Genomic DNA, 56,105 nt, shown 5'->3' on the forward strand with positions numbered 1-56,105 from the left:
CCGCGGCGAAGGCCCCCACCCGCCGCGCCCGGCCCCGCCGCCGCTGACCGGCCCGTGGCCGGCCCGTCTCACGCCTGCCGGGTCGGCAGGACGACCACCTGCCGCAGGTTGACGTGCGCGGGGCGGCTGGCGACGAAGCCGACGACGTCCGCGATCTCCTCGGCGGACAGCCCGCCGATCGCCTCGAACATGCCCCGGAGCTGCTCCGACAGGGCGGCGTTGTCCACGTGGTGTCCCAGCTCGGTGTCGGTCAGGCCGGGTTCGACGTTGGTGACGCGGACGTCACGGGGGCCGAGCTCGGTGCGCAGCAGGGTCGACAGGTGGGTGAGCGCGGCCTTGGTGGCGCCGTAGACCGCGTAGTTGGGGAAGGTGGCGTGCGCGGCGATGGAGGAGATGTTGACCAGGTCGGCGGGGCCGCCGGCGGCCGCCGCGGCGGTGAGGTCGGCGGTGAACGCGCGGATGATCCGCAGGGCGCCGGTGACGTTCGTGTCGATCATCCGGCTCCACTCGTCGATGCGCCCGTCGTCCAGGGGGTTCGGCAGCATCACCCCGGCGTTGTTCACCACCAGGTCGGCGGGTCCGTGGGCCGCGTGGACGGCTGCGGCCGCGGCGTCCACGGACGCCTGGTCGGTGACGTCCACGGGGACGGCGATCGCCCGGCCGCCCTCGGCGGCGATCTCGGCGGCGAGGGCGTCGAGCCGGTCGGCGCGGCGGGACAGCAGCGCCACGCGGGCCCCGTTGGCGGCCAGCAGACGGGCGGTGGCCGCGCCCATGCCGCTGGCGGCTCCGGTGACGACGGCGGCGCGGTCGGCGAGGGTGGCGTAGCTCATGAAAGGTGCTCCCGGTCGTGTGACGGACTGCCAGCCGCGGTGTGTCCCGGCTGGTGTGTCCCACTGTGCGAGCTTCCGGGACGGCTACCCAGGGCTGCGGTTTTCCTGGGTCTGCCAGTACCAGGCTCGGGGGTGCCCGGCCCCTGCGGTGTCGCTCTAGGCTCGAGGACATGGACAACGACCTCGGGGGTTTCCTCCAGTTGCGACGCGCCCGTATCCGGCCCGAGGACGTCGGGCTGCCCTCCCACGGGCGGCGCCGGGTGCCGGGGCTGCGCCGTGAGGAGGTCGCGCAGCTCGCCGGGGTCAGCGTGGACTACTACATCCGCCTGGAGCAGGGCCGCGGGCAGAACGTGTCGGACGCGGTCCTGGAGGCGATCGGCCGGGTGCTGCGGCTCGACGACACCGAGCAGGCCCATCTGCGGCACCTGATCCGCCCGGCGCGCACCGCCCGCCGCAGCGCGTCCCACGGCCGGCAGGCCGTACGCCCGGGGCTGCAGCTGCTGCTGGACTCCATGACCGGCACCCCGGCGTTCGTACTGGGCCGGCGGATGGACGTCCTGGCGTGGAACGCGCTCGCCGACGCCCTCGCCGACTTCTCCGCCAAGACCCCCGACGGGCGCAACCAGGCCCGGCAGGTGTTCCTCGACCCGACCGCGCGCGCCTGCTACCCGGACTGGGCCGCCGTCGCCGCCGAGACGGTGGCCTACCTGCGCCTGGACGCCGGCCGGCACCCGGACGACCCGGCGCTGTCCGCCCTGGTCGGCGAACTCTCCGTGAAGAGCGAGGACTTCCGCCGCCTGTGGGCCGACCACCAGGTCAGGGAGAAGACGTACGGTGTGAAGCGCATGATCCACGCCGTCGCCGGAGAGCTGGAGTTCGGCTACGAGACGCTGGCCCTGCCCGCCGACCCGGACCAACTGCTCGTCGCGTACACGTTCGCCCCGGACACGCCGACCGCCGAACGGCTGGCCCTGCTGGCCAGCTGGACCGCGGACACGGCGGCCCGATAGGGGCTCCGGCTCTCCGGAGCCGCCGCGCTCCGCCGAATTCCTGCTGTCGGTCAAGGAGTTGGCGGTGGGGCGGGAGGCGTTGCGGGCGTACTTCGGTGCGCGGCCGGTGGATCGGCTGTCGCGGCGGCTGATGACCAACCTGCTGGTGACGGTGGAGTCCCCGGTGGCGGCGCGGGCGGTGTCGTACCTGTCGACGTACCGGGTGGACGGCTGCACCGGCGGGATGGTCGAGCCGCGACCGCCGACGCAGGTGGGGCACTACGAGGACGTGTTCGAGGTCGTGGACGGCACCTGGCTGCTGGCCTCCCGGACCGTGCACCTGCCCTTCGGGGCGGAGACGGTGCGGTTGGCCGACTGAGTCGGGGTGCACAGGAAGTCGGCGGGGCCGACTTCCTGTGCGTGGGTCTCAAGGGGCGGTGAGCAGGTTGGCGCGCAGGGTGTCGGCCTGGGAGCGGTCGATGCCGAGGGCGCCGGTGAGGTATGCCTCGACGGAGCCGTGGCGGGTGGCGAGGTCGGCGAGGGTGAGGCGGATGACGGTCTCCGGGGCGCGGCCGTAGGCGGGCCAGCGCAGGGTGCGGCCGGGGTGGGCGGTGTGCCAGTCGGCGACCAGTCGTGCGGTGGCGCGTTCGGTGAGGGCGAAGTCGGCGGCGATGTGGTCCTCGCCGACGCCGAGGAGGGTGAGCAGCAGGGCGGCGATCAGGCCGGTGCGGTCCTTGCCGGAGGCGCAGTGGAAGGCGACGGGGCCCTCGGCGGCGGCGATCACGTCCAGGGCCTGGCGGATCTCCTTCGCGCCGTCCTCGGCGACCTCGGCGAAGCGGTCCGCGAGGTAGCGCCACGGGTCGAGGGCGGGGTCGATCTCGGCCTGGTCGTAGGGGCGGTGCTCGATGGAGAGGTTGTGGTACGCCAGCCCGTCGAAGTCCGGCACCCGGCCCTTGGCGGAGATCTCCCAGGGGTAGCGCAGGTCGATGACCGTTCCGACGCCGAGGGCGCGCAGCCGCGCGAGGTCGGCGGGGGAGTCGGCGAGCTTGCCGAGGGAGTCGGAGCGGTAGAGCCGGCCCCAGCGGACCGTCCGGCCGTCGGCGGCCGGATAGCCGCCCAGGTCGCGGAAGTTGTGCAACGTCTCGAAGCGGTGGTGACGCGTCGTCATGCGCAGAAAGGGTAGCGGTTCGGGCGGATCGGATGACCGGGGCAGATTTCTTACCGAGGAAAACTCTTGATCTGGTCCGGTACGGGCTCCGCGCCCGCGCGCTGCCTTGGGCCCGGGCCCTGGCCCCGGAGGCCGTCGGCGCGAACGGTTAGAGTCCGAGATATGCACGTAGACGCAGACGCCGCCGAGACCGCCCGCTGGAACCGGATCGGCGACCTCCTCCCGGACCCGGCCGCCGCGCAGGAGTTCAAGGACTCCCGGCTGATCGGCGAGCAGGAGGCCGGGCTCGTCGTGCTGGTCGAGCGTCTGCTCGCCGGGCAGGTGCCGCTCAGCGGGGAGGACCGCGCGCGGATCTCCGTCCTGGCCGAGACCTGGGGCCTGCGGCAGGCGGTCGCGCCGGGCCTGGTGCGCTGCCTGGGCGACGGCGGGCCGACCCCCGTGCAGCTGCTCGACGGGGACGCCGAGGAGGCCGAGGTGCTGACCGGCCGGTCGGAGCCGGAGCTCGCCGCCCTGGTCCTGGCGCCGTGGATCGGCTGCACCCGCTGCGGCCGGGTCCTGCTGCGGGCCCACGACTGGGAGGACTGGGACGACCTCTCCCACCTCGTCCAGCGCTACGTGATCATCGGGCCCGAGCACGCGTCGGCCCTGCGGATCTTCCCGGGCGACGCCGCCGAGGAGGCGTTCGCCGCGCTCCTGGAGGACTGCCCCGCCGCGTAGGCGTTCGGGCTCTCCAGGCCATCGGACGGCCCAGATGATCCACAGGGAACGTTCTCACTCGCCGCAGCCATAGCCGCTGCACGAGTTGAAGTACTCCTGTCTCCTGGCCTCCCGGCTCCGTTTGTCGGAGGCGGCGGCGCAGGTCCGCAGGTCGTGGTCGGCGGGCAGGGCGGTCAGTCCCCGCAGGGCCACGGCCGCTGTCCCCCTCCTGCGGGGTTCGGCGGCCAGGGCGGCCTTCAGTACCCGTTCCCCCGGCCCGGTGGTCGTGCGTAGCGGCGGAGTCGACACACAGGTGATCCAGAAGGCGGCCGCGAGGGACGGCAGGAGGACCGCCAGCGGGATGGGCCAGAGCCCGGGGAACGCGCGCGGCCACTCCAGGGCGGCCACGAGCATGGCGGCCAGGGCGCCGGCCAGTCTCGCCTTTCGCTGGTCCACCCATCTCACGCGTTCGACGAGTTCCTCGTCGTAGGCCAGGCCCTGCACCGCGAGCCGTGCGCGCAGGGCCTTCGCCTCCGGGGACGTGTCCACCACCCTGAGCAGCAACCTGAGATCGTTGGGGTGCGCGGACCTGAGCCAGCCGACGGCCACCTCCTCGAAATCGTTTCCGGCACGGTCCCCGGCTCCGGTGCCCGCCCAGGTACCGGCTGCGGCGGGTGTGGTGAGCGTGACGTCACCGGAGCGGGTGGCGACCAGCCGGCCGCCCTCGTGCATCGTCGTCACGGTCATCGCCCCCAGGTTTCCGGCCAGGTAGGCGAGTTCGGTCCGTGTCAGGTCGAACTCCCGCCCGGCCGCGAGCCTTTCGGCCCGGTACAACCCGCGCACCGCGCGGCGGCAGCGCACGGTGGACACGGCTGTCACCGTCCCCGCCCCCAGCAGAAGCACCAGGACCAGGAGCATCCGCATGACGTCCCCCCTCGCTGTCGGCCCCGCCCAAGTCTGTCGTCCGCGAGGGGTGCCGGGCAAGCGGCAACTAGCCGATACCGAAAGGTAGTTGACTCGTTCGGATGCCTCCGTATCGCGGGCATCCTCATCCGGGCCGCCCGCTGAGCCGGCGTGATCCGCAAGACACGGCTCAGCCCTGGCCCGCGTACCCCTGGGCCAGCAGGTCGAAGGCGTGGGTCGCATGGGAGACCGCCTCGAAGTGGAGCTCGTCGGCGCTCTGCCCGTCGTCGCGGATGCGGTGCCAGTTGTGCTCGGCCAGGACTCGCAGGGTGGCGGTGACCTGGGCGGCGAGCAGCGGCGCGGTCAGGGCGCGCGGCCCGGGGACGTCGACGGCCTCGAGCAGGGCCCCGGCGAGGGAGCGCTCGGCGCGGGCCAGGTACTCGGCGGCCCGCGCGGTCAGGGCCGGGGTGCTGCGGGCCAGCTCGCCGAAGGCGAGGACGGCGGGGTGGTCGTTGAGCCCGGTGATCGGGTCGCGCCGGGCGAGACCGTCCACGAAGTCCCGGTACAGCGCGTCGAGCACCGGCTCGCCCGCCGGGCGGTTCCGGACGACGTCGGCCGTCTGCTCCTGGTGGTCGGCGTAGCGGTGGACGACCAGATCCTCCTTGGTGGGGAAGTAGCTGAACAGCGTCGGCTTCGACACCTCGGCGGCCGCCGCCACGTCCGCCACCGACACCTGGTCGAACCCGCGCTCCAGGAACAGCGTGATCGCGGCCTCGGAGATCGCCCGCCGCGTCCGTTCCTTCTTGAGTTCCCGCAGTCCGCTCATGGCCCCAGGCTAGCAGCCGGACTTGACTCGGGCAGGTTTCTGACCTGGTCATTCGGACCGGTCGTGCGAGGTCCGCTCACGCGCTGCGGTCGGCGAGCACCTCGCGCAGGACGTGACGGGCGTTGGCGGTGCGGACCGGGTCGGTGTGCCGGTAGTACGGGACGGTGACCGCCGCGATGGAGAAGGCCCAGGCCCGGCCCCGCGCCCAGGTGGCGTCGTCCACGGCCAGCGCGGACCGGAAGGCCGGACGGGCGGAAGCGGGCAGCAGGTTCCACGCCACGATCAGGTCCGAGGTCGGGTCCCCGACGCCCATCAGGGCGAAGTCGACGACCGCGGCCAGCCGCCCGGCCCGGTTGACCAGCAGGTTGCCCGGGGTGAGGTCCCCGTGCATCCACACCGGCGGACCGGAGTGCTCCGGCAGCCGAAGCGCCTTGTCCCACAGGGCCGTTGCCGCCGCCCCGTCGATCGCCCCGCCCAACTGCGCGATGGCCGCCCGGGTCGCCCCGTCGCGGGAGGCGAGCGGCACACTGCGGTGCCCGGCCGGGCCGCCGGACGGATTGGCCGAGCGCAGCGCGATGATGAACGCCGCCAGGTCGCGGGCGAGCCCGGCGGGCGCGGCCACCGCGCCGGCCGTCGGATTGGCCCCGCTCAGCCAGCGCAGCACCGACCACTCCCACCGGTACCCGGCGGCGGGCTTGCCGACCGCCAGCGGCACGGGTATCGGCACCGGCAGCCGCGGCGCCAGCCGGTGCAGCCACTGCTGCTCCCGGCGCACGTCCCCCGCCGCCCACTCCACCCGGGGCAGCCGGACGGCGAGTTCGGGCCCGAGCCGGAACATCGCGTTGTCCCCGCTCACCGGGCCCGGGACAGCCGGGCCGGTCGAGATGCCCGGGATGTCGGAGGTGCGGGAGGCACCCGAACCGCCCGACCGGGGCGCCGGTGGCGCCGGTGTCACGGGCGTCACCGGCAGCCCCGACCACTGGGGGAACTGGGCGGAGAGCAACCGCCGCACCAGTGCCGCGTCGAGGGCCGGTTCGGCGGAGTGCATCCGGGCGGCAGCGCACATGCCCGGCAGTGTACGGCGGCACCCGCGGCCGCTCCGCCGGATTCCCGAACTGTGCACACTCGTGCGCAGCTCGCGCACAACGGCCGCCAAAGCGGCCCTCCCGCACGCGGCTTGAGTCTGCGAGAAGCCCGCGAGAAGCTCACGAGGAGCCCATGGAAGGCCCGCGCCACGCCCGGTCGCCCCGGGCGCGGCCGGGAGCCGTCACCGGCACCTGCCAGAATGCAGGACGTACGGCGAAAGCACTGAAGGAGAAGGTGACCGGCTTCGTGAGCACGCCAGTCGAACAGGGGGCCCCGCGGGCCCAGCAGGCGATCGAGCGGAAGATCGCCGATGAACTGGGCGTCCGCGAGGGGCAGGTGAAGGCGGCCGTCGACCTGCTCGACGGCGGCGCCACCGTCCCCTTCGTGGCCCGCTACCGCAAGGAGGTCACCGGCTCGCTGGACGACGCCCAGCTGCGCTCCCTCGAGGAGCGGCTGCGCTACCTGCGCGAGCTCGAGGAGCGCCGGGCGGCCGTCCTGGAGTCCATCGAGTCCCAGGGCAAGCTGGACGACGCGCTGCGCGCCCAGGTGCTCGCCGCCGACTCCAAGGCCCGGCTGGAGGACATCTACCTCCCGTACAAGCCCAAGCGCCGCACCAAGGCGCAGATCGCCCGCGAGGCCGGCCTCGAGCCGCTGGCGGACACCCTGCTCGCAGACCCGACCCAGGACCCGGCCGCGCTCGCCGCCGCCCTCGTCGCGAGCGGCAGCCTCAACGAGTCGGTGGCCGACGGCCCCGCCGCCCTCGAGGGCGCCCGCGCCATCTTGGTCGAGCGCTTCGGCGAGGACGCCGACCTCGTCGGCTCCCTGCGCGAGCGGATGTGGACGCGCGGACGCATCGTCGCCACCGTCCGCGACGGCAAGGAAGGGGACGGCGCCAAGTTCGCCGACTACTTCGACTTCGCCGAGCCCTACACCAAGCTCCCCTCGCACCGCATCCTGGCGATGCTGCGCGGCGAGAAGGAGGAGGTGCTCGACCTCGAACTCTCCCCGTACGACGGCGATTCGGCGGGCGACCTGCCCGGCGAGAACGACTACGAGCAGCGCATCGCCGCCCGCTTCGGCATCGCCGACCACGGCCGCCCGGCCGACAAGTGGCTCGGCGAAACCGTCCGTTGGGCCTGGCGCACCCGCATCCTCGTGCGCCTGGGCATCGACCTGCGCTCCCGGCTGCGCGCCGAGGCCGAGGAGGAGGCGGTGCGCGTCTTCGCCGCCAACCTGCGCGACCTGCTGCTCGCCGCCCCCGCCGGAACCCGCGCCACCATGGGCCTGGACCCGGGCTTCCGCACCGGCGTCAAGGTCGCCGTGGTCGACGCCACCGGCAAGGTCCTCGCGTACGAGACGATCTACCCGCACCAGCCCGCCAACAAGTGGGACGCCTCGATCGCCACCCTCGCCGCGCTGGCGAAGAAGCACGACGTCGACCTGGTCGCGATCGGCAACGGCACCGCCTCCCGGGAGACCGACAAGCTCGCCGAGGACCTGATCAAGCGCCACCCCGAGCTCAAGCTCACCAAGGCGATGGTCAGCGAGGCCGGCGCCTCCGTCTACTCGGCCTCCGCGTTCGCCTCCCAGGAACTGCCCGAGCTGGACGTGTCCATCCGCGGCGCGGTCTCCATCGCCCGCCGCCTCCAGGACCCGCTGGCCGAACTCGTCAAGATCGACCCCAAGTCGATCGGCGTCGGCCAGTACCAGCACGACCTCAGCGAGGTGAAGCTCTCCCGCTCCCTGGACGCCGTGGTCGAGGACTGCGTCAACGCCGTCGGCGTGGACGTCAACACCGCCTCCGCGCCGCTGCTCACCCGGGTCTCCGGCATCACCGGCACGCTCGCCGACAACATCGTGGCCCACCGCGACGCCAACGGCCCGTTCCGCACCCGCAAGCAGCTCAAGGACGTCGCCCGGCTCGGCCCCAAGGCGTTCGAGCAGTGCGCCGGCTTCCTGCGCATCCCCGGCGGCGAGGACCCGCTGGACGCCTCCAGCGTCCACCCCGAGGCGTACCCGGTGGTGCGCCGCATCCTCGCCTCCACCGGCGGGGAGCTGCGCGATCTGATCGGCAACGGCGAGCGGCTGCGCGCCCTGCGCCCGGCCGACTTCGCCGACGACACCTTCGGCGTGCCGACCGTCACCGACATCCTCGGCGAGCTGGACAAGCCCGGCCGCGACCCGCGCCCGGCCTTCCGCACCGCGACCTTCAAGGAGGGCGTCGACAAGATCGGCGACCTGGAGGTCGGCATGGTGCTGGAGGGTGTGGTCACCAACGTCGCCGCCTTCGGGGCCTTCGTGGACGTGGGCGTCCACCAGGACGGGCTGGTGCACGTCTCGGCGTTGTCGAGGAACTTCGTCAAGGACCCGCGCGAGGTGGTCAAGCCCGGCGACATCGTCAAGGTCCGGGTGCTGACGGTGGACGTGCCGCGCAAGCGGATCGGGCTCACCCTGCGGCTGGACGACGAGGTCGGCCGCGAGCGGGGCGGCGACCGGGGCGACCGGGGCGACCGGAGCGAGCGGGGCGAGCGGGGCGAGCGGGGCGAGCGCCAGGCCCGCCCGCCGCGTCAGGAGCGCCGCGGCGGCCAGGGCGGCGGCGGCCGCAGTGGCCAGGGTGGCGGGCAGGGCGGGCAGGGCGGTGCTCAGGGCGGCGGCGCCCCCGCGAACAGCGCCATGGCGGACGCCCTGCGCCGCGCCGGCCTGACCGGCGGCGGCAACGGGGGCAGCGGTGGCAACGACCGCCGCTCCGGGCGGCGCTGAGCGAGGACCGACGACATCCGTAGTGTCACTACATCCGTAGTGTCACTACATCGGTAGTGGCACTACGGATGTAGTGGCGCCGCGCGCCGGATGACGCGACTACGCCGGTAGTGGCACTACGCACGTAGTGCCACTACCGGCGTAGTTCCGTGGCCCCGGTGCTCAGACCAGCAGCTTGTCCTTGGCCCGCTGGTACTCCTCGTCCGAGATGAGGCCCTTGCTCCTGAGGTCCGCCAGCGCCGCCAGATCGTCCACGTGACTCCGCGCGCCCCCGCCACCACCGCTGCCGCCCCCGCCCTCCGGCCCGCCCTGTCCGCCGTCCGAGGTCGCCGCGTCCCTGATGTACGCCCGTACGGCGGCCTCGGTCTGCTGGGCCTGCGTGAGGTCCCGCTTGTGCATCGAGTCACCGCGGGCGATCAGGTACGCGAGTACGCCGATCAGTGGCAGGAGGATCACCAGGATGAGCCAGCCGGCCTTGCCCCAGCCGCTCAGGTCGTGGCTGCGGAAGACATCCGTGATGATCTTGAACAGCAGGAAGATCCAGAGAATCCAGAGGAACAGCTCCAGCATCGTCCAGAAGATGTTCAGCAGCGGGTAGTCCGCGGCGAGGTGATAGGTGCCCATGGCCGAGAGATATCACCCCAAAACGGGCACCGCCCCGCGCTGATCGGCTGTCCGGGTGATTCCGGGCCCTGGCCGGAACGGCCGGTCAGTCCCGCCCGGCGCGCCGGCGCAGTTCCACCGCGAGGCCGATCAGGTCGGCCCACCACTCCTCGTGGCTGGTCAGCAGGAGCCGCTGCGCCTCGTCCGCCGACACCGTCCGGACCTCGACGACCTGCTCGCCGTCCGCCGGGTTGGTCGGCGTGGAGTCCACGGTGACGTCCGCCCAGCCCCACAGCCACGCCTTCTCGGGGTGCGGCTGCCACGGCCGGTAGGGGACGAGGTCCTCGGTGCGGCAGCGGTGCGCGCCCAGCCACGCGGGCTCGCCGATCAGCCGGGCGCCCGCCTCCTCGCGCAGCTCGCGCGTCAGGCAGGAGAGCACGTTCTCGTCCTTCTCCCGGGTGCCGCCGGGCAGGAACCAGTGGTCGCGGTCGTCCCGGCACAGCACCACGCCGCCGTCCTGGAAGCCGACCACGTGGATGTTGGTGACCAGCTCGTCCGGCGGCAGCACCGTGGAGAAGAGCGCGTCGTAGCGCCCCCAGGCCCAGTACTGGCGTGCGTGCAACGCCGGGAAGAGCGCGGCGAGTTCGGCCGCTCTGTCGGAGGTCCCGGGGTCGGCCCGGTGCGTGGTGTCGGTCATTCGGTGATCGTAGTGCCGGCCGGGAAACGGAGGGGGGCGCTGGGATGGACGATGGTCACCTCGGAGGCGGAGACGATGCGGGGGCGGCGGTGCAGCGGCTCGGCGGGGGCGGCCGTCCAACTGCCCAGCGCGATCTCGGCGGTGATGCCCGGTCCGAAGCCGGCGATGAGCCCGGGGGTGCCGTCCGCGACGCCGCCCTCCGCGAAGAGCCGGGCGAGGGCGTCGAAGACGACGGCGCTGGCGATGTTGCCCCGCTCGGTGAGGGTGGCCCGGCTGTGGCGGAAGGCGGCGGGCTCGAGGCCGAGGAAGCGGCACAGGTCGTCGAGGATGCGGGGGCCGCCCGCGTGGACGATGTAGAAGCCCAGTCCGGAGACGTCCCAGCCGTGTTGGTCGGCGAGGCCGCGCAGCGCGGGCGCGAGCATCTCCATGGTGCCGGGCACCCGTTTGTCCAGCTGGAAGTGGAAGCCGGTCTCCTTGACCCCGTACGAGATCCAGTTCTCGGTGTCGGGGACGAGGTGCGAGCCGTTGCGTTCGATCCGGACGCCGTGGCCGCCCTGTCCGCGTACGACGACGGCCGCGACGGCGTCCCCGAAGAGGCCGTTGGAGAGCAGCGAGCCGACGCCGAGGTCGGTGGGCTGGTAGCAGAGGGAGCAGAACTCGCAGGCCACGATGAGGACGTTGGCGCCCGGGTAGGCGCGGCAGAAGTCGTGGGCCCGGCCGACGGCGGCGCCGCCGGCCGCGCAGCCGAGCTGGGCGATCGGCACCTGGCGGGTGTCGGGGCGGAAGCCCATGGTGTTGATCAGCCAGGCCGTCATGGAGGGCATCATGAAGCCGGTGCAGGAGACGTAGACGATCAGGTCGATGTCCCCGGCGGTCAACTCGGCGTGCCCGAGCGCGCGTTCGACGACCTCGGGGACGCGGCGCTTGGCCTCCCGCTCGTACACCTCGTTGCGGGCCTGGAGGCCCGGGTGGGTGAGGGTCGTGCCGATCGGCTGGACGAGGTGGCGGGTTTGCACCCCGGTGTTCTCGATCAGCCGTAGAGCGAGGCCGAGTTGGGGGTGTCCGGCGTGCAGGGTGCGGGCCAGGTCGAGGGTCTCGTCCAGGGTGATGACGTGCTCGGGTACGGCGATGGCCGGGCGGCACAGTGTGGCCATGGTGTGGGTCTCCCCAGGGTCGGGCGGCGTGGCGGGGGAGGGGTTACCAGGCGAGGGGCAGGGTCTGCGGGAAGCGCCAGATCGAGCCGGACTCCCAGTCGAGCTCGGACGGCGGGACGGCCAGGCGCAGCCGGGGGAAGCGCCGCAGCAGGGTGCCGATGGCGACCTGGAGCTCCATCAGGGCCAGGTGCGAGCCGAGGCAGCGGTGCTGGCCGTGGCCGAAGGTCATGTTGACGGGCCCCTCGGTGCGGTCGAGGTCCAGTTCGTCGGGGTTCCGGTAGACGGCCGGGTCCCGGTTGGCGGTGAGGTAGGAGACGTGGACGGCCTCGCCGGCGCTGATCAGCACCCCGCCGAGCTCCACGTCCTCGAGGGCGACCCGGGCGATGCCGACGCCTTGCCGGAACGGGATGAAGCGCAGCAGCTCTTCGAGGGCCTGCGGCAGCGTCTCGGGCCGGGTGCGCAGCTTGGCGAGCTGCTCGGGATGGGTGAGCAGGGTGTAGGTGATGTTGCTGAGCTGGTAGGTGCTGGTGTCGTGGCCGGTGACCAGCAGGACCATGGCCATGACGGCCAGCTCGTCGTCGTCCAGCAGTTCCTCGCCGTCGCGGGCGCCGGCCAGGGCGCTGATCAGGTCCTCGCCGGGGTCGGCGCGGCGGGCGGCGGTGAGGGTCGTGAAGTAGGCGCGCAGGCCCGCCTTGGCCTGTTCCTGGCCCTCGCGGCTGCCCGGGCCCATCCGCATCATGGCGACGGCCCAGGCGCGCAGCCGGTCGCGGTCCTCCTCGGGGATCTCCAGCAGCTCGCAGATGGTGTGCAGGGGCAGGCGGCCGGAGAGGAAGCGGGTGAGGTCGGCGGGGGCGCCGTGCTCCTCCATCTCGTCGAGGTAGCCGTCGACGACGGCCTGGGTGCGGGGGCGCATCCGTTCGACCTGGCGGTTGGTGAAGCCCTGGGCGACGAGGCGGCGCAGCCGGTTGTGGGCGGGCGGGTCCATCAGGTTGATGGACTCGGCCTGGGCGATGGCGGCGGGCGTCATGCGCGGCAGGTCGCGCCCGATGCCGGCGGCGCGGCTGAACCGGCGGTCGGTGGTGACGAGTTTGACGTCCTCGTAGCGGGTGGCGAGCCAGGCTTCGCCCTCGCCGTGCGGCAGGCGGATCCTGGCGATCGGGGCCTCGGTGAGCAGGCGCTTGAGGAGGGGGTCGAACTCCAGGCCGTCGGTGTGGTGGAAGGGGCAGTCCCACACGGGGGCGGTGGTGGTCACGGGCCGGTCCAATGGTTTTCGTCGTGAGGGACGTGAGGAACGTGTAAATGCTCCCCCCAGAAACCGGCCGAAAGGTGGATCCGTAGAACTTTTCCCCCTATCGAGCCTTGCCGCGTACGGTAGTTGACGGCCGCCCTCAGTCGTTCGCGCCGGGCGACACCAGCCCCGTCTCGTACGCCAGGACCACCGCCTGCGCCCGGTCGCGCAGGTTCAACTTGGCGAAGATCCGGGCGACATGGGTCTTCACCGTCGACTCGCTGAGGGTCAGCTCGGCCGCCAGTTCGGTGTTGGACAGGCCCCGCCCGAGCAGGGCGAGCACCTCCGCCTCGCGCGGGGTGAGCGGTGCGAGGTCGCGGTGCAGGCGGGGGGCCGCGCCCTCGGCCGCCGGGTCGGGGGCGCCCGTCGCGAAGCGCTCGACCAGGCGCCGGGTGATCGAGGGGGCGAGCAGCGCGTCGCCCGTGTCGACCAGGCGGACGGCGGCGGCCAGGTGCGCCGAGGTGACGTCCTTGAGCAGGAAGGCGCTCGCCCCGGCGGACAGCGCCGCGTAGACGTACTGGTCGAGGTCGAAGGTGGTCAGCATGATCACCCGGCAGCCGGGCACCCGGGCCAGGATGCGGCGGGCCGCCTCCAGCCCGTCCATGACGGGCATCCGGATGTCCAGCAGGGCGACGTCCGGCCGGTGGGTGACGGCCGCGGCCACCGCCTCGGCGCCGTCGCCCGCCTCGGCGACCACGTCGATGCCGCGCGCCGTGAGGATCATCCGGAAACCGGTGCGGACCAGCTCCTGGTCGTCGGCGATCACCACCCGGGGGCGGCGCGGCTGCTCCGGCTTCTCCGGCTGCTCCGGCTTCTCCATGTCGTTCATCGCACCCTCTCCTGTCCCGTCACGGCCCCTCCAGGGGGATGCGCGCCCTCACCCGGTAGCCGCCGCCGAGCCGGCGCCGGGCGTCCAGGTCCCCTCCGTACACGGCGACGCGCTCGCGCAGGCCGATCAGCCCGCGCCCGGCGCCGTCCGCCCGGGGCTTGGGCGCCCTGGCGGGGTCGCCGGCCAGGACGCTCGGTCCGCTGTTCAGCACCTCCACCCGCAGGTAGTGCTCCGCGTACCGCACCGTCACCTGGGCCGTCACCCCGTCCCCGTGCTTGAGCGCGTTGGTCAGCGCCTCCTGGACGATCCGGTACGCCGTCACGTCCACCCCGCCCGGCAGCGGCCGCGGCTCGCCCGAGATCCGCACCTCCACCGGCAGCCCGGCGAAGGCGAAGCGGTCGATCAGCGGGCTCAGCCGGCTCAGGCTCGGCTGCGGGGCGAAGTCGTCCGACTCCGCCTCCTCCGTGCCGTCCGCCGCCGGGGCGAGCAGGCCGAGCAGGTGGCGCAGCTCCGTCATGGTGGTGCGGCCCGCCTCCTCGACGGCGGTCATCGCCGCCGCCGCCTCCTCGGGCATGGTGGTCAGCACCTCGCGCGCCGCGCCGGCCTGGACCACCATCAGGCTCACGTTGTGGCTGACGATGTCGTGCAACTCGGCGGCGATCCGCGCCCGTTCGGCGTCCACGGCGGTACGGGCGGCGCTCTCCCGCTCCCGTTCCAGCAGCCAGCCGCGCTCGCCCGCCGCCGCCCGGTGGCGCCGCCGCACGCGGACCAGCGCCACCGCCAGCCAGAGCGCCACCGCGCCCGCCACCCCGGCGGCCGCGAAGGCCGCCCAGTTCATCCCCGTCCCTGACACGTGGGACAGCTTCGCAGGTCACGTCATGATCCACATCATCCGGGGGGTGCCGCCCGGATACATCCCCGGTACTACGGCCCGCCGGGGTTACATCCAGGGTGGGACGCCCGGCCGCACCCGCCCCGCCTACCGTCCTCACCATGAGCAACAACCACGACGGGACCATTCGGGCCGACGACGCGCAGGTCGTCGTCGAGCTGTCCGGCGTCCACAAGGAGTTCGGTGACGCCAAGGCACTCGCCGGCGTCGATCTGCGGATCCGCGCCGGAGAGGCGGTCGCCGTGATGGGCCCCTCCGGCTGTGGCAAGTCCACCCTGCTGAACATGGTGGCGGGCCTCGACCGGCCCACCGCCGGCACCGTCCGGGTGCAGGGCCAGGACCTCGGAAGCCTCAACGAAACGGGCCTGGCGCTGTTCCGCCGCCGCAACATCGGGATGATCTTCCAGTTCTTCAACCTGATCGACGACCTGCCGGCCCTCGACAACGTCGCCCTGGCCGCCCAGCTCACCGGCACCAGCGCCCGCCAGGCCCGCCGCCGCGCCCTCGAACTCCTCGACGAACTCGGCGTCGCCCACCGCAAGGACGTCTACCCCGCCACCCTCAGCGGCGGCGAACGCCAACGCGTCGCCGTCGCCCGGGCCCTGATGAACCGCCCGGCCCTGCTGCTCGCGGACGAGCCCACCGGCGCGCTCGACAGCCGCTCCGGCGAGCAGGTGATGGACCTGCTCATCGACCTCAACCAGATCGGGCAGACCCTGCTGATCGTCACCCACGACCCCAACCTGGCCACCCGCTGCGCCAGCCGCCTGATCGAGGTCGAGGACGGCAAGGTCGCCCGCGAGCGCGCCCTGGAGGCGCAGTCATGACCGGTGCTGTGTGGCGGGCCTCCCGGGCCGCAGTGAAGCGGCGCAGGCTCCAGACCTTCGTCATCGGGCTGGTGGTGCTCTGCTCCACCACCACCGTCGTCCTCGCCCTCGCGGTGATCAGCGCCGCCCGGGCACCCTTCGACGCGGCCTTCGACGACCAGCGGGGCGCGCACGTGGTCGCCGCCTTCGACCCGGCCAAGGCCCCGGCGGACAAGCTCGCCGCGACCGCGCACCGGCCCGGCGTCGCGGCGGCGGAGGGCCCGTTCGAGCAGGTCGTCGTCCGCATGCCCGTGGACTGGTTCGGCCGCCCGCCCGGCCCGCTCACCCTGGTCGGCCGCAACGCCCCGGCCTCCGGCGCCGTGGACCGGCCCGAACTGCTCACCGGCCGCTGGGCCACCGCCCCCGGCGAGGTGGTCATCCAGCAGCCGTTCAGCGGCTATCCGGACGACAAACTCGGCAAACCGCTCCCCGGCATGCCCGGACTGACCGTCGTCGGCTTCGCCAGCAGCATGAGCGCCTCCGCCGGCGGCTGGGTCACCCCCGAACAGGCCGAGGCCCTGCACCCCACGGGCCTGCAGATGCTCTACCGCTTCACGGACGCCGACGGCGAGCGGCAGCTCACCGCCGCCCTCGCCACCGCCACCGAGGGCCTGCCCGAGGGCGCGCTCGTCAGCGGGCAGTCCTACCTCACGCTCAAGCAGGCGTTCTCCGCCGGCGCCGACGCCTACCTGCCGGTGATGACCGTCTTCGGCGTGCTCGGCCTGGTTGTCGCCGTGCTGATCGTCGGCAACGTGGTCAGCGGCGCCGTCGTCTCCGGCTACCGGCACATCGGGGTCCTCAAGTCCATCGGCTTCACCCCGCGCCAGGTCGTCACCGTCTACCTGACCATGGTCTCCGTACCCGCCGTCGCCGGCACGATCCTCGGCACGCTGGCGGGCTGGGCGCTCGCCGGGCCGATCGTCAAGATGGCCTTCACCGGCATCATGACCGGCACCGCCGTCGTCGAGCCCGCCGGCTGGCTGCCCGTCGCCACCCTGCTCGGCGTACCGCTGCTCGTCGCCCTCGCCGCGTTCGTCCCCGCCTCCCGCGCCCACCGGCTCTCCGCCACCGAGGCGATCTCGGCCGGCAGCGCGCCCCGGGCCGGGCGCGGGCTCAAGGTGCAGCGCTGGCTCAGCGGCACCCGGCTGCCGCGCGCCGTCAGCCTCGGCCTGGGCCAGCCCTTCGCCCGCCCGGCCCGCAGCGCGCTCACCATGTCGGCGATCGTCCTCGGCGTCGTCACCGTCACCGTGACCACCGGGCTCAGCAGCACCCTGATCCGGGCCGTCGGCCCGGTCGACGACGGCGGCACCCACACCTACGTCCACGTCCAGACCGGCCACTTCGCGCACGGGCAGGGCGTGTCGAAACTGACCCCCGAGCAGACCGAGACCGCGCTGCGCACCACCCCCGGCGCGGAGAAGCTCACCACTCGGGGGCTCACCGAGGCGAGCGTCGTCGGCTTCAACCAGCCCGTCTTCCTGGACTTCTACGGAGGCGACGAGGCGGGCGCGAAGCTCCACGTCGTCGAGGGCCGCGACGCCACCGGGCCCGGCGAGTTCCAGGCGGGGCCCGCCTTCCTCGACCAGCACGGGCTCAAGCTCGGCGACCGGATCACCGTCGACCTGGAGGGGCGGCAGCAGAGCCTCACCCTCGTCGGCGAGGAACTCCAGGGCAACGCCCGGGCGATCGCCACCAACGACGCCACCAGGGCCCTGTTCACCGAGGACCGGCACGTCGTCGAGTACTGGGTCAGGCTCGCGGAGGGCACCGACCCGGCGGCCTACACCAAGGCCGTCACCGAGGCCGACCCGACCCTCGTCGCCGAGGTGTCCACCGTGACCATGGCCGCGCCGATCACCGCGATCCTCACCTTCAGCACCGTCTTCACGATCCTGCTGTCGGTGGTCGCCTCGCTCGGCGTCTTCAACACCGTGCTGCTCAACATCCGGGAACGCCGCCGCGACCTCGGCATGCTGAAGTCGATCGGGATGACGCCCCGCCAGGTCGTCGCGATGACCGTCACCTCCGTCGCCTGGCTGGGCGTCCTCAGCGGGGTCGTCGGCATCCCGCTCGGCATCCTGGCCCACCGGCTCGTCGCCGAGAACGTCCGGATCATGAACTTCCCCGAGTCGATGATCGACGTCTGGGGCGCCCCCCAGCTGGCGGGCCTCGCCTGCGCGGGCGTGGTGATCGCCGTCCTCGGCGCCCTCGTCCCGGCCCGCTCGGCGGCGCGGCTGCCCATCGCGGAGGTGCTGCACAACGAGTGAGCCTCCGGGACCGGGACCGGGGCAGGGGCGGCGGAGGCCGGGCGGGGAACCGTCCGGCTTTCGCCCTGCTTCCGTACGGCTGACGCTCGATCAGCGCTTGATGTAGGGACGCCTATCATCACCCCATGGCCACCGCTGAGCTGATCCGGATCGTCTCCCGCTCCTCGCCCATGGCGCTCGCCCAGGTCGAGCGGGTCCGCGCCGAACTCGCCGACCTGCACCCGGGACTGCGCACCCAGGTGGTGCCCGTCACCACCTCGGGCGACCGCTGGATGGGTGATCTCGCCCGGCTCGGCGGCAAGGGCGCGTTCACCAAGGAGGTGGACGCCGCGCTGCTCGCCGGGGAGGCCGACGTCGCCGTGCACTGCCTCAAGGACGTGCCCGCCGACCGCCCCCTGCCCGCCGGCACCGTCTTCTCCGCCTACCTGCGCCGCGACGACATCCGCGACGCCCTGATCCACCCCGAGGGGCTCACCCTCGACCAGCTCCCCGCCGGCACCCGGATCGGCACCTCCTCCGTCCGCCGCATCGCCCAACTCGCGGCCTCCCACCCGCACCTGACCTGCGTGCCGATGCGCGGCAACGCCAACAGCCGCCTCGCCAAGCTCGCCGCGGGCGAGGCGGACGCCCTGCTGCTCGCCGTCTCCGGCCTGGAACGGATCGGCGAGGAGGCCAGGATCACGGACGTCCTCGGCGTGGACACGATGTGCCCGCCGATCGGCGCCGGCATCCTCGTCCTCCAGTGCCGCGAGGGCGACACCGCCACCATCGACGCCGTCACGGGCCTCGGCCACCACGACACCTGGCGCGAGGCGGCGGCCGAGCGGATGTTCCTCCACGTCCTCCAGGGCCACTGCAACAGCCCCATCGCCGGCTACGCGAAGGCGGAGGCGGACGGCCGCCTCTCCCTGCGCGGCCGGGTCTTCTCCCCGGACGGCAAGCGCGTCCTCGACGCCCACGAGTGGGCCGGAGCCCTCGACCCGGAGGACCTGGGCACCTCGGTGGCCCTCGCCCTCAAGCGGCAGGGCGCCCAGGAGCTGATCGCGAACATCCCGCACTGAGCCCCGTTCCCCGAAATCCGCTGGTCGCAGAACCGCACGGGCGTTCGGGGCGTCCGTTGAAGCGTGATTTCTGGCGTGCTCGGCGGGATGCCGATGTTCTGGCCCGGGCTGCTGCTCTCCCTGGTCCCGGCGGCCCTGCTGAACCGGCCCGTCGGGCGGGCACTGCGCGCGCACTGGGCGGTCGGCTTCGTCCTGCTGCTCGGCCTCGGCGGCGTCCTCACCGCGACGCTGCTGCCCGAGGCGTTCCAGCTGTCCGGGGGCGGCGTACGCCACTGCGCGGTGGAGGGCGGCCGCCACCGGGGCCTGCACGAGGTGCTGGCGGCGCCCCATCTCGGGATCAAACTCGCGGCCTTCGCCGCCGTCGGCCTGGCCGCCACCCTCGCCGGCACCCGCCGCCGGGCCGCGACCGTCCTGGCGGGAGCGGCTGCACTGCCCTTCGCCATGGCTGCCGTACGGTACGCCGTCCCCGTCATCGGACGGCCCTGCGACGTGCAGGACGTCTGGGACGGCCTCCAAGGCGTGGCCCTGGGCGCCCTCCTCGGCCTGGCAACCCGCCCGCTGGTGCGGGTGCGGGTGCGCTCGGCGTAGTTTCCTACCGGCCGTCGGGGAGCAGCGGGAAGAGCCGGGTGACGGCGGCGACCGGGCGGGCGTCGGCGGGGCGGGCCGCCGGGTCGGTGTCGCGGGTGCGGTAGGGGGCGAGGAGGCGGCGGACGGCTTCGGCGACGGCGGTGAGTTCGGCGGGGGTGAGGTGGAGGACGGCGCTGAACGCCTCGTCCTGCTGCCACTCGGCGGGGGCCTCGGCGCGGTGGGCGAGCCAGCGCTGGTAGCTCTCGTCCTCCAGACCTCGGGCGAGTGCGTCGAAGTCGTCGCTCCCGGCCGGTTCGGCCGGTTCGGCGGGTTGCGGCAGGCGCCAGGGGCGGGCGCGGCCGTCCACGGGTGGGGCCTCCTCGATGAGTCCGTGCCGGGCGAGTTGGCGCAGGTGGAAGGAGCAGAGGCCGGAGCTGTGGCCGAGGGCTGCGGCGGCTTCGGTGGAGGTGAGGGTGCCGCGTTCGGCGAGGAGTTCCAGCAGCGCGGTGCGCACGGCGTGCTCGCGAAGAGCGGCGGCGGCGGAGGTCAGGTCTTCGGTCACTTTGCAAAGTCTGCTACTTTGCAAAGTCGATGACAAGTTGTCACACGCCAAGGAGGCCGCCGATGACCGACCGCCCGCCCGTGCTCCGAGTGACCGAGCACGGTGAGCCGATCCTGCACGGCCCCTGCCGCCCGGCCGGTGAACAGGACTTCGGCAGCCCCGAGTTGGCCCGCCTGATCGACTCGATGTTCGCCACCATGTACGTCGCCGACGGCGCCGGGCTCGCCGCCAACCAGGTGGACGTCGACCTGCGCCTGTTCGTCTACGACTGCCCCGACGACGACGGCGTCCGCCACACCGGCCACCTCCTCAACCCGGTGGTCGAACCGCAGAGGCCCGGCCGCCCCCTGATCGAGGAACCCGAGGGCTGCCTCTCCGTCCCCGGCGGCAGCGCCGTGCTCGCCCGCCCGGCCCGGGTGGTGGTGCGCGGGCAGGACCAGCACGGCAACCCCGTCACCGTCGAGGGCACCGGCTACTTCGCCCGCTGCCTCCAGCACGAGGCCGACCACCTCGACGGGGGCCTCTACGTCGACCGCCTCGCCCGGCGCGACCGCAAGGAGGTGCTGCGGCAGGTGGAGGACCGCCGCGAGAAGGTCTTCGCCCAGCGCGCCGACGCCGCCGAGAAGCTGAACTGGCGCGGCCCGGTGGAGAGTTGCACCCCCGACTGCCCCTGCCGCCGCCTCGATGCGTCGTGACCACCCCACACCTGGCCGCCGTCCGCACCTCCTACGACACCGTGGTGGCCGACTACCTGCGCCTCGTCCCCGCCCCCGAGGACATGGACCCCTGGTCGCGGGCGATGCTCGCCGCCTTCGCCGAGCTGGTCGGGGAACAGCCGCGCCCGGTGGCCGACCTCGGCTGCGGCCCCGGCAGGGTGACGGCGTACCTGGCCCGCCTCGGCGTCCGGGGCGCGTACGGCGTGGACGTCTCCGGCGGGATGGTCGCGACCGCGCGCCGCCTTCACCCCGAACTCCGGTTCGTCCAGGGCGACATGGCCGCCCTGGACGAACCCGACGGCGCCCTCGGCGGCATCCTCGCCTGGTACTCCGTCCACCACACCCCGGCGGACGAACTGCCCGCCCTCCTCGCCGAGTTCCGCCGCGTCCTCGCCCCCGGCGGCCACCTGCTGCTCGGCGGACACGTCGGCGAGGGGGTGCGCCGGCCCACCGAGGCGTACGGCGGAAACCCGGTCTCGTACGCCTCCCACCTGGTGCCGGCGGACCACCTGGCGGAGCTGCTCGCCGGGGCGGGGTTCACCGTCGCCGGCAGGATGGAGCAGCCCCGGCCGGGTCATCCCACGGGGGGATACGTCGCCTTCCTGGCGGAGGGCTGAGGTAGCACCGCCGGGGGAGGGGGTCCGGCCGTACGGGCGAGGCGGGGCCGTACGGTCGCGCGGGAGGCTGGGGGCATGTTGAGGATCCCGGTGGGGGGCACCGAAAACCCCGTTCCCGGCTGGGCGTTGCGCCTGGCGAAGGCTCTGCCGTTCGTGGTGCTGCCGCACTGCCTGTGGCGGCTGCCGTTCGCATTCGGGTTCGAGATGGGCTTGGTCGACCAAGGGCATCCGCCGATGCAGTGGTGGGCCACGCCGTACGTGTTCGGGCTGAGTGCGGTCACCGAGGCGGTGGCGCTGCTCACGCTGGGGCTGGTCAGCGGGTGGGGCGAGGTGTTCCCGCGGTGGGTGCCGGTGCTGCGGGGCCGCCGGGTGCCACCGCTGGCAGCGGTGGTCCCGGCAGTGCTGGGCGGGCTGGTGCTGGTGGGCCTGTTCGGCGCGATCCCGCTGGCCTGGTTCGGCGTGGTCGGCGACCTCGCCTTCAGCAACGGCTGGTGGAGCGCCCTGTGCCGGATCTGCACCGGTCCGGCGACGCTCTGGGGCCCGATCACCCTCGCCCTCGCCGTCGCCTACTACCGCCGCCGCAACGGCGGTTACCAGGCCGCCACCTGGTAGTCCTTGAGGAACACTCCGGACTGCGGCTCGCCCGCCTCGCCGCGCACGATCGGGTCGTACACCCGGGCGGCCCCGTCGACGATGTCCAGCGGGGTGCGGAACCCCCGGTCGGCGATCCGGGCCTTGACGGGCGCCGGGTTCTCGTCGGTGATCCAGCCGGTGTCGACGGCGCAGAGGTGGACGCCCCGGGTGGCGAGGTCGGCGGCGGAGGTGCGGGTGAGCATGTTGAGCGCGGCCTTGGCCATGTTGGTGTGCGGGTGCCGGGGCGTCTTGTTGCGGACGGCGAAGCGGCCCTCCACCGCCGTCACGTTGACGATGTACCGGGAGGGGTGCGGGGAGGCGAGCAGTAGCGGTAGCAGGCGGTCGCAGAGCAGCACCGGGGCCAGGGCGTTGACGAGCTGGACCTCGAGGACCTCGGCCGGGTCGAGCGAACCGAGCGTGGCAGACCAGGAGTTGGAGGCCGACAGGTCGGGCAGCAGCCCGGCCTCGTCGACCAGGGAGAGCAGGTCGCCGGTTCCCGAGGGCAGCGGGGCTGCCCCGGTGAGGGGCCGGAACCCGGGGGCGTGGCCGATCGCCCGGCGCTCGGCGGCGGGCAGGGCGTCCCGCTCCCCGGCGGCGAGCAGGGCGTAGGACTCCGGCGGGCGCCGCAGCGTCTGGGCGGCGTTGTTGACCAGGATGTCCAACGGGCGGCCCTCGGCGCGCAGTTGCTTGGTCAGCCCGAGGACCTGGCGCGGGTCGCGCAGGTCGATGCCGACGACGGTGAGGCGGTCGAACCACTGCGCGCTGCCCTCGGCGGCGCGGAAGCGGCGGACGGTGTCCTGCGGGAAGCGGCTGGTCACGATCAGCTCGGCGCCGTCGCGCAGCATCATCAGGGCGAGCTGGAAGCCGATCTTCACCCGGCCGCCGGTGAGCAGGGCGCGCCGCCCGCGCAGGTCGGTGCTCAGGTCGCGGCGGGTGGTGTTGTCGGCGGCGCAGGCCGGGCAGAGCCGGTGGTAGAAGGCGTCGACCTGCTGGTAGCCCCGTTTGCAGACATAGCAGCGCTGGGGTTTGAGCAGCACACCCGTCGAGCCCACGGCGGATGGCAGCGGGGCGTCCTCCCGGCGGCCGGGGTCGCCGGTGGCGGTGGTGGCGAGGAGGGCGGCGTCGGCCTCGCGGACGGCCTGCTTGGCCTCCTGGCGGCGGCGCTTGCGGCTCTCCATCACGAACGAGCTGAGCTGCCGCTCGGCGTGGAGGCGGGTGCGGTCCTGGGAGGGGAGGGCGCGCAGCCGGCCGAGGGTGCGGCCGAAGGCGGTGAGTTCCTCGGGGGTGAGGCCGCTCGCGTCGGCCGCGCCGTCGGCCGGCGCGATGGTGGTCAGCTGCTGGTGATGGTCGTCCCGGACCGTCATGTCCGCCCCCTCGTGTGGTTCAGGTGAGGGGGACTGTAACCAACGGTCCGGGACGATGAGATGTCAATTTCCGCCCGAAGGGGAGGGGTCAGCCGGTGTACCGGGAGAAGATCCTGGCGAACTCGTAGGGCTGCTGCGGGATGTTGGTGCACTTGGCGAGCGAGCCGCCGGTGCAGGCGTTGGCGTCGCGGGTGGCGTCCCAGAAGGCCAGCAGGCCGAGGTGGTTCTGCTGGGCGAAGGTCACCAGCTGCTGGGCGGCGGCCTGGTTGTAGATCTGGTGGTCGTCGTTCTCGCCGAGCATCGGGGTGACGCCGACCATGGGCCACAGCTGGGCGTCGGTCCTGGCCGGGTACAGCGCCTTGAGCTGGCCGAAGGTGGACTGTGCGGCCTGGACGGCGGCGTTGCCGTAGTCGGTGCCGCTGCGGTAGTAGTCCATGGCCATGAGGTTCACCAGGTCGAGGTTCACACCGGCGTCGCGGGCGGACTTGACGATCGCCACGCCCTCCGAGGTGAGCCCCTCGGGCAGGACGGGCAGGGTGAGCGAGACCTTGAGGCCGGGGTGGGCCTTCTGGAGCTTGGCGAGGGCGGCCGAGCGGCGGTCGTTGGAGACGGTGTCGGCGATGGCCGCGCCCTCGATGTCGTAGTCGACGTAGCGCAGGTTGTAGGCGCTGACGACGGCGTCGTACTCGGCGTACAGCGAGTCCACCGAGCCGCAGGCGGCGGCGAGTTCGGTGCCGGCGGCGCCGCCGAAGGAGAGCTTGACGTCTCCGCCGGAGGCGCGCAGCGCGTCGATCTGGTCCTTGGCCCAGCCGCTGCGCGGGTCGTAGGCGTTGAACCAGCTGGCCTTGCAGCCGACGCCGGTGACGAAGCCCATGCTGTAGCTCTTGGCGCCGCCGGCCTTGGCCATGTCGGGCATGGACGGGGTGGGCCAGGCGCCCATGTCGATGTACGGCGCGACGGGCAGCGCGATGTTGGGCGGCGGGGTGCTCGGGCCGCCGGTGGGCGTGCCGGTGGGCGTGCCGGTCGGGGTGGAGGTGGGGGTGGCCGTGGGGGTGCCGGTCGGGGTGCCGCCGCCGGGGCCGGTGAGGGCGATGTCGTCGGCGAGGTAGGCGCCCTGCCCGTACCAGCCGTGCAGGTAGACGGTGACGCTGGTGGTGGACGGGCCGGTGGTGAAGCTGGTGGACAACTGCTGCCAGGAGGCGCCGCCGGGCGTCCAGACGGCCGGGTCGGTGATTCCGCTGCCGGTGGCGCCGAGGTAGACGTACTGGCCCTGGACCCAGGCACTGAGGCCGTACGTGGTGTTGGGCTGGACGCTGACGGTCTGCCCGCACTGCGCGGTGTCGCTGACGCTCGCGGCGCCCTTGAGGGCGTACGTTCCGCCGTGGGCACCGGAGTTGACGACGCCGCCGGTGCCGCCGGAACAGCTCCAGGGGCTGAGTGCGCCGCTCTCCAGGCCGCCGTTGACGAGCAGGTTGGCGTCCGCGGCGCCGGCGTTCCCGGCGACGGTGGCCAGGCCGCCCGCGGCGAGCACGGTGGCGGCGGCGAGGCCGAGGAGCTTGGTGCGGGCGGCGGGGCGCCGGTGGGTGGGGGCGTGCTGGGGCGCGCTGGGCATGGGGGTGCCTCTCGGAAACGGTGGTGGCCGCCCGCGCCGCGAGGGGGGAGACGCGGGGCGGGCGGCAGCTCTCGGGCTGAACCGGTGGGGGAGCGCGGTGCTGTGCTGTGCATCAAACTGGACTAGACCAGCTGTGCACGTCAAGCGTCTCCCAGCGGCCGGACCTTCACCGGAGGCAGGTTTTAGGCGACGTTAAGGCACGGGTGCCGACGGCCGGTCAGCTGCCGCAACAGGGCTTGCACTCCTTGACCTGCACGTCGTCGATCACCGGCCCGTACGCTCCGCGCACGGTGCTGGCGAAGGCCAGGGTGGTGGTGGCGTTGCGGGCGACGAAGCTGAACTGGCGGCCCACGTAGCCCATGGCGGCGAAGGTCTTGCCGGTGACGTCGAAGGAGAAGTCCTGGAAGTTCTGGCCGTCGATCTCGGCCTTCCCGGTCTTGACGGCGGGTCCGCCGGCGGAGTTGCCGGCCAGGGCGTACGTCACCGAGTAGGTGGCGCCGGGGACGGTGGTGAAGGTCTGGGCGACGGTGCCGCTGTCGGCGCCGTTGAGGTCGAGGGACTGGTCGCCCTCGGCGTTCTGCCAGAAGCCGGCGCCGAGCAGGTCGACGCTTCCGGCGGTGACCCTCCACGGGCCGATGCTCTGGCCGGCGTTGAACTCGGAGAAGCTGTTGGCCGGGACCTTGGGCGTCTCGAAGCTGCCGTCGTCGAAGCGGCTGGCCGCGCGGTGCCCGCCCGCGGCCTGCGCCGGGGCGGCCAGCGCGGCGGTGGCCAGCGTGGTGGCGCCGGCGAGCAGGACGGCGACGGCGGCGGTGCGGGTGCGGGCGGCGCGGGTACGGGCGGTGCGGGCGGCGCAGGTGGGCGCGAACGACATGGGTATTCCTCCCCGATGGGCCGGCGGGAGCGCCGGCGGACACGGCGGCCGGATCGGCCGCATGCAGAGCGTCGACCGCCCCGGGAACCCGTGCCAAGACCGGAAGGGCGGCGCCCGGTCGTGGGGGCGGCCGATCTTCGCGCCCCCACGCGCCGGTTTGCGCGGTACCAGCCCCTCGCGGTACGGGCTCCGTGCCGCTCGATCGACTGCGGGTTCGACCGGGGGCGGGCCGGGCCCGGTGGTGAATTCTCCGGCGAGCGCCCCGCGCTGGCGCCTACGGTGGCCCGATGACCATACGAACGCACGCGGCTCCGTTCGACGGCCCGCGGATCAGTTTTCTCGGTGATTCCTTCGTCCTCGGCCTCGGCGACCCGGAGTTCCGCGGCTGGGTCGGCCGGGCCGTCGCGGCCGTCGCGCCGCACGCCACCGCCTTCAACCTCGGGGTGCGCCGCGACACCTCGCAGCAGGTGCGGCGGCGCTGCTGGATGGAGGTCGAGGCGCGCACCGTCCTGGGCGCCGACAACCGGCTGGTGGTCTCGATCGGCGCCAACGACGCGATGACGGAGAACGGGGCGCCGCGCCTCGCCCACCACGACACCCTCGCCAACCTCACCGCGATGCTCGACGGCGCCCGCGAACGCGGCATCGCCGCCCTGGTGGTCGGCCCGCCGCCGGTGGTGGCCGGGGGAGCGGAGCACCTGGAGCGACTGACGGCCCTGGCCCCCGCGATGGCCGGGATCTGCGGGGAGTTCGGCGTCCCGTTCGTGGACGTCACCGCCGCGCTCGCCGCCGACGCGGTGTGGACGGCCGAGGCGCGGGCGTCCGACGGCGCGCACCCGGGCGCCGGCGGCTACGCACGCTTCGCGGAGCTGGTGGTGGAGGGCGGCTTCCGCGACTGGATCAAGCCGGTGGGCGCCGCTGCCTGACCGACCGGCTTGATCCGGTCGCGGACCGTCGCGGACCGTCGCGGACTGTCGAGAACCGCCGAGAACCGTCGGGAGCCGTCGGGAACCGCCAGGGTCCGCCAGGAGGAGATCCGCGAACTCCCCGCTGCCCGTGGGGAGTTCGCGGAAGCACCGGTCATCCTTCCATGACCCACACTAGTTGACGCCCGGTCTGCCCCGGCGTCTGGACGGCGGTGTCGGCCACCCGGTCGAGCCGGTAGCCGAGTTTGCGGGGGACGGCGGCGCTGGCGGCGTTGGCCTCGTCGCAGTGGATCTCCACCCGGGTGATCCCGGGCAGGGCCAGCGCGGCCTCGGTCAGCGCCCCGGCCGTGGCGGTGGCGATGCCGCGTCCGACGTGCCGCTCGGAGACCCAGTAGCCGATCTCCATCGCGCCGGGGCCGATCCGCCCGTGCAGCCCTGCCGCACCGATCACGTGCCCGGGCTCCTCGGCCAGCCCGACCAGGTACATGAAGTCGGTGCCGGCTTCCCAGGCGGCGGTGCTCGCCCGCGTCAGCTCGACCGTGCGGGCCATGGACGGGGCCTCGGTGGCCCACGGCATCCACGGCCGCAGGTGGTCCAGGTTGGCGACGAGCGCCCGGTTCAGCGCCGGGGCGTGGCCGGCGCGGCGGCGGAACAGTCGCAGGCCGCCGGGCAGCCGCAGCAGTTCGGGCGGCCGCCCGGCGGTGACGGGAGGCGGTGCCACCGCCGGGCCCGCGTCGCAGGAGTGTGGCTGAGGGTGACTCATGACCCGGATTATGTCCTTGGCCGGGACCTGCCACCATCCGATTTCACCCGGGCACGCGCCGCGCACGGGGGCGCGTCCGGAGCGGGTCTCAGAGGCGGACCATCACCTCGTCGAGCCCCTTGCGCCGCAGATCCGGCACCCGCGCCCCCTCGGCCGGGTACCCGACCGGGATCACGTACGCGGCGCGCTCCTCCGCCGGGCGCTCGCAGACCTCGTTGAGGAAGCGCATCGGGCTCGGCGTGTGCGTCAGCGTCGCCAGCCCCGCCTGGTGCAGCGAGGCCAGCAGCAGCCCGACCGCGATGCCCACCGACTCCTTGGTGTAGTACGGACGCGGCGAGCTCGGGCCCTTGTGCACCTCGAACACCACGATCACCGCCGGCGCGTCCTCCAGGAAGGGCTTGTGCCAGTCGGTGCCGATCGGCGCCAGCGCCGCCAGCCACTCCTCCGAGGCCCGGTGCCCGTAGAACTCGCGCTCCTCGGCCTCGGCCGCCTCCCGCAGCAGCCGCTTGCGCTCGGGGTCGGTGATCACCACGAACCGCCAGGGCTGGACGTGCGCGCCGCTGGGCGCGGTGCTCGCGGTGCGCACGGCCCACTCGATCACCCCCTCGGGGATCGGGCGGGTGTCGTAGTCGCGGACGGTCCGGCGCTGCGCCATCACGTCGTGGAAGGTCCTGCCGCGGGCCTCGGCCTCGTGGGCCGGCACCGTCATCGGGGTGAGCGGGACGGTCGGGTACGACGCGGCCGCCACCGCTGTGCTGTCAACCATGGCCGACAGCACAGCACATGACGACCGCGCCGGGAAGAGGTCGAGACCAAGAGGTCGAGACCAATCCGGGCCGGCGGTGAAGCCCTACAGCTCGTGCACCCGCCCGTCGCGGACCTCGATGCGGCGGTTCACCGAGACGGTGTCCAGCATCCGCCGGTCGTGGGTGACCAGCAGCAGGGTGCCGGTGTACGAGCCGAGCGCGGACTCCAGCTGCTCGATGGCGGGCAGGTCCAGGTGGTTGGTGGGCTCGTCCAGGACCAGCAGGTTCACCCCGCGGGCCTGGAGCAGCGCCAGCGCGGCCCGGGTGCGCTCGCCGGGGGAGAGGGTGTCGGCCGGGCGCAGCACGTGCACCGCCTTGAGGCCGAACTTGGCCAGCAGGGTGCGCACATCCTCCGGGGCGAGGTCCGGCACGGCGGCGGAGAAGGCGTCGATCAGCTTCTCCTCGCCGAGGAACAGACCCCTCGCCTGGTCCACCTCGCCGACCACCACGCCCGAGCCCAGTACGGCGCTGCCGCCGTCGAGCTCGAGCCGGCCGAGCAGGGCGGCCAGCAGGGTGGACTTGCCCGCGCCGTTGGCGCCGGTGATGGCGACCCGGTCCGCCCAGTCGATCTGCAGGTCCACCGGGCCGAAGGAGAAGTCGCCGCGCCGGGCGAGCGCCCCGCGCAGGGTGGCGACCACCGCGCCGGAGCGGGGCGCGGTGGCGATCTCCATCTTCAGCTCCCATTCCTTGCGGGGCTCCTCGACCACGTCGAGGCGCTCGATCATCCGCTGGGTCTGCCGGGCCTTGGCGGCCTGCTTCTCGGTGGACTCGGTGCGCTTGGCCTTGGCGTTCTTGTCGTTGTCGCTGCTCTTGCGGCGGGCGTTGCGGACGCCGTGCTCCATCCAGTTGCGCTGCATCTGGGCCCGGGACTCCAGGGAGGACCTGGTGTCCGCGTAGTCCTCGTACGCCTCGCGGGCGTGCCGGCGGGCCACGGCGCGCTCCTCCAGGTACGCCTCGTAGCCGCCGCCGTACAGGTTGACCTGCTGCTGGTGCAGGTCCAGCTCCAGCACCTTGGTGACGGTGCGGGCCAGGAACTCGCGGTCGTGGCTGATCAGCACGGTGCCGGCGCGCAGGCCCTTGACGAAGGACTCCAGGCGCTCCAGGCCGTCCAGGTCGAGGTCGTTGGTGGGCTCGTCGAGCAGGAACACGTCGTAGCGGGAGAGCAGCAGCGAGGCCAGGCCCGCGCGGGCGGCCTGGCCGCCGGACAGGGCCGTCATCGGCAGGTCGAGGGAGACCTTGAGGCCGAGGGAGTCGGCGACCTCCTCGGCGCGCTCCTCCAGGTCGGCGCCGCCGAGGTCGAGCCAGCGGTCCAGACCGGCCGCGTACGCGTCGTCGGCGCCGGGGCGGCCCTCGACCAGGCCCTCGGTGGCCTCGTCCAGCTCGGCCTGGGCGGCGGCCACGCCGGTGCGGCGGGCCAGGAAGGCGCGCACCGACTCGCCCTCGCGGCGCTCGGGCTCCTGCGGGAGGTGGCCGACGGTGGCCCCGGCCGGGCTGAGCCGCAGTGATCCGGCCTCGGGGGTGTCCAGGCCGGCGAGCAGCCGCAGCAGGGTGGACTTGCCCGCGCCGTTCACCCCGACCAGGCCGATCACGTCGCCCGGGGCGATCACCAGGTCCAGGCCGGCGAAGAGGGTGCGTTCGCCGTGGCCGGCGCTGAGGTCCTTGACTACGAGTGTGGCGCTCATGATGAGGCCGATTGTAGGAGGACCGGGGGCGGGGACGGAAAAGCGCGGGGGCCGCGGCTGTCGCAGCCGCGGCCCCCGGGCCGGTCACTCAGCGGTCACTGGGCGGGTCGCTCAGTGGGTCGCTCGGCGGGTCACTTCGACTTCTTCGAGAAGTAGTCGAACATGTGCGCCGCGACGTCCTCCAGGTACGGGCCCGCCTCGTAGGTGTTGGCGTTGTTGCCGATCGAGGTGTCGCTGACCAGGGCCGGCTTGCCGTCCTTGGCCGCGTACCAGCCGCCGCCGCTGCTGCCGCCCGTCATGGTGCAGCCGATCACCAGCATCGGCGGGCGGGTCGAGTCGCCGGTCTTCCTCGACGGCTTGCCGCCGTCGCAGTGCTCCAGCTCGACGCCGTCGAAGGGCTTGCCGGCCGGGAAGCCGTAGCTGGTGACCGAGACCTGGTCACGCGGGGCGTTGAACCAGATCGGCACCGAGCCGCCGACCGTCTCCTCCAGCGACTTGCCGCCGCCGGCCGGGTTGGCCACCTTGACGATGCCGAAGTCGTACTGGCTCCACGGGCCGCCCTTCTCCGGGTCGGCCTCGCCCGCCCACTGCGGGGAGACCATGCCGGAGGTGGCGCCCCACTCGCCGTACGGCTCGGCCGCGGCCTCGTCGCCCTGCTTGCCGCCGCTCAGGGAGCCGTTGCTGTTGTAGGCGGGGGCGAAGGTGATGTTGGTGTAGTACTTGCCGTTCTTGCCGCCGTGCAGGCAGTGGCTGGCGGTCCACACCAGGTTGCTCTTGCCGGGGTTGGCCGGGTCGGAGACGACGGTGCCGGAGCAGACGTAGTCCTCGTTGCCGTCCTTGAAGAAGATCTTGCCGTTGACGTGCAGGTTCTTCGCGTACGGGTGCGCCGCGGGCTTCGCCGGGACGGCCGCGGGCGGCTGGTCCGAACCGCCGCCGCCGGCCGGGGGCTGCGTGGCGGTGGGCTGGGCCGGCGCGGAGGTCGGCTGCGCGGGCGGCTGCGTCGGGTCCGGCGCCGGCTGGGGCATCGGCTTGGGCTTGGCGGCCAGCAGCTTCTGCAGGGTCCAGTAGCCCTTGACCGCCGGGGTGATGACGTTCGACTGGGCCCACTTGTCCCAGTCGTCGAACTTCCAGGTCTTCAGCTCTTCGACGGTCGGCAGCTTGAACGGCGGCGCGCCCGCCTTGGTGCCCGCGACGTTCGGCGCGGTCGTCTGCGCGATGGCCGGGTCGGAGTTGTCCGGGCCGCAGGCGGTGGCGGCCAGGACCGTCAGTGCGGCGACGGAGGCGCCGAGGACGGCGCGGCTCGACCGGGTTATCGGTGACATGAGTTCAAATCCCCCTGTTGACTACCGCCATACGGCCCGTTCCGCGGGTGCGGCTGGCAGACCGCAGGCGTCTGGCAGGTCAGGAGTCTGCCATGCGGCCGTACGGGGGATCGCCGCGGGCCCGGACTGGTACGCGGCTGTCACCGGATCGGCACGGGATCGGCACCGGGCCTCCGTCGCCCCCCTGGCGGTGGTCGGGCGGTGGTCGGGCGGCGAGCGGGCAGGTGGTCGGGCGGCGAGCGGGCAGGTGGTCGGGTGGCGGTTAAATCGGTTGCAGCCGCTCCCGGAGGCGCCTAGCGTTCTCGACGTCACCCGCCAGACAAGGAGAAGGCCGTTGCTCTACTGAGGTCCCGAGACACCGCCCCGCCGCGCAGGCCCTTCTCGCCGCGCGGTGCGCGAGGTGTGCGACCTCAGTCCCGGCCCCCGGCGCGCGTCCTGTCCTGACGCGCCCCCGCCTCGCTGCGCAGGCCGTACGGTCCCCCACACCCGCGGTGTCTCCCGTGTTGCTCACCTCACCCCTCAGCAACCACTCCGGGAGGCCACCATGGCACAACCCACCACCGCCGTCCTCTGCACCGACCTCGCGTTCGACTGGCCGGACGGCAAGCCCGTCCTCGACGGCTTCAACCTCGCGGTCGGCCCGGGCCGCACCGGCCTGATCGGGCTCAACGGCGCCGGGAAGTCCACCCTGCTGCGGCTGATCGCCGGAGACCTCACCCCGAGCCGCGGAGCGATCCGCGTCGCGGGCGAACTCGGCTACCTGCCCCAGGGGTTGACGCTCGACACCACCCTCAGGGTCGACGAGGCGCTCGGAGTCCGGGCCGCCCGCGAGGCCCTGCACGCCATCGAGTCCGGGGACACCGACCAGCGCCACTTCGACGCCGTCGGCGACGACTGGGACGTCGAGGAGCGCGCCCGCGCCACCCTCGACAAGCTCGGCCTGCGCCGCCTCGGGCTCGACCGCACCACCGGCGAACTCTCCGGCGGCGAGGCCGTGTTGCTGCGCCTGGCCGCCCTGCTGCTGCGCCGCCCCGACGTGCTGCTCCTGGACGAGCCCACCAACAACCTCGACCGGGCCGCCCGCGAGCGGCTCTACGAGACGGTGGCCGGCTGGCACGGCGTCCTGCTGGTCGTCAGCCACGACCGCGAGTTGCTGGAGCACGTCGACCAGATCGCCGACCTCAGGGACGGCGAAGTCACCTGGTACGGCGGCAACTTCAGCGACTACGAGCACACCGTCGCCGCCCAGCAGGAGACGGCCGAGCGGCAGCTGCGCAGCGCCGAGGCCGACGTCCAGCGCCAGAAGCGGGACTTGGTCGAGGCCCGCACCCGGCTGGAGCGCAGCGCGAGCTACGGGAAGAAGCGCTCCGTCACCCGCAACGACCCGCACATCTTCGCCGGGATGCTCAAACGCAAGGGCCAGGAGACGGCCGGCCGCCTCCAGGGCATGCACACCGAGCGGCTGGAGGAGGCCAAGCAGCGCCTGGCCACCGCCGAGGAGGCGGTGCGCGACGACGCCGAGATCCGCATCGACCTGCCGCGCACCGCCGTCCCGGCCGGGCGCACCGTGCTCACCCTGCAGAAGGTGCGGCTGTCCAACGGCGCCACCGCCGAGCTCGACCTGCGCGGGCCCGAGCGGATCGCCCTGGTCGGCGGCAACGGCTCGGGCAAGACCACCCTGCTGCGTACGATCGCGGGCGAGCTCGCGCCCGTCGACGGGATGGTCACCACCCAGGTGCCGCTGAGGTACCTGCCGCAGCGGCTCGACCTGCTGGACGAGAAGCTGAGCGTCGCCGAGAACGTCAAGCTGTTCGCCCCCGCCGCCGGGGACAACGCGATCCGCGCCCGGCTCGCCCGCTTCCTGTTCCGCGGGGCGCGTGCCGACCAGCCGGCCGGCACGCTCTCCGGGGGCGAGCGCTTCCGGGCCACCCTGGCGGCGCTGCTGCTGGCCGACCCGCCGCCGCAGCTGCTGCTGCTCGACGAGCCGACCAACAACCTCGACCTCGCCAGCGTCCGCCAGCTCACCCAGGCGCTGGCCTCGTACCAGGGTGCGCTGGTCGTGGCCAGCCACGATGTGCCGTTCCTGCGGGGCCTGGGCCTGACGCGCTGGCTGGAGATGGACGGCGAGCTGAGGGCGGTGGAGCCGATGTAGCGCTACTGCCGGGTCCGGGCGCCCTCGTGGCCCTGGTCGCCCTGGTCGCCCTGGTCCCCTTGGTCGCCCTGGGCTTCCTCGGCGATGATCCGGCGGGCCGTGCTCAGGGCGGAGTCCTTGAGCGCGGCCAGCTCCTCGGGGCTGTACACCGGGGTCCGGACGTCCGGCGTGATGCCGGCGCCGTCGAAGGTGGAGCCGTCCCGGGTGAGGTACTTCTCGTTCGGCAGGATGACGGCGAAGTCCGGCGAGAGCTTCTTGCCCAGCACGTCGGAGTAGACGCCCTGGGTGTTCTCGCCGATCCGGGTCACGTGCGGGGAGCGGCCCATGAGGGCCTGGGTGAAGGTCTCCGCCGCGCTGGCGGAGATCGAGGAGGTGAGCACCGTCACCGGCCCGGTGAAGTGCTCGCCGGCCGAGGGCCGCACGGCGACGGGCACGGGCCGGGTGAACTTCGTCGGGTCGGCCGGGTCGTTGCGCGCCACCTTGCGGTAGGCGAGGTACGGGCGGTCGGTGAGCCGGGAGGCGATCTGCAGCCCGAGCGCGTCCGAGCCGCCACCGTTGAGCCGGACGTCGATCACCAGGCCCGTGATCCCGTCCGGATCGGCGAGTACGGCGTCGAGCGCCCGGTCCAGTTCGGCGGCCCGGCCGGCGAAGTCGCCGTCGGTGTAGCCGTCGAAGGCGCTCACCCGCAGGTAGCGGGCGCCGTCGGGGAGCCGGCCCACGCCGAGCTTGCCGTCGGCGAAGACCTGCTCGGGGCCGGTGAGCTGGGCGGCGACGGCCTTCCCGGCCTGCGCGACCAGCTCCTTGGTGCGCACGATCGTGCCGGGTCGTCGGCCGCCGAAGACGGGCGACGGCCTCCCGTCGACGTACCGCGCGAGCCCCGTGTGCGCGTCGCCCAGCGGCTGGAGCATGTCGATGAGGATCTGCTGGAGCTGATCGTCGGTGGTCGCCGGGGTGATGCGCCGGCGCTGCTCGTCCCGGACGGCGTGCCAGTCGATCCCCTTGGCGGCGAAGAAGGGGTAGTTCTCCTCGAAGTCCTCCCAGAACCGGTCGAAGACCGAGAGCGGGTCGTTCGGCGCCGGCACGGTGCACAGCGGCGGCAGGGCGGGCAGCCGGTTGAGCGTCTTGGTGCCGACCCCGCCCTCCTCGCTGTCGATCAGCCGGTCGTGGCCCTTCGGGGTGAGGACGACCGCGTTGTTGCCCATCAGGAAGCGGGTGGCGCCGTCCGGCCCCGGCGTGCCCGTCCGGGTGGCGGTGGCCCAGCCCGGCACACAGGTGTGGGCCGTCACGTCGTAGGTGGTGAGCTTGTCTCCGGCGACCACGGCCACCACGCCGTAGCCGTCCATCCGCCAGATCCCGTCCACCGGGCTGACGGCGGGCGCCCGGTCCTGCGCGGGCGCGGCCACCCCCGGGGCCGCCGCCGCGAGCGTGGTCGCCAGCGCCACCGCCGTGGCCGCCGTCACCGCACCCCATCCGATTCTTGCCATGTCCGCCGGTCTCCGTTCCCCTCCCGGCCTCCCCCGCGGAACCCCTCCGCCGCCGTGGAACCGACGCTACGGCCGGCCCCGCGGCCCGGTCCTCCTCCGATGTGCTGCGGTGACCCCCGACTTTCCGCCGAGCGGTTTTGCGCCGGGGGAGGGATCGACAGCAAACGGGTTTGACGGCGGGTGGGAATTCCGGGACGGGCCCGGCCGCCGCCTCGCCGCCCGGGCGGGCCACACCCGGGCGGGCCTCACCCCTGCCGGCCTCACCCCTTCGGGCCTCACCTTGGCGGGCCTCACCCCGGCAGGACGAACCCCGACTCGTACGCGGTGATCACCGCCTGGGTGCGGTCCCGCGCGCCCAGCTTGGCGAGCACGCTGCCGACGTGGGTCTTCACCGTCTCCTGGCTGACCACCAGCTCCCGGGCGATCTCCCCGTTGTTGAGCCCGGTCGCCATCAGCCGCAGCACCTGCTGCTCCCGCTCGGTCAGCCGCCCGACCGGCCCCCGGCCCGGGGCCTCGGCGGGGCGCCGCCCGTCCGCCGCGCCGTGCCGCAGCGCGAGGTCCCGGACGGCGGCGGGGAACAGCAGCGAGTCCCCACGGGCGACCAGCCGCACCGCCTGGACCATCTCCTCCGCGCGGGCCCGCTTGAGCAGGAACCCGGAGGCGCCGGCGCGCAGCGCGTCGTACACGTGGTCGTCGTGCTCGAAGGTGGTGACGACCAGGATGCGCGGGGGCAGGTCCATGCCGCCGATGAGCTGCTCGGTGGCCCGGATGCCGTCGATGCCGGGCATCCGGACGTCCATCAGGACGACGTCGGGGCGCAGTTGGCGCACCAGCGGTACGACCTCGGCGCCGTCGGAAGCCTCGCCGACCACGCTGAGGTCCGGTTCGGCGTCGATCACCACCCGCAGGCCCATCCGGACCAGCCGTTCGTCGTCCGCGATGACCACGCGGATCGTCTCGCCCTGCCCGCTCATGCTGTCCACCTCGGTCATGCCGTGCCTCCCAGCGGCAGCCAGACGGCCAGCCGCCATGTCGTTCCGTCCTCGCTGGGCCCCGCCGCGCTGCCGCCGCGCAGGGCCGTGGCGCGTTCCCCGATCCCGCGCAGGCCCCGCCCGCCGCCGGGGCGGCTGGGGCGGGAGGGGCCCAGCGGGTTGGTCAGTTCGATCTCCAGCCGCTCCCCGGCGAGGGCCACGCGCAGCCCGGCCGGCGCGGGCCCGGCGTGCCGCAGCACGTTGGTGAGCCCCTCCTGCACGATCCGGTACGCCTCGCGCGAGACCTCGGCGGGCAGGGCGGCCAGGCCCGGGCTGAGGTCGGCGTTCACCGTCACGCCGGTGCGGGCGAGTTGGCGCAGCAGGTCGTCCAGCCCGGCGAGGGTCGGCCCGGCCGGGCCGGCGCCCTGTGCGCCGCCCTCGGCGCTGCCCTCGGGGCCGTCCTCGCGCAACAGGCCGAGCACGGCGTCGAGTTCGGCGACGGCGGCCCGCGCGGTCTCCTCGATGGCCCGGAGCGCCTCGGCCGCGAAGTCGGGGTCGGTGCGCAGGACGCGGGCGGCGGCCGACGCCTGGATGCCGACGGCGCTGAGCGCGTGTCCGACCGAGTCGTGCAGTTCGCGCGCCAGCCGGTTGCGCTGGGCGAGCACGGTGGCCCGGCGCTCGGCGGCGGCGACCCGCTCCTCCGGGGTCGGGCCGAGCAGGGCGGGCGCGGACCGGGCCAGGACGGCGCCGCAGCCGGCGTTGACGCCGACGATCAGGAGCAGCAGGAGCACGCCGAGTACCGGGCCGAGGGGCAGCCAGCCGGGGAGGCGCTCCTCCCAGTGCCGGCCGAGTTCGGAGGTCCCGCCGAGGTCGAGCAGCAGGGCCGCCGCGAACGGGATCCCGCCGAGCGTCATCCCGGAGACGATGCCGCCGAGGAACACGTGCAGCACGAACCAGAGCGCGGTGTGCCAGCGGGCCGCCCAGGAGCGGGAGGGCCCGGTGGCCAGGTCCTCGGGCCGGGCCACCGTGCACAGGGCCCGCGCGGCCGAGCCCTCCAGGCCCCGGGCCACGGGCACCAGGGCGGTGACGGCGGCCATCGGCAGCGAGGTGAACAGGGAGGCGAGCAGCAGGAGCATTCTCTCCTCGGGCCGGCGGTCCGGCCTGAGCACGCCGAGGGCGGTGACGGAGAGCATCCAGTACGGCATCAGCAGCGCGCCGCCGAGCACCAGGTGCACCCACCGCAGCCGGGCCCTGCGGCCGACCAAGGCCCCCGCCACGCGCCGAATCCGGCTGCCCGCCCCCATGATCACCCGGCCGACTCTACGGCCTCTTCGGCAGGGGCGTGCGCCGGTTCGCACCCTTGCCCGAACGCGCCCCCTCGCCCGAGCGTGCTCCCTCGCTCGAGCGCGCCCCTCTCCGTCAGCGCCACCGCCCCCGCCGCCAGGATCAGCAGCCCGGTCGCCACCTGTACGCACTCCACCAGCGGCAGCAGCCCGGGGGTGGCGTGGCGCAGGTCCTGGACCGTGGTCCCGGTGGTGCCGAACATGATCAGCTGCCAGGCGCCCCAGCCGAGCATCGCCCCGGCGCCGGTCCAGGCCGCGAGCACCGGCCGGAGCAGCCTGCCCTGCGGGCGCAGGCGGAAGACGAGCGCCAGCAGGGCCGGCGGAGCGGCCAGTGCCATCAGGGCCATCACGGCGGACATCGTCTGCGGGCCCCGGGAGCCGTAGTCGGAGAAGGAGTCCGGGAGCCCGGCCTTGCCGCCCGCCGCCCAGTAGGCGTGGGCGGTGGCGACGGCCAGGGCGAGCGGCGCGGCCGCGCAGGCGAGGCTGCGCTGCACGGCGAGGGTGGGGGAGCCGGGCAGGTCGCCGACGCGGTCGCGGAGCAGCCAGGCCCAGCGCCGCCGGGCGTACAGCAGGAAGGCGGTGATCAGCGCGAGCCCCTGGACGCTGAAGCCGCCGTACACCAGAGGGGTGACCCAGTCGCTGAACCCGGCCACGCCCGGGGCCCTCTCGGGGGCGTGCTCCGGGCCGAGGACCAGGCCGGCGAGGAGGGAGAGGGGCACGGCGACCAGGATCGCCCCGAGCAGTCCGGTCGCCACCCACATCGGGAACGCCACCAGTCCGGCCGGAACCCGCCGCCCCCAGGGCCGGACGAAGGAGAGGGCCAGGGCGACGGCGATGGCGTCCATCCCGAAGCTGAGCACGTTCGGGACGAAGAGCTTGTCCAGTTGCGCGGCGTCGTCGGCGCCCACGGGGACTCCGAGCAGCCACAGCGTCTTGAGCGTCAGGTAGGGCAGGGTGGCCGCGACGGCGGTCCAGGCCGCCCCGGCCCGTACGGCGCGTTCGTCGATCCTCATGCCCGCATGCTGGCGCGCGGCCGGGTGCGCGGGCCTCGCCCGTGAGTGCGAAGGGCCTCCCCCGCGCGGGGGATCCGGGGCGGCCGCCCTCCGACCGGCGGTGGAGCGGGCCTGGCTCCGGGGCTGGAGGACCGCCGTCGGCGGCCCGAACGGGGCTGGCGGGAGGGCTTGTTACCGGCGGGTCGCTTCCCTATCATCGCGAGTGTGACAGCTTTACTGTCAAACCCCGTCGGAAGGGCCCAGCAGCCAGTGCGTGACACGAGCGCAACGCCGGAACGGCCCGCCGCGCCCGGGCCGTTGGCCGGGGTGAGGGTGGTGGAGCTGGCCGGGATCGGGCCCGGGCCCTTCGCGGCGATGCTGCTGGGCGACCTCGGCGCCGACGTGGTCCGCGTCGACCGGCCCGAGCCCTCGCCGCTGGGGACGGACCCGGCGTACGACCTCACCAACCGCAACAAGCGCTCGGTGCTCGTCGACCTCAAGGCGGCCGACGGCCCCGGCCTGGTGCTGGACCTCGTCGAGCGCGCCGACCTCCTGATCGAGGGCTACCGCCCGGGCGTCGCCGAGCGCCTCGGCGTCGGGCCCGACGCCTGCCTGGCGCGCAACCCGGCGCTGGTCTACGGCCGGATGACCGGCTGGGGCCAGGACGGCCCCCGGGCCGCCACCGCCGGGCACGACCTCGGGTACGCGGCCGTCGCCGGCGTCCTCGGCCTGGTCGCCGGCCCCGGCGGAGCAGCCGAGCCGCCCGGCATCCCCGCCAACCTGCTCGGCGACTACGCGGGCGGCTCCCTCTACCTGGTCGTCGGCCTGCTCGCCGGGCTCCACCACGCCCGCGCCACCGGCACCGGACAGGTCGTGGACGCCGCGATCGTCGACGGTGCCGCGCACCTGGGCAGCATGCTGTGGGGCCTGCTCGCCGCCGGCCACTGGCAGGACCGGCGCGGCGTCAACCTGCTGGACGGTGGCGCCCCCTTCTACGCGATCTACCGGGCCTCCGGCGGCGGGCACCTGGCCGTGGGCGCGCTGGAACCGCGCTTCTACGCCGAGTTCGCCCGACTGCTGGAGCTCGGCCCCGACGCGCCGGGGCAGTACGACCTCGCCCGCTGGCCCGAACTGCGCGCCCGCATCGCCGAGCGCTTCGCCACCCGCACCCGCGCCGAGTGGGAGGCCCGCTTCGCGGGCACCGACGCCTGCGTGGAACCCGTCCTGACGATGCGTCAGGCATCCGCCGACGAGCACCTGACGGCCCGGGGCACCTACGTCGAGGCCGACGGCGTCACCCAGCCCGCGCCCGCCCCGCGCTTCTCCGCCACCCCCGGCGCGCTGCGCCGCCCGCCCGCCCGGCCGGGCGCGGACACCGCCGAGGTGGCCCGCGACTGGGGCGTGGCCGCTCTCGACCCCTCCCTCAACTCGGCAGCAGACCAAGGAGAGTAGCGTTGCAGCGGGACATCTTCACCGAGCAGCACGAGGACTTCCGGGCCACCGTCAAGGCGTTCCTCGCCAAGGAGGTGCTGCCGCACTACGACCGCTGGGAGAAGGCCGGCATCGTCGACCGCTCCGCCTGGCTCGCCGCCGGCCGCCAGGGCCTGCTCGGCCCCGCCGTCCCCGAGGAGTACGGAGGCGGCGGCACCCCCGACTTCCGCTACGCCGCCGTGCTGGCCGAGGAGTTCGCCCGCGCCGGCGCCTCCGGACTGGCGATCGGCCTGCACAACGACATCATCGGCCCGTACCTGACCTCCCTCGCCACCGAGGAGCAGAAGCGCCGCTGGCTGCCCGGCTTCTGCAGCGGCGAACTGATCACCGCCATCGCGATGACCGAACCCGGCACCGGCTCCGACCTCCAGGGCATCCGCACCCAGGCCGTCGACCACGGCGACCACTACCTGCTCAACGGCGCCAAGACCTTCATCTCCAACGGCATCCTCGCCGACCTGGTGATCGTCGTCGCCCGCACCACCCCCGAGGGCGGCGCGCACGGGCTGAGCCTGCTGGCCGTCGAGCGCGGCACACCCGGCTTCGAGCGAGGCCGCAACCTCGACAAGATCGGCCAGAAGGCCCAGGACACCGCCGAGTTGTTCTTCCAGGACGTCAGGGTGCCCAAGGAGAACCTGCTCGGCGAGCTCAACGGCGGCTTCGTCCACCTGATGCAGAACCTCGCCCAGGAGCGGCTCACCATCGCCGCCGCCGCGATCGCCGGCGCCGAGTACCTGGTCGAGATCACCACGGAGTACGTCAAGCAGCGCGAAGCCTTCGGCCGCCCGCTCGCCAAACTCCAGCACGTGCGCTTCGAGATCGCCGAACTGGCCACCGAGTGCGCCGTCACCCGCGCCTTCGTCGACCGCTGCATCACCGAGCACAACCGCTACGCGCTCACCCCCGCCGACGCCTCGATGGCCAAGTGGTGGGCCACCGAACTCCAGAAGCGCACCGCCGACCGCTGCCTCCAACTGCACGGCGGCTACGGCTACATGAACGAGTTCCCGGTCGCCAGGGCCTTCGTCGACGGCCGCATACAGACCATCTACGGCGGCACTACCGAGATCATGAAGGAGATCGTCGGCCGCTCGATCCTCGGCTGAATCCCCCGCCCTCGGCTGATTCCCCCGCTCAACCCCCCTGCCCCGAAAGGCGTTCCACCGTGACCACCGAAGCGTACGTCTACGACGCGATCCGCACCCCGCGCGGCCGGGGCAAGGCCACCGGCTCGCTGCACGGCACCAAGCCGATCGACCTCGTCGTCGGCCTCATCCGCGAACTGCGCGCCCGCCACCCCGAGTTGGACCCGGCCGCGATCGACGACATCGTCCTCGGCGTGGTCAGCCCGATCGGCGACCAGGGCTCCGACATCGCCCGCATCGCCGCCGTCGCGGCGGGCCTGCCCGACACCGTCGCCGGCGTCCAGGAGAACCGCTTCTGCGCCTCCGGCCTGGAGGCCGTCAACATGGCCGCCGCCAAGGTCCGTTCGGGCTGGGAGGACCTGGTCCTCGCCGGCGGCGTCGAGTCGATGTCCCGGGTGAAGATGGCCTCCGACGGCGGCGCCTGGTTCGCCGACCCGATGACCGCCTACGAGACGAACTTCGCCCCCCAGGGCATCGGCGCCGACCTCATCGCCACCATCGAGGGCTTCTCCCGCACCGACGTGGACGCCTTCGCCGCCGAGTCCCAGGCCCGCGCCGCCAAGGCCCAGGCCGACGGCCTGTTCGACCGCTCCGTCGTCCCCGTGCGCGACCGCAACGGCCTGGTCGTCCTCGAGCGCGACGAGTTCATCCGCCCCGGCACCACCGTCGAGACCCTCGCCGGCCTCAAGCCCTCCTTCGCCGCCATCGGCGAGGCCGGCGGCTTCGACGCCGTCGCCCTGCAGAAGTACCACTGGGTCGAGGCCATCGACCACGTCCACCACGCCGGCAACTCCTCCGGCATCGTCGACGGCGCCGCCCTCGTCGCCATCGGCAACCGCGAGGTCGGCGAGCGCTACGGGCTGCGCCCGCGCGCCCGGATCGTCTCCGCCGCCGTCTCCGGCTCCGAGCCGACCATCATGCTCACCGGCCCGGCCCCCGCCACCCGCAAGGCCCTCGCCAAGGCCGGGCTCACCGCCGCCGACATCGACCTCGTCGAGATCAACGAGGCGTTCGCGGCCGTCGCCCTGCGCTTCATCCGGGAGATGGGCTTCCGCCACGAGCAGGTCAACGTCAACGGCGGCGCCATCGCCCTCGGCCACCCGCTCGGCGCCACCGGCGCGATGCTGCTGGGCACCGTCGTCGACGAACTGGAGCGACGCGACCTGCGCTACGGCCTGATCACCCTCTGCGTGGGCGGCGGCATGGGCATCGCCACCGTCGTCGAGCGCGTCTGACCCGCCCCTCCCAGATCTGGAGCCACCTGATGAGCGACACCACCACCATCCGCTGGGAGCAGGACCAGGACGGCGTGGTCACCCTCGTCCTCGACGACCCCACCCAGTCCGTCAACACCATGAACGACGCCTTCACCGCCGACTTCGAGGCCGTCGTCGAACGGCTGGCGGGCCTCGGCGACGCGCTGCGCGGCGTGGTGGTCACCTCCGGCAAGAAGACCTTCTTCGCCGGGGGAGACCTCAAACTGCTCTCCGCCGCCCGGCCCGAGGACGCCGAGGCCGTCTTCGAGAAGTCCATGCGGATCAAGCGCTCGCTGCGCCGGCTGGAGACCCTCGGCAAGCCGGTCGTCGCCGCGATGGGCGGCAGCGCGCTCGGCGGCGGGCTCGAACTCGCCCTCGCCTGCCACCACCGGATCGCACTGAGGAACCCGGCCGCCCGCTTCGGCTTCCCCGAGGTCACCCTCGGGCTGCTGCCGGGCGGCGGCGGAGTCGTCCGCACCGTGCGGCTGTTCGGCATCACCGACGCGCTGCTCACGTACCTGCTGCAGGGCAACCAGTACCGCCCGGCGCAGGCGCTCGAGCACGGCCTGGTGCACGAACTCGTCGACACCCCGGATGAGTTGACGGCCCGGGCGAAGGCGTGGATCGAGGCCAACCCGGCGGCCGTCCAGCCCTGGGACGTCAAGGGCCACAAGATCCCCGGCGGCACCCCGGCCACCCCCGCCTTCGCCGCCAACCTGCCCGCCTTCCCGGCCAACCTGCGCAAGCAGCTGAACGGCGCCCCCTACCCGGCCCCGCGCAACATCCTCGCCGCCGCCGTGGAGAGCTCCCAGGTCGACGTCGACACCGCGATGGTGATCGAGGCCCGCTACTTCACCGAGCTGGCCTGCGGGCAGACCAGCAAGAACATGATCCAGGCCCTCTTCTTCGACATGCAGGCCGTCAACTCCGGTGCCGGGCGCCCGAAGGCCGTCGAGAAGCGGCAGGTGCGCAGGGTCGCGGTGCTCGGCGCCGGGATGATGGGCGCCGGCATCGCCTACACCTGCGCCAGGGCCGGCATCGAGGTCGTCCTCAAGGACGTGAGCGTCGAGGCCGCCGAACGCGGAAAGGCGTACAGCGAGGGGCTGCTGACCAAGGCCATCGCACGCGGCCGCTCCACCGAGGCCAAGCGCGACGCCCTGCTCGCCCTGATCACCCCCACCGCCGACCCCGCCGACCTGGCCGGCTGCGACGCGGTGATCGAGGCCGTCTTCGAGAACACCGAGCTCAAGCACAAGGTGTTCCAGGAGATCGAGAACGTCGTCGCCCCCGACGCGCTGCTCTGCTCCAACACCTCCACCCTGCCGATCGGCCAGCTCGCCGAAGGCGTGCAGCGGCGGGCGGACTTCATCGGCCTGCACTTCTTCTCGCCCGTCGACAAGATGCGCCTGGTCGAGATCATCCGCGGCCCCGAGACCGGGGACGAGGCCCTCGCCCGCGCCTTCGACCTCGTCCGCCAGATCGACCGGACGCCGATCGTGGTCAACGACTCGCGCGGCTTCTTCACCTCGCGCGTCATCGGCCAGTTCCTCAACGAGGGCGTCGCCATGGTCGGCGAGGGCGTCCACCCCGCCTCCGTCGAGCAGGCCGCCGCCCAGGCCGGGTACCCGGCCAAGGTGCTCTCGCTCATGGACGAGCTCACCCTGACGCTGCCGCGCAAGATCCGCGACGAGTACCGGCGCTCCGTCGAGGCCGTCGGCGGCGCCTGGACGCCGCACCCGGCGGACGCGGTCGTCGACCGGATGGTCGACGAGTTCGGCCGCCCCGGGCGCAGCGGCGGCGCGGGCTTCTACGAGTACGGCGAGGACGGCCGGCGCGGGCGGCTCTGGCCCGGGCTGCTCGAGCACTTCGGCGGATCCGCCGCTTCCGCCTCGGAGGTCCCGTTCGAGGACCTCAAGGAGCGGATGCTGTTCAGCGAGGCGCTGGACTCGGTGCGCTGCCTGGAGGAGGGCGTACTGACCTCGGTGGCCGACGCCAACGTGGGTTCGATCCTCGGCATCGGCTTCCCGGCCTGGACGGGCGGCGTCCTCCAGTACATCAACGGCTACGAGGGCGGCCCGGCCGGCTTCGCGGCCCGCGCCCGCGAGTTGGCCGCCGCGTACGGCGAGCGGTTCGCGCCGCCCGCGCTGCTGGAGCGGATCGCGGCGGAGGGGCGGACGTTCACGGACCGGGGCTGATCCGCCCGGTTCACGTGGTCGCTGGTGGGGCCGCCTCCCGGGCGGTCCCACCCAGCTCCTCACCGAGCTCTTCGCGCAGGAACCGCTGGAAGGCGGTGACCAGGGCCTGGGCCACCATCGGCTGGATGTGGTCGGTCAGCGCCTTCATCCGGGCCAGGTCCTCGGCCTCCGGCTCGCTCTCCCGGTACGGCTTCCAGACCGTCTCCCGGAACAGCCGCTGCAGCTCCCGGGCCGTCGCCCGGCTGTGCTCCAGCACGACGGCGCGGGCGGCGAGCAGGGTCTCCAGCGGGATCGGCACGTCCAGGATCCGCACGCCCAGCGGCAGCAGCCCCGGGTCCGCCCGGAACAGCTCCGGGTCCTCCGTGCGCTCCAGCGCGCCCATCGCCACCAGCCGCTCGACCTGCTCCTCCGACAACCCGCGCCCGGCCCGGCGCTCCAACTGGGCCCGGCCCAGCTCCTCGGCGGCGCCCGGAGTCCAGGAGGCCACCAGGGCGCGGTGTATCGCCAGGTCGAGCCGCGAACTGTCCTGCGGCAGCCGGGCCAGGTACCGCTCTATCGCCGCCAGCGTGAGCCCCTGGCGCTGCAACTCCTCGATCAGCTCCAGCCGGTCCAGGTGCGCCGCCCCGTACAGCCCCACCCGCCGCGGCCCCAGCTCCGGCGGCGGCAGCAACCCCTTCGTCCCGTAGAACCGCACCGTCCGCACCGTCACCCCGGCCCGCGCCGCCAACTCGTCCACCGTCAGCCGCGCCTCGCCGCCCATGGTGCCGTCCCCCGTCCCTGCCGCTGTCCGTTGCCGCCGCTGCCCGTTGCCGCGGTTCGTTGTCGCCGGGCGCCGCCTCCGGGCGGCACTGTCACACCACTGCTGTGACAGCAGAAGTGTGACAGCGCCTGCCGGGGCGGTCCACCGGTGATCATCGGGCAGGACGCCTGGCTCAGCCCGAGGCCGGGCCTGCCAGGGCGGCGTGGTGGCGGCGGGTGACCTCGGGGTGGGCGCGGGTGTAGCCCTTCCACTCGTTGAGGCCGAAGTCGGCGAAGAGGGGGTTGTCCGGGTCCTCGGTGGCGCCGGGGGCGTGGTGGGCGTGGGGGAACTCGAGCGGCGCGATGTGGGCGTCGAGGCGGGGGTTGTAGAAGAACGGGACGGAGAAGCGCTCGCGGGCGCCGGGCGGGCTCACCACGCGGTGGCTGGTGGCCTTGAGGTAGCCGTCCGTGGCCACTTCGAGCAGCTCGCCGAGGTTCACGACGAAGGCGCCCGGCATCGGCGGGACCTCCAGGAAGTCGCCGTCGGGCAGCTCCACCTGGAGGCCGCCCACGGTGTCCTGGAGCAGCAGGGTGATGAAGCCGTAGTCCTTGTGGGCGCCGACGCCCTGGCCGGCGCCGTCCGGGGCGGTGCCCGGGTAGCGGACCAGCTTGAGGCGCAGGTGGGGGTGGCCTGCGAAGGCGTCGTCGTAGAAGTCCGGGCTGGCGCCGATCGAGGCGAGCAGCTCGTGCAGCAGCCTGCGGGCGACCTCGCCCAGGCGGTCGATCCAGCCGAGCGCGGCCGTGCGCAGCTCCGGCAGTGCCTCGGGCCACTGGTTGGGCCCCTCCAGCCACCAGTACGGGGGCTCCCCGGAGCCGGGGACGTGCGCGGGCAGTTCGGCGCCGATGTCCAGCTGGTCGCGCCAGTCCTGGCTGCCGCCGGTGCGCTCGTCTCCGGTGCGGGTGTAGCCCCGGTAGTGCGGGGAGTTGAGGTTGCTGACCGCGAGCCGGTCGGCCTCGGGGAGGTCGAAGAAGGCGCGCATCGCGTCGGTGAGCGCGGTCGTCTCCTCCGGGGTGACGCCGTGGCCGACGAGCTGGAAGAAGCCGACGCCGGTGGCCGCGGCGCGGAGCTCGTCGTGCAGTCGGCGGCGCTGCTCCGGGGTGCCCTCGGAGAGCGAGAGGTCGATCACCGGGAGGGCGTCGAGGCCGGAAACGGGTCCGGAATCGGGTATGGGCGTGTACTGCTGCGTCATGGGTGGCATCCGCTGTCTCGTCCCGGTCCTGCCCGGTGGTCGACCGGGGGTGGGCGGGGCTGGCGCCTGGTGCGGCGGATGCCCCGGGGACCGGGTGGTGGCGGCGGCCGGAGCCGCCGTTGAGGGTGGTGGTGCGAGGTTCAGCTGGAGCGTCGACAGGACATGCTGGTCACGCGGAGCAGGTCCACGTGGCGGCGTCGAACAAGGATGAGCACGTCACCAGCCTATGTGACCGCTTCCGGCGGGGGCGAGCCCCGTGCATGTCAGGTGTTGTTCCCGTCCGTGTCAGGCGTTGTTGAGGTAGGCCAGGACGGCGAGGACCCGGCGGTTGTCGTCGTCGGAGGGCTGGAGGTCGAGCCGGACGAAGATCGACGCGGTGTGCTTGGCCACCGCCCGCTCGGTGATCACCAGCTGCTGGGCGATCGCCGCGTTGGAGCGGCCCTCCGCCATCAGCGCCAGCACCTGCCGCTCCCGGGGGGAGAGGGTGGAGACCGGGCCGGCCGAGGAGTTGTGGGTCAGCAGGCGGGTGATCACCTCCGGGTCCATCGCGGTGCCGCCCTGGGCGACGCGTTGGATGGCGTCGATGAAGCTGGCGCCGTCCAGCACCCGGTCCTTGAGCAGGTACCCGATCCCGCCGGTGCTGCCGGCCAGCAGCTCGCGGGCGTACAGCTGCTCCACGAACTGCGACAGCACCAGCACGGGCAGGCCCGGGTGCTCCCGGCGGGCCGTCAGGGCCGCGCGCAGGCCCTCGTCCGTGAAGGTCGGCGGCAGCCGGACGTCGACCACCGCGATGTCCGGCCGGTCGGCGGCCATCGCGGCGAGGAACTCCTCGCCCGTCTCGACCGCCGCCGTGACCTTCATGCCGTTGGCCTCCAGCAGCCTCGTCAGGCCGTCCCTGAGGAGGAAGAGGTCTTCGGCGATGACAACGCGCACGGGATCTCCAGGTTCACGATGGTCGGCCCGCCGGACGGGCTGCTGATCGCGAGCACCCCGTCGAAGGCGGCCAGTCGGCGTTCGGTTCCGCTGAGGCCCGTCCCCCGGGACGGGTCGGCGCCTCCGCGCCCGTCGTCGGTGATCGATATCCGCAGCAGCCCGTCACTGTGCCCTATCTCGATCCACACGTGCGAGGCCCCCGCGTGCTTCACCACGTTCGCCAGCAGCTCCGTCACCGCGAAGTAGGCGGCCGACTCCACCGGGGCCGGCGCCCGGCCGGGCAGGGCGCCGGAGAAGGTGACCGGCAGCGGCAGGTCCAGCGCGGTGGCCTCCACCGCGTCGGCCAGCCCCCGGTCGGCCAGCACCGGCGGGTGGATGCCCCGGACGAGGTCCCGCAGCTCGCCCAGCGCCTTCACCGAGGAGAGCCGGGCCTCCTCCAGCAGCGGCCCGATCGCCTCCGGGTCGTGCTTGAGCTGCTCCGCCACCGTGAGCAGCATGCCCAGGGCCACCAGCCGGGCCTGCGCCCCGTCGTGCAGGTCCCGCTCGATCCGGCGCAGCTCGGCGGCCCCGGCGTCGATGGTGTCGGCCCGCGTCCTGGCCAGGTGGCTGACCCGCAGGGCGAGCTCGGCCTCCCGCGTCGGGCCGAGCAGCGCCCGCGCGCCCCGCTCGTGCAGCCGCAGCACCGGCGGCGCGGCCCACAGCGCGGCGACCGGGGCGATGAACAGGCCCATCCCGTAGACGACGCCCAGCGGGAAGAACAGCCCGTCGCGGCCGAACACCTCCAGGGCGATCGGCGCCAGCACGACGGTCGCGGCGGCGAACAGCACCGTGCAGCCGGTGAGCAGCGCCCAGGCCGTGTCCCGCCAGATGGCCGGGTCCGTCAGCCGGCCGCCGGTGCGGAGCCGCCGCCAGGGGCCGGCCTCGCCCGCCGGGCGGCGGTAGGGCGGCGGCACCGGCCGCCCGCTCCACCGGCCCACGATCCGCCTGCTCTCGGAGGCGGTCCAGCGGGCGCCCAGCAGCCCGAGGACGACCATCGCGGGCGCCAGCCAGAACGAGGCCGACCGGCCGCCGGGCGGGGCGCCGCCGTAGACGTGGGCGGCCATCACCGCGAGCGAGCCCGGGGCGAACAGGGCGGCCCCGAGCGCCCGGCCGCCGCCCCCGGTGGCCCAGCACAGCGCCCACAGGGCGACGGGCCCCATCGGCACCGCCAGGATCAGCGGACCGCCGAGCGACCTGAACGGCTGCGTGTCGTCGGGCCCGAACAGGGCGGCGCTCAGCAGCACCGGACCGGCCAGCAGCGAGATCAGCCCCACCACCGCCAGCGTCACCGCGTACCAGGCCCGCACGCCGTCCACCAGCGCCCGGCCGGCCTGCCGCACGACCCTTCCGGGCAGGCTCGATGTCAGCACCTCCACCGTCATGGCCCCTCCTTTCCGGCCCCGGGCGGCGGCCCGGAGTCGTGATCCCGGAGCCCCCGTGAGCCCGGTTCCCGATCTGTCGGTCGCCAAGTCTGCACGGCTGGGACGGCCGAGTGCTCTAGGTCTGAACACCCAGTTCGGGGTGTATCTGGATACACCCCTGAGACACCGTTCAGACGGCTGTCGACGCACCCGGTCGACTACCTAGCGTGATGTCCCGTCAGATTCCGTCAGCCGGACCGGAGTTCCCGGGCCGGTCCCACGATCTTGGAGGGTTCGTGAACGCGCCGATCATCAGGATGCGCGGCGTCGGCAGGACGTACGACAGGTCCGAAGCCGCCCGCCCCGCGCTGGCCGGGCTGGACCTGGAGGTCCGTGCGGGCGAGGCGCTGGCCGTGCTCGGCCGCTCGGGCAGCGGCAAGTCCACCCTGCTGAACCTGATCGCCGGGCTCGACCGCCCCAGCGAGGGCACCGTCGAGGTCGACGGCGTGGGTGTCCACGAGCTCGGCGAGGCCGCGCTCGCCGAGTACCGGCGCACCCGGATCGGCATGGTGTTCCAGTTCTTCAACCTGCTGGACGACCTGACGGTCGCGGACAACGTGCTGCTCCCGGCCCAGCTGGCGGGCATGGGCCGGGCCGAGGCCCGGGCGCGGGCCTCCGAGCTGCTGGAGCGGCTCGGGGTGGCCCGGCACGCCGGGGCGCTGCCCGGCAGGCTCTCCGGCGGCGAGCGCCAGCGGGTCGCCGTGGCCCGGGCCCTGATGAACCGTCCGCCGCTGCTCCTGGCCGACGAGCCGACCGGGGCGCTGGACACGGCCTCCGCCGCCGACGTCCGCGACCTGCTGCGGGGGCTCAACGCGGAGGGCCAGACGATCCTGCTGGTCACCCACGACACCGCGCTCGCCGAAGCCTGCGCCCGCCGGACGATCGAGCTGCTCGACGGCCGGCTGGTCCGGGACACGGGGGCCGCGCCGGAGGCTTCCCCGTCGGCGTCGCAGGGTGCGTCGCAGCAGGGAGCGGTGCGGTGAGCGCCCTGAGCAAGGTGGTCCGCGCCGGGGTCGGCCGCAAGCGGGTGCAGACCCTGGTCATGGTGCTCACCACGATGACGTCCGTGACGGCGTGCATCCTCGCCCTCGGGCTGCTGGTCGCCGCCCAGGCGCCGTACCAGCGCTCCTTCGAGGACCAGCACGGCGCGCACCTCAACGCGCTGTACGCCCCGTCGGCGAGCCCCGCCCAGCTCGCCGCGGCGGCGCACGCGCCCGGGGTGACGGCCTCGGCCGGCCCCTACCCGGCGCTCACCCTCCAGCCGCGCGCCGCCGACACCACGATCCCGCCCTCCGGCAGCCTGCTCCCGCCGATGACGCTGGTCGGCCGGGCGCAGGACGGCCCGATGGACGGCCTGCGGGTCACCATCGGCCGGTGGGTCGCGGGCCCCGGCGAGGTCGTGTTCCTGGACGGGCACTCCCCGCTCACCGTCGGCGACAGCATGCGGTTCCCGGAGCTGCCCGGGCAGCCCGTGCTCAAGGTGGTCGGCCTCGCCGAATCCGTCTCCTGGAGCGCGGACGGCTGGATCGCCCCCGAGCAGGTCGCCGGGCTCACGGCCCCCGGCACCACGCCCGCCGCCCAGTACCTGTACCGCTTCGCCCGGGCCGACACCGACGCCGAGGTGGCGGCCGACCGCGCCGCGCTCGCCGCCGCCGTCCCCGGCGCCGCCCTCACCAAGGTCACCTCCTACCTCCCGGCCCGGGTGGAGGCCAACCGCACGGCCTCCACCTTCGTCCCCTTCGTCACGGCCTTCGGGGTGCTCGGCCTTGCCATGTCGGTGCTGATCATCGGCGTGGTGGTCAGCGGCGCCGTCACCGCGGCCACCCGGCGCATCGGCGTCCTCAAGGCCCTGGGCTTCACCCCGGCCCAGGTGGCCCGCGCCTACGTGGGGCAGGCGCTGCTCCCCGCCGGGATCGGCACGGCGCTCGGCGTACTGTTCGGCAACCTGTTCTCGGTGCCCGTCCTGGGCGTGGCCCACAAGGCGCTGCGCGGGGGCCTGCTCGGCATCCCCGTCTGGGTGGACGTGGTGGTGGCCGTCGCCGCACTGGCGGCCGTGACGGGCACGGCGCTGGTGCCCGCGCTCCGGGCCGGGCGGCTGCGCACGGTCGAGGCCCTCGCGGTGGGCCGGGCCACGGGCGGCGACACCGGGGGAGGGGCGCTCGGCGCCTCGGGCCGGGGCCGGGGCCGGGGCCGGGGCCGGGGCCGGGGCCGGGGCCGGGGTCTGCGGGGCCGGATCGACCGGCTCCCCGGGCCGCGCGCCCTGAGCCTCGGGCTGGCGAGCCCGCTCAACCGGCCGGCCCGCTCGGCGACCACGGTCGCCGCCGTGGTCCTGGGCACGGTCGGGGTCACCCTCTGCGTCGGGCTGACGCTCTCCCTGGGCATCGTCCAGGACGGCCTGACGGCCGGGCGCTCCAGCACGGTCATGGTCGACATCCCCTTCGACGGGGACAAGGCCCTCGACCACGTGGACGAGGCGGCCGTGGTCCGGGCCGTCCAGGGCCGCCCCGGCACCCGCACCTGGTACAGCACCGTGCCGTCCCCGGCGGCCCTGGAGGGCGACACCGGCCGCTCCCAGGTGACGGCCTTCACCGGCGACGCCTCCTGGGACGGGTACCAGATGGTCACCGGCCGCTGGTTCCGGGGCCCCGGGGAGGTCGTGGCGGGCACCCCCTACCTCCGGGCCAACCAGCTCAAGGTCGGAGACACCGTCACCCTCACCGACCACGGCCGCACCACCCGGGCGACGATCACCGGCGAGGTGCTGACGAGCAACGACCTCGTCTACCTCGACCGGGCGACGCTCGCCCCGCTCGGGGACCCGGTCCACAGCGAGGCCGTCTCCTTCCACATCGACCTCACCCCCGGCACCGACGTCCGGAGCTACACGGACGGGCTCGACGCCGAGGTCAAGCCGCTGGGCCTGACGGCCGAGGCGGGCGGCAACCACCGCAGCATCGTGATGCTGGCGATGAACACCCTGGCCGGGACGCTCACCCTGCTGCTCATCGCGGTCGCGGGCCTCGGGGTGCTCAACACCGTCCTGTTGGACACCCGGGAGCGGGTGCACGACCTCGGCGTGCTCAAGGCGCTCGGCATGTCGCCCCGGCAGACGGTCGGCATGGTCCTCACCTCGGTCTGCGCCAGCGGACTGATCGCCGGGCTGATCGGCGTCCCGCTCGGCATCCTGGTGCACCACCAGGTCATGCCCGCGATGGCCGACGCCGCCGGCATCGGCGTGCCCGACTCGGACCTCGCCGTGTTCGACCTCTCGGTGGTGGGGCCGCTGATACTCGGGGGCCTGCTGCTGGCCCTGCTCGGCGCCACCCTCCCCGCCGTCTGGGCGGCCCGGACCCGGACGGTCACGGCCCTGCGGACGGAGTGACGGGGCCATGGGCGCCGAACCAGTCGAGCGACTGCCCGTGCGGCCCGGTGAAGGCCACCGGCCTTTCGTCCAGGGCGAGGACGAACAGGCCGGTGCGGGCCGGGGCGGTGTGGCGGGGGAGGCGCTCGGCGACGGTCGGCAGTACGGGGAGGGCCTCGTTGGAGATCCAGTGGCCGGGCAGCTCGCGCATGGTCACGGCGAACTCCTCCCGGGCCTGCGGCGTCAGGTAGGCGAGTACGGCGCTGTGGAACACCACCGGCGTCGCCCCCTCCGGCACCTGCGCCACCAACTCCCGTACGGCCGCGTTGAGATCGCCGCGCACCAGGTGCGGCGGCTCGGCCCGGGCGATCCGCACGGCGCCGCGCAGCCGCTCCCGCCGGTGGGTCTGCTCCGGCCAGACCAGCGCCTCCAGCCAGCGCATGTCGTCCTCGGAGCGGACGTCCAGCGGGTTGAGGTCGATCCCGGCCCGCCACACCACCTCGGGCATCCGCTTCGCCAGGTCCTCCCCGACGGGCGCGGGCCCGCTGACCGCACAGTCCAGCGTCACCGCACCGCTGAACTCCTCCAGGGCCCCGAACTCTTCCAGGGCACCGAACTCCTCGAGGGATCCGAACTCCCCGCCCGAGTAGCGGTACCGGTACCGGTCCGGGTACAGGCACAGCCCCGCCGAGGCGCCCACCTCGATCAGTGCGAGCGGCTGCGGCAGCGAGGCCAGCAGCGGCAGCAGGGTCGCGCACCGCCCGGCCTCGTTGGTCTGGGTGCTCCGCTCGCGCATCGTCGCGGCGATCCCGGCCCAGTGCGCCTCCACCCAGGCACGGAACCGCGGCCAGCCTTCCGTCACCGGCCCGCCCAGGAACCGGACGGCGCCGAACAGCAGGTTCGGCTGCCGCTTGGCCTCCGGCAGTTGCTCCAGCAGTTCGATCAACCGCCCGTCCCCGGCCAGGCGTTCGGCGAGGTCCTCGTAGGTCGCCGAATTGCCGTGCGCCTCGTTCACGGCGAAGCGCCGGTAGAGGCCCTCCGTACCACTGTCCATCGTGCCCATCCCCCTCGAACTACCTTTCCCAAGAACAGAATCGGATCGGTCTCGGCGGCGGCTTGGTCATCCCTTTGCCGTCCGCCGGACGATCGCCAACCCGGGCCCCGCGAGAGTGAGGCCACCGGAGCGAACGCCTCCGGAAGCCGCACAGCTCCTGATCATAGGAGGCCCCATGAGGCCGACGTTCCTTCCAGCGTCAGCCGGGCCCGTAGTGGTCGGGCGTGGGGACGGGACGTCCCCCGGCCCCGTTCGGCTCCCCGGGCCGCACCTGCCGCACCACCGCGCGGATGCGGGCGATGGCCCCGCGCACGCCGAAGGGCTTGGACACGTAGTCTCCCGCGCCGATCTCCAGCCCGACCACCCGGTCCGTCTCGTCGTGCGCGCGCTGATCACGATGATCGGCACGTCCCCGTGCCGGCGCAGCGCGCGGCACACGTCCAGGCCGTCGGCGGCGAAGGTCAACACCGCCAGCAGCAACCAGGGCGTACGGTTCCGGCAATACGCGCACGGCGGCACCCTGTTGCCCTGCACCGTCCGGACGAGGGGGCGGGGGGTCAGCCCTGCCCGGGCCGCAGGTCCAGTCCGGGGTACGGGCGCGGCCGCAGCTGCCGCGTCAGCGCCGTCGAGGCGCCCACCACCACCGTCAGCAGCGCGTAGAAGAGCAGTAGCGCCCAGAACGGCGTCGTCGACACGCTCTGCTCCTCGAACCGGCACCACGCGTCCGGCGGCAGCCAGGACGCTCCGGTCTCCAGCAGTTGCCCGCCGCCCGCCACCAGGCCCCGCTCGCAGCGCCGGTCGAAGTCCAGCGACCGGGCGTACAGCAGGCCGTACACCGTGCCCGCCGCCGCGAGGGAGAGCAGCGCCACGGAACCGAGCAGCACCGCCCGTCTTCGCCCGCCGCCCGCCGTACGGATGTTCGTCACCGGGGCAGCGTACCGGCGTGCCATGACAGGCGCGGCCGGGTACGCGGGAGCGCGCCGTTCCGCATCCCCGCCCCGGGAACCACCCGCCGTGGCGTCCCCGGAACCACCCGCCGCGACGCCCCGGGATCACCCCAGCAGGCCGCCCAGGTGCCCGTCCTCGGCGAGCAGCCGCCAGGAGCAGCCGGGCGAGGCGAAGGCCGCCGGGTCGACGGCCTCCACCAGCCCGTCCACCACCGTGCTCAGCAGTGACTGCGGGTCGAACACCGCCCAGGTCTCCCGGATGCTCCTGCCCTCCCAGCGCTCCCACTCGGCGCGCAGCCGCCCGTACGTCCACAGCGCGTAGAGCAGGGCGGAGAGGTCCCGGTTGAGGTACGCCTCCGGCTGGCCGTCGTCGTACCAGTCCGGCAGCTCCAGCCGGCCGGTCACGCCGTCCAGGGCGATGGTGAGGTTGGCCGGCCAGTCGCCGAGGGCGAGGAAGTCCCGCTGGTAGGGGCGGTGTTCCTCGCCGTCGAAGTACTCGGGGTACGCCTGCTCCATGGTGACCAGCGGCTCCGCGCAGGCGCCGAACACCGCGCCGCCCGTCGGCAGGCCGATCTCGGTGAGCAGGCGCCGGGTCGGGCCGTGCAGCAGGGTGTCGGGCAGGCTCTCCGGACGGTAGCGGTGCACCAGGCCCGGGCCGTCCTCCTCGTCCGTGAGCGCCGCCAGCTCCTCCACCAGCTCCGGACCGATCGCGTACGCCGGCCCGTCCGGTCCGCCGGGCAGCGCGCCCCAGCCGAGCGCCCGCACCAGCAGCGCGGTGTCCCAGTGCGCGGGGGGAGCGCCGGCGGGTCGGTCGAACAGAGCCGGGTCCAGCTCCCGCATCCGCGCCCGCGCCCCGGCCATCACCTCGGCGACCACGGCCGGTCCGCGCCGCCCGTCCAGGGAGTCCGCCCGCAAGGCCCCGTCGGCCACCGCGTCGACCTCCCGCACCAGCCCGGCCAGCGACGGCAGGCCGGAGGCCAGCAGGTCCCGGCGCGCGCCGCCGTCACCGAGGAACACCTCGCCCGTGACGCCGTCCAGCAGCACCAGCCCGCCGACGACGGCGAACGGCGCGCGGTACTGCGTCTCACCGAGCACGTACAGCCGCTCCGCCCCGGACGGGAAGTCCCGCAGTGGGCCCTCGCCGATCACCCCGAAGTCCAGGAACGCCCCCGACTCCGGCAGCCCCCGCTCCGTCAGGAACTCCCGGCTCCCCGCGTGCACCAACCCACCCGGCAGCCCCGCCGCCACCCGCGCGCACCCCATCCGCCGCCGCCCCCCTTCACATCCACCCCGCCTGGCCACCCCTGACCCTAGCGTTCTGCCCGGACACCCCGTCCACGTCGTCGGTGAAGCCGCCCGGGTGCGGCAGCCCGATCCGCTCGAGCGCGGCGGCGACGGCGGGCCAGGAGACGAGGTCGGGGCAGTACCCGGTGGACTGGTTGCTGACCGCCGCCACCTCCCAGCCGCCCGCCGCCACCTGGAACCCGATCTCCCCGGCGCCCATCACAGGCTCCCCGCCGGCGCAGGCCACGTGCTCACTCCGGCGCGGAGCGAGCCTCAGCGCCCCGCCAAGGTCGACGACGAAGGTGAACGGCTCCTCCGCCACGCCAACCGTCCCCGCCCAGGCCGCGAACTCCCCCGCCGTCCGCACCGGGGTGCCCGGCGCGCCGCCCGCCTCCCGCAGCTCCGGCGGCCCGACGTACCGGTAGGCCCGCCCGAACCCCTCCTCGACCTCCGCCCCGACACCCCGTTCGGCCAGCCGCACCCGCCAGAACGCCATCTCCACCGCCGTCCCGGCCAGGCCGAACTCCCGTAGCTCATTCAGGAGTTCACGCGCCCGCAGCGGCGAGGCCCCGGTGCCCTCGCGCAGCGCCCGCAGTGCCGCCACCGGATCGCCGAGCGGGGCCGCGAGCCGCAGCCGCGCCGGGCCGTGGGCGGTCAGCAGTGCTTCCCGTACGTCCTGCGGCGTCGGCTCGG

Annotated in this window: 49 protein-coding genes and 2 pseudogenes (1 of these 51 running past the window's edge); 19 read left to right on the forward strand and 32 right to left on the reverse strand. The window is 73.9% G+C overall.

The window, feature by feature from the left end; all coding sequences use genetic code 11:
* Positions 1-68 precede the first annotated feature (68 nt).
* Positions 69-830: an SDR family oxidoreductase gene (locus tag IH61_RS0126310; protein ID WP_031074106.1), complete on the reverse strand. Its 762-nt coding sequence runs from the start codon at positions 828-830 to the stop codon at positions 69-71.
* Positions 831-1,000: 170 nt separating this feature from the next.
* Between IH61_RS0126310 and IH61_RS0126315 the strand changes: the two genes are divergently transcribed.
* Both IH61_RS0126315 and IH61_RS0126320 read left to right on the forward strand, forming a co-directional pair.
* A complete protein-coding gene (locus IH61_RS0126315) occupies positions 1,001-1,840 on the forward strand; it encodes a helix-turn-helix transcriptional regulator (protein ID WP_031074107.1) in 840 nt (279 codons plus the stop codon).
* 67 nt (positions 1,841-1,907) lie between these two features.
* Positions 1,908-2,198, forward strand: a pseudogene (locus tag IH61_RS0126320) (nuclear transport factor 2 family protein); the annotation flags it as partial.
* Between the two features lie 48 nt (positions 2,199-2,246).
* On the opposite strand, the gene IH61_RS0126325 reads toward IH61_RS0126320, so the two are convergent.
* On the reverse strand, positions 2,247-2,987 hold the full coding sequence (locus IH61_RS0126325; protein ID WP_031074112.1) for a tyrosine-protein phosphatase: 741 nt from the start codon (positions 2,985-2,987) through the stop codon (positions 2,247-2,249).
* 162 nt (positions 2,988-3,149) lie between these two features.
* Between IH61_RS0126325 and IH61_RS0126330 the strand changes: the two genes are divergently transcribed.
* Positions 3,150-3,704: a hypothetical protein gene (locus IH61_RS0126330; RefSeq protein ID WP_031074114.1), complete on the forward strand. Its 555-nt coding sequence runs from the start codon at positions 3,150-3,152 to the stop codon at positions 3,702-3,704.
* 54 nt (positions 3,705-3,758) lie between these two features.
* On the opposite strand, the gene IH61_RS0126335 is transcribed toward IH61_RS0126330, so the two are convergent.
* The 3 genes from IH61_RS0126335 to IH61_RS0126345 form a co-directional block, all read right to left on the reverse strand.
* Positions 3,759-4,607 carry a hypothetical protein gene (locus IH61_RS0126335; protein WP_031074117.1) on the reverse strand — a complete coding sequence of 283 codons (849 nt, stop codon included), beginning with the start codon at positions 4,605-4,607 and terminating at the stop codon, positions 3,759-3,761.
* Between the two features lie 169 nt (positions 4,608-4,776).
* Positions 4,777-5,412, reverse strand: a complete 636-nt coding sequence (locus IH61_RS0126340) for a TetR/AcrR family transcriptional regulator (protein WP_031074120.1) — start codon at positions 5,410-5,412, stop codon at positions 4,777-4,779.
* A gap of 76 nt (positions 5,413-5,488) precedes the next feature.
* The gene (locus IH61_RS0126345; protein ID WP_234327336.1) at positions 5,489-6,478 is read right to left on the reverse strand and encodes an aminoglycoside phosphotransferase family protein; all 990 of its coding nucleotides are present in this window, start codon (positions 6,476-6,478) and stop codon (positions 5,489-5,491) included.
* A 266-nt stretch (positions 6,479-6,744) separates the two neighbouring features.
* Here IH61_RS0126345 and IH61_RS0126350 point away from each other — a divergent pair, with 266 nt between their 5' ends.
* A complete protein-coding gene (locus IH61_RS0126350) occupies positions 6,745-9,258 on the forward strand; it encodes a Tex family protein (protein ID WP_051838056.1) in 2,514 nt (837 codons plus the stop codon).
* A gap of 162 nt (positions 9,259-9,420) precedes the next feature.
* Here the strand turns inward: IH61_RS0126350 and IH61_RS0126355 are convergent, their stop codons facing one another.
* The 6 genes from IH61_RS0126355 to IH61_RS0126380 all read right to left on the reverse strand — a co-directional run bounded on the left by IH61_RS0126355 (position 9,421) and on the right by IH61_RS0126380 (position 14,682).
* The gene (locus tag IH61_RS0126355; protein ID WP_031074126.1) at positions 9,421-9,882 is read right to left on the reverse strand and encodes an SHOCT domain-containing protein; all 462 of its coding nucleotides are present in this window, start codon (positions 9,880-9,882) and stop codon (positions 9,421-9,423) included.
* Between the two features lie 85 nt (positions 9,883-9,967).
* A complete protein-coding gene (locus IH61_RS0126360; RefSeq protein ID WP_078911411.1) occupies positions 9,968-10,558 on the reverse strand; it encodes an NUDIX hydrolase in 591 nt (196 codons plus the stop codon).
* Positions 10,555-11,712, reverse strand: a complete 1,158-nt coding sequence (locus IH61_RS0126365; RefSeq protein ID WP_051838039.1) for a type III polyketide synthase — start codon at positions 11,710-11,712, stop codon at positions 10,555-10,557. Before IH61_RS0126365 ends, IH61_RS0126360 begins: the two co-directional genes overlap by 4 nt.
* A 43-nt stretch (positions 11,713-11,755) precedes the next feature.
* A complete protein-coding gene (locus IH61_RS0126370; RefSeq protein WP_031074133.1) occupies positions 11,756-12,964 on the reverse strand; it encodes a cytochrome P450 in 1,209 nt (402 codons plus the stop codon).
* Between the two features lie 136 nt (positions 12,965-13,100).
* Positions 13,101-13,829, reverse strand: coding sequence for a response regulator transcription factor (locus IH61_RS0126375; RefSeq protein ID WP_324607620.1), 729 nt, complete (start codon positions 13,827-13,829; stop codon positions 13,101-13,103).
* A 19-nt stretch (positions 13,830-13,848) separates the two neighbouring features.
* The gene (locus tag IH61_RS0126380; protein ID WP_234327337.1) at positions 13,849-14,682 is read right to left on the reverse strand and encodes a sensor histidine kinase; all 834 of its coding nucleotides are present in this window, start codon (positions 14,680-14,682) and stop codon (positions 13,849-13,851) included.
* A gap of 140 nt (positions 14,683-14,822) precedes the next feature.
* On the opposite strand from IH61_RS0126380, the gene IH61_RS0126385 reads away from it, so the two are divergent.
* From IH61_RS0126385 to IH61_RS0126400, 4 genes are all read left to right on the forward strand, one after another.
* Positions 14,823-15,548: an ABC transporter ATP-binding protein gene (locus IH61_RS0126385; RefSeq protein ID WP_037973376.1), complete on the forward strand. Its 726-nt coding sequence runs from the start codon at positions 14,823-14,825 to the stop codon at positions 15,546-15,548.
* Positions 15,545-17,854, forward strand: a complete 2,310-nt coding sequence (locus IH61_RS0126390) for an ABC transporter permease (RefSeq protein ID WP_031074146.1) — start codon at positions 15,545-15,547, stop codon at positions 17,852-17,854. Before IH61_RS0126385 ends, IH61_RS0126390 begins: the two co-directional genes overlap by 4 nt.
* A gap of 125 nt (positions 17,855-17,979) precedes the next feature.
* Positions 17,980-18,915: a hydroxymethylbilane synthase gene (gene hemC, locus IH61_RS0126395; protein WP_031074148.1), complete on the forward strand. Its 936-nt coding sequence runs from the start codon at positions 17,980-17,982 to the stop codon at positions 18,913-18,915.
* 63 nt (positions 18,916-18,978) lie between these two features.
* Positions 18,979-19,503, forward strand: a complete 525-nt coding sequence (locus IH61_RS0126400; protein WP_158845308.1) for a hypothetical protein — start codon at positions 18,979-18,981, stop codon at positions 19,501-19,503.
* 4 nt (positions 19,504-19,507) lie between these two features.
* Here the strand turns inward: IH61_RS0126400 and IH61_RS0126405 are convergent, their stop codons facing one another.
* Entirely contained in the window at positions 19,508-20,044 is a 537-nt protein-coding gene (locus IH61_RS0126405) for a helix-turn-helix domain-containing protein (RefSeq protein ID WP_031074152.1), read from the reverse strand.
* A 62-nt stretch (positions 20,045-20,106) separates the two neighbouring features.
* On the opposite strand from IH61_RS0126405, the gene def reads away from it, so the two are divergent.
* The 3 genes from def (at position 20,107) to IH61_RS0126420 (ending at position 21,989) form a co-directional block, all read left to right on the forward strand.
* On the forward strand, positions 20,107-20,739 hold the full coding sequence (gene def, locus IH61_RS0126410) for a peptide deformylase (RefSeq protein ID WP_063763269.1): 633 nt from the start codon (positions 20,107-20,109) through the stop codon (positions 20,737-20,739).
* A complete protein-coding gene (locus IH61_RS0126415; protein WP_037973377.1) occupies positions 20,736-21,377 on the forward strand; it encodes a class I SAM-dependent methyltransferase in 642 nt (213 codons plus the stop codon). The genes def and IH61_RS0126415 overlap by 4 nt, the downstream gene beginning before the upstream one ends.
* A 90-nt stretch (positions 21,378-21,467) precedes the next feature.
* Entirely contained in the window at positions 21,468-21,989 is a 522-nt protein-coding gene (locus tag IH61_RS0126420; protein ID WP_234327338.1) for a hypothetical protein, read from the forward strand.
* Here IH61_RS0126420 and IH61_RS0126425 read toward each other — a convergent pair.
* The 3 genes from IH61_RS0126425 to IH61_RS0126435 form a co-directional block, all read right to left on the reverse strand.
* A complete protein-coding gene (locus IH61_RS0126425) occupies positions 21,968-23,374 on the reverse strand; it encodes an SDR family NAD(P)-dependent oxidoreductase (protein ID WP_078911413.1) in 1,407 nt (468 codons plus the stop codon). The two genes, IH61_RS0126420 and IH61_RS0126425, sit on opposite strands and share 22 nt — an antisense overlap.
* An 88-nt stretch (positions 23,375-23,462) precedes the next feature.
* Entirely contained in the window at positions 23,463-24,986 is a 1,524-nt protein-coding gene (locus IH61_RS49690) for a carbohydrate binding domain-containing protein (RefSeq protein ID WP_063763270.1), read from the reverse strand.
* Between the two features lie 217 nt (positions 24,987-25,203).
* Positions 25,204-25,857 carry a choice-of-anchor C family protein gene (locus IH61_RS0126435; protein WP_051838041.1) on the reverse strand — a complete coding sequence of 218 codons (654 nt, stop codon included), beginning with the start codon at positions 25,855-25,857 and terminating at the stop codon, positions 25,204-25,206.
* Positions 25,858-26,144: 287 nt separating this feature from the next.
* On the opposite strand from IH61_RS0126435, the gene IH61_RS0126440 reads away from it, so the two are divergent.
* A complete protein-coding gene (locus IH61_RS0126440; RefSeq protein ID WP_051838042.1) occupies positions 26,145-26,783 on the forward strand; it encodes a GDSL-type esterase/lipase family protein in 639 nt (212 codons plus the stop codon).
* Between the two features lie 154 nt (positions 26,784-26,937).
* Here the strand turns inward: IH61_RS0126440 and IH61_RS0126445 are convergent, their stop codons facing one another.
* The 4 genes from IH61_RS0126445 to IH61_RS0126460 all read right to left on the reverse strand — a co-directional run bounded on the left by IH61_RS0126445 (position 26,938) and on the right by IH61_RS0126460 (position 31,356).
* Complete coding sequence (locus IH61_RS0126445) at positions 26,938-27,546, reverse strand: GNAT family N-acetyltransferase (protein WP_051838044.1); 609 nt, start codon at positions 27,544-27,546, stop codon at positions 26,938-26,940.
* 88 nt (positions 27,547-27,634) lie between these two features.
* Positions 27,635-28,312, reverse strand: coding sequence for a nitroreductase family protein (locus tag IH61_RS0126450; protein ID WP_031074172.1), 678 nt, complete (start codon positions 28,310-28,312; stop codon positions 27,635-27,637).
* An 84-nt stretch (positions 28,313-28,396) separates the two neighbouring features.
* Positions 28,397-30,034, reverse strand: coding sequence for an ABC-F family ATP-binding cassette domain-containing protein (locus tag IH61_RS0126455; protein WP_031074174.1), 1,638 nt, complete (start codon positions 30,032-30,034; stop codon positions 28,397-28,399).
* A gap of 131 nt (positions 30,035-30,165) precedes the next feature.
* A complete protein-coding gene (locus IH61_RS0126460; RefSeq protein ID WP_031074175.1) occupies positions 30,166-31,356 on the reverse strand; it encodes a trypsin-like serine peptidase in 1,191 nt (396 codons plus the stop codon).
* A gap of 544 nt (positions 31,357-31,900) precedes the next feature.
* Between IH61_RS0126460 and IH61_RS0126465 the strand changes: the two genes are divergently transcribed.
* Positions 31,901-33,508, forward strand: a complete 1,608-nt coding sequence (locus IH61_RS0126465) for an ABC-F family ATP-binding cassette domain-containing protein (protein ID WP_031074177.1) — start codon at positions 31,901-31,903, stop codon at positions 33,506-33,508.
* A gap of 2 nt (positions 33,509-33,510) precedes the next feature.
* Here the strand turns inward: IH61_RS0126465 and IH61_RS0126470 are convergent, their stop codons facing one another.
* From IH61_RS0126470 to IH61_RS0126485, 4 genes are all read right to left on the reverse strand, one after another.
* Positions 33,511-34,992 (reverse strand): S41 family peptidase, encoded by a 1,482-nt coding sequence (locus IH61_RS0126470; RefSeq protein WP_078911414.1) that lies wholly within the window; start codon positions 34,990-34,992, stop codon positions 33,511-33,513.
* 290 nt (positions 34,993-35,282) lie between these two features.
* Positions 35,283-35,984: a response regulator gene (locus IH61_RS0126475; RefSeq protein ID WP_234327339.1), complete on the reverse strand. Its 702-nt coding sequence runs from the start codon at positions 35,982-35,984 to the stop codon at positions 35,283-35,285.
* Positions 35,981-37,240 carry a sensor histidine kinase gene (locus IH61_RS0126480; protein WP_234327340.1) on the reverse strand — a complete coding sequence of 420 codons (1,260 nt, stop codon included), beginning with the start codon at positions 37,238-37,240 and terminating at the stop codon, positions 35,981-35,983. Before IH61_RS0126480 ends, IH61_RS0126475 begins: the two co-directional genes overlap by 4 nt.
* Positions 37,241-37,269: 29 nt before the next feature.
* Positions 37,270-38,319 (reverse strand): hypothetical protein, encoded by a 1,050-nt coding sequence (locus tag IH61_RS0126485; protein ID WP_051838046.1) that lies wholly within the window; start codon positions 38,317-38,319, stop codon positions 37,270-37,272.
* A 249-nt stretch (positions 38,320-38,568) separates the two neighbouring features.
* Between IH61_RS0126485 and IH61_RS0126490 the strand changes: the two genes are divergently transcribed.
* The 4 genes from IH61_RS0126490 to IH61_RS0126505 are packed head-to-tail and all read left to right on the forward strand — an operon-like array spanning position 38,569 to position 44,385.
* Positions 38,569-39,750 carry a CaiB/BaiF CoA transferase family protein gene (locus tag IH61_RS0126490; RefSeq protein ID WP_234327341.1) on the forward strand — a complete coding sequence of 394 codons (1,182 nt, stop codon included), beginning with the start codon at positions 38,569-38,571 and terminating at the stop codon, positions 39,748-39,750.
* Positions 39,751-39,752: 2 nt separating this feature from the next.
* On the forward strand, positions 39,753-40,895 hold the full coding sequence (locus IH61_RS0126495) for an acyl-CoA dehydrogenase family protein (protein WP_031074191.1): 1,143 nt from the start codon (positions 39,753-39,755) through the stop codon (positions 40,893-40,895).
* 59 nt (positions 40,896-40,954) lie between these two features.
* Positions 40,955-42,169 (forward strand): acetyl-CoA C-acetyltransferase, encoded by a 1,215-nt coding sequence (locus tag IH61_RS0126500; protein ID WP_031074192.1) that lies wholly within the window; start codon positions 40,955-40,957, stop codon positions 42,167-42,169.
* Between the two features lie 29 nt (positions 42,170-42,198).
* On the forward strand, positions 42,199-44,385 hold the full coding sequence (locus IH61_RS0126505; RefSeq protein ID WP_031074194.1) for a 3-hydroxyacyl-CoA dehydrogenase NAD-binding domain-containing protein: 2,187 nt from the start codon (positions 42,199-42,201) through the stop codon (positions 44,383-44,385).
* Between the two features lie 10 nt (positions 44,386-44,395).
* On the opposite strand, the gene IH61_RS0126510 is transcribed toward IH61_RS0126505, so the two are convergent.
* From IH61_RS0126510 to IH61_RS0126525, 4 genes are all read right to left on the reverse strand, one after another.
* Positions 44,396-45,145 (reverse strand): MerR family transcriptional regulator, encoded by a 750-nt coding sequence (locus tag IH61_RS0126510; RefSeq protein WP_037973380.1) that lies wholly within the window; start codon positions 45,143-45,145, stop codon positions 44,396-44,398.
* 172 nt (positions 45,146-45,317) lie between these two features.
* Positions 45,318-46,373: an isopenicillin N synthase family dioxygenase gene (locus IH61_RS0126515; protein WP_051838047.1), complete on the reverse strand. Its 1,056-nt coding sequence runs from the start codon at positions 46,371-46,373 to the stop codon at positions 45,318-45,320.
* Positions 46,374-46,658: 285 nt separating this feature from the next.
* Complete coding sequence (locus IH61_RS0126520) at positions 46,659-47,306, reverse strand: response regulator (protein ID WP_031074197.1); 648 nt, start codon at positions 47,304-47,306, stop codon at positions 46,659-46,661.
* Positions 47,258-48,727 carry a sensor histidine kinase gene (locus tag IH61_RS0126525; protein ID WP_051838050.1) on the reverse strand — a complete coding sequence of 490 codons (1,470 nt, stop codon included), beginning with the start codon at positions 48,725-48,727 and terminating at the stop codon, positions 47,258-47,260. The genes IH61_RS0126520 and IH61_RS0126525 overlap by 49 nt, the downstream gene beginning before the upstream one ends.
* A 296-nt stretch (positions 48,728-49,023) precedes the next feature.
* On the opposite strand from IH61_RS0126525, the gene IH61_RS0126530 reads away from it, so the two are divergent.
* Positions 49,024-49,749, forward strand: coding sequence for an ABC transporter ATP-binding protein (locus tag IH61_RS0126530; protein ID WP_031074199.1), 726 nt, complete (start codon positions 49,024-49,026; stop codon positions 49,747-49,749).
* The gene (locus IH61_RS49695; RefSeq protein WP_031074200.1) at positions 49,746-52,148 is read left to right on the forward strand and encodes an FtsX-like permease family protein; all 2,403 of its coding nucleotides are present in this window, start codon (positions 49,746-49,748) and stop codon (positions 52,146-52,148) included. The genes IH61_RS0126530 and IH61_RS49695 overlap by 4 nt, the downstream gene beginning before the upstream one ends.
* Here the strand turns inward: IH61_RS49695 and IH61_RS0126540 are convergent.
* From IH61_RS0126540 to IH61_RS43200, 5 genes and pseudogenes are all read right to left on the reverse strand, one after another.
* Positions 52,126-53,181 (reverse strand): DUF2332 domain-containing protein, encoded by a 1,056-nt coding sequence (locus tag IH61_RS0126540; RefSeq protein WP_051838062.1) that lies wholly within the window; start codon positions 53,179-53,181, stop codon positions 52,126-52,128. The genes IH61_RS49695 and IH61_RS0126540 overlap by 23 nt on opposite strands.
* 205 nt (positions 53,182-53,386) lie before the next feature.
* Positions 53,387-53,631, reverse strand: a pseudogene (locus tag IH61_RS44860) (response regulator); the annotation flags it as partial.
* 107 nt (positions 53,632-53,738) lie between these two features.
* On the reverse strand, positions 53,739-54,107 hold the full coding sequence (locus IH61_RS41430) for a hypothetical protein (protein WP_158845312.1): 369 nt from the start codon (positions 54,105-54,107) through the stop codon (positions 53,739-53,741).
* A 126-nt stretch (positions 54,108-54,233) separates the two neighbouring features.
* Positions 54,234-55,349 (reverse strand): SUKH-4 family immunity protein, encoded by a 1,116-nt coding sequence (locus IH61_RS0126555; protein WP_031074204.1) that lies wholly within the window; start codon positions 55,347-55,349, stop codon positions 54,234-54,236.
* 58 nt (positions 55,350-55,407) lie between these two features.
* Positions 55,408-56,105, reverse strand: the 3' portion of a protein-coding gene (locus tag IH61_RS43200) for a hypothetical protein (RefSeq protein ID WP_158845314.1). 166 nt of this gene lie beyond the right edge of the window; the window shows 698 of its 864 coding nt (coding positions 167-864); the start codon falls outside the window, past its right edge — the gene reads right to left on this strand; it ends in the stop codon at positions 55,408-55,410.

The organism is Streptomyces sp. NRRL WC-3742 (assembly GCF_000720635.1).
Lineage (GTDB): Bacteria > Actinomycetota > Actinomycetes > Streptomycetales > Streptomycetaceae > Kitasatospora.

Bases quoted from the DNA above. Each gene is read 5' to 3' on its own strand.
- IH61_RS0126390 (WP_031074146.1), top strand. From the start codon at position 15,545: ATGACCGGTGCTGTGTGGCGGGCCTCCCGGGCCGCAGTGAAGCGGCGC.
- IH61_RS0126330 (WP_031074114.1), top strand. From the start codon at position 3,150: ATGCACGTAGACGCAGACGCCGCCGAGACCGCCCGCTGGAACCGGATC.
- IH61_RS0126325 (WP_031074112.1), bottom strand. From the start codon at position 2,987: ATGACGACGCGTCACCACCGCTTCGAGACGTTGCACAACTTCCGCGAC.
- IH61_RS0126475 (WP_234327339.1), bottom strand. From the start codon at position 35,984: ATGACCGAGGTGGACAGCATGAGCGGGCAGGGCGAGACGATCCGCGTG.
- IH61_RS0126515 (WP_051838047.1), bottom strand. From the start codon at position 46,373: ATGACGCAGCAGTACACGCCCATACCCGATTCCGGACCCGTTTCCGGC.
- IH61_RS0126525 (WP_051838050.1), bottom strand. From the start codon at position 48,727: ATGACGGTGGAGGTGCTGACATCGAGCCTGCCCGGAAGGGTCGTGCGG.
- IH61_RS0126375 (WP_324607620.1), bottom strand. From the start codon at position 13,829: ATGAACGACATGGAGAAGCCGGAGCAGCCGGAGAAGCCGGAGCAGCCG.
- IH61_RS0126510 (WP_037973380.1), bottom strand. From the start codon at position 45,145: ATGGGCGGCGAGGCGCGGCTGACGGTGGACGAGTTGGCGGCGCGGGCC.
- IH61_RS0126425 (WP_078911413.1), bottom strand. From the start codon at position 23,374: ATGACGGTCCGGGACGACCATCACCAGCAGCTGACCACCATCGCGCCG.
- def (WP_063763269.1), top strand. From the start codon at position 20,107: ATGACCGACCGCCCGCCCGTGCTCCGAGTGACCGAGCACGGTGAGCCG.
- IH61_RS0126445 (WP_051838044.1), bottom strand. From the start codon at position 27,546: ATGAGTCACCCTCAGCCACACTCCTGCGACGCGGGCCCGGCGGTGGCA.
- IH61_RS0126485 (WP_051838046.1), bottom strand. From the start codon at position 38,319: ATGAGGATCGACGAACGCGCCGTACGGGCCGGGGCGGCCTGGACCGCC.
- IH61_RS0126440 (WP_051838042.1), top strand. From the start codon at position 26,145: ATGACCATACGAACGCACGCGGCTCCGTTCGACGGCCCGCGGATCAGT.
- IH61_RS0126355 (WP_031074126.1), bottom strand. From the start codon at position 9,882: ATGGGCACCTATCACCTCGCCGCGGACTACCCGCTGCTGAACATCTTC.
- IH61_RS0126455 (WP_031074174.1), bottom strand. From the start codon at position 30,034: ATGAGCGCCACACTCGTAGTCAAGGACCTCAGCGCCGGCCACGGCGAA.
- IH61_RS0126315 (WP_031074107.1), top strand. From the start codon at position 1,001: ATGGACAACGACCTCGGGGGTTTCCTCCAGTTGCGACGCGCCCGTATC.
- IH61_RS0126345 (WP_234327336.1), bottom strand. From the start codon at position 6,478: ATGTGCGCTGCCGCCCGGATGCACTCCGCCGAACCGGCCCTCGACGCG.
- hemC (WP_031074148.1), top strand. From the start codon at position 17,980: ATGGCCACCGCTGAGCTGATCCGGATCGTCTCCCGCTCCTCGCCCATG.
- IH61_RS0126340 (WP_031074120.1), bottom strand. From the start codon at position 5,412: ATGAGCGGACTGCGGGAACTCAAGAAGGAACGGACGCGGCGGGCGATC.
- IH61_RS0126365 (WP_051838039.1), bottom strand. From the start codon at position 11,712: ATGGCCACACTGTGCCGCCCGGCCATCGCCGTACCCGAGCACGTCATC.
- IH61_RS0126450 (WP_031074172.1), bottom strand. From the start codon at position 28,312: ATGGTTGACAGCACAGCGGTGGCGGCCGCGTCGTACCCGACCGTCCCG.
- IH61_RS0126540 (WP_051838062.1), bottom strand. From the start codon at position 53,181: ATGGACAGTGGTACGGAGGGCCTCTACCGGCGCTTCGCCGTGAACGAG.
- IH61_RS0126310 (WP_031074106.1), bottom strand. From the start codon at position 830: ATGAGCTACGCCACCCTCGCCGACCGCGCCGCCGTCGTCACCGGAGCC.
- IH61_RS0126530 (WP_031074199.1), top strand. From the start codon at position 49,024: ATGCGCGGCGTCGGCAGGACGTACGACAGGTCCGAAGCCGCCCGCCCC.
- IH61_RS0126335 (WP_031074117.1), bottom strand. From the start codon at position 4,607: ATGCGGATGCTCCTGGTCCTGGTGCTTCTGCTGGGGGCGGGGACGGTG.
- IH61_RS0126505 (WP_031074194.1), top strand. From the start codon at position 42,199: ATGAGCGACACCACCACCATCCGCTGGGAGCAGGACCAGGACGGCGTG.
- IH61_RS0126360 (WP_078911411.1), bottom strand. From the start codon at position 10,558: ATGACCGACACCACGCACCGGGCCGACCCCGGGACCTCCGACAGAGCG.
- IH61_RS0126460 (WP_031074175.1), bottom strand. From the start codon at position 31,356: ATGTCACCGATAACCCGGTCGAGCCGCGCCGTCCTCGGCGCCTCCGTC.
- IH61_RS0126435 (WP_051838041.1), bottom strand. From the start codon at position 25,857: ATGTCGTTCGCGCCCACCTGCGCCGCCCGCACCGCCCGTACCCGCGCC.
- IH61_RS0126470 (WP_078911414.1), bottom strand. From the start codon at position 34,992: ATGGCAAGAATCGGATGGGGTGCGGTGACGGCGGCCACGGCGGTGGCG.
- IH61_RS0126465 (WP_031074177.1), top strand. From the start codon at position 31,901: ATGGCACAACCCACCACCGCCGTCCTCTGCACCGACCTCGCGTTCGAC.
- IH61_RS49690 (WP_063763270.1), bottom strand. From the start codon at position 24,986: ATGCCCAGCGCGCCCCAGCACGCCCCCACCCACCGGCGCCCCGCCGCC.
- IH61_RS0126385 (WP_037973376.1), top strand. From the start codon at position 14,823: ATGAGCAACAACCACGACGGGACCATTCGGGCCGACGACGCGCAGGTC.